This is a genomic window from uncultured Microbacterium sp., from assembly GCF_964244775.1.
In the GTDB taxonomy this organism is placed as follows: Bacteria; Actinomycetota; Actinomycetes; order Actinomycetales; family Microbacteriaceae; genus Microbacterium.
In genome coordinates this window covers 1-57,671 of sequence record NZ_CAXTJR010000008.1, presented here as the reverse complement: position 1 = coordinate 57,671, position 57,671 = coordinate 1, and the positions used below count along the sequence as shown (strand labels likewise).

The following is a 57,671-nucleotide window of genomic DNA, read 5'->3' as shown; positions in this document are numbered from 1 at the left end:
TGGGCGGCACCGTCAAAGGCACGGCGGTCGTTCACGTGTCGCCCGAGTCTGCGGCGGGTGGACCGCTCGGCCTCATCGAGACGGGCGACATCATCGCGCTCGACGTGGTGGCCCGTTCGATAAACATCGGCGTCTCGGCCGACGAACTCGAACGCAGACGTGAGCTGGCCGGCTCGAAACCTGCGCGGCCGCTTCCGGAACGTGGATTCGCTCGGCTCTACGCGCAGAGCGTGACCCAGGCCAACACCGGATGCGACTTCGACTTCCTCCTTCCCCTACCCCATGCCGCTGAGAACCCGACCCTCGTGAAGGAAGCATGACGAATCAGATCTGGCCGAAGGGTCTCCTCACTGCGCTCGTGACCCCGATGACGGGCGACGATGTCGATCCGTCACTCCTCGATGACCTTCTGGAGTTCCAGCTCGCCGCCGGGGTGAGCGGGCTGATCGTCGCCGGGGGCACGGGCGAATACGGCACGCTGAGCGTCGAGGAACGCGCGCGACTGGCCGGCGACGTGGTCGTCCGTGTGCACGGCCGAGTGCCGGTGATCGTGCAGACCGGTGCACTATCCACCCGGGATGCCGTTGGCCTGAGCCGAGCAGCAGCGGAGTCCGGGGCGGACGGGCTGCTCGTGGCGTCTCCGTTCGGTGAGCCGATCAACTGGCGCGAGCGCTATCGCTTCTATGAAGAGGTCGCCGCCGCCACCGAGCTGCCCATCATGATCTACAACACGCCTCCATCGGGTTTGCTCAACGTCGACCAGATCGCCGAACTGGCGCTGCTGCCGAATGTCTCCGCGATCAAAGACAGCTCCGGCGATCCTTTCCACTTCGGCGACCTGCTGGAAGCGCAGCTTCCCGATGGGCTAGCCGTCTATGTGGGATCCGACTCGAATCTGTACGACAGCGTTGCCCAGGGGGCCACGGGTGCCGTGTTCGGCAGTGCGAACTTCATTCCGCAGTTGCTGGTGCCCCTCATCCGGGAGCTTCAGAACGGCGGCCCCAGCGCACGCACCGCACACGATTGGAGTCTGCTGCGACCGTTCCTGCGGTTCCTCGAGGACTCCGACAACTACATCGCGCTGTGCAAGGTCGGCCTCCGGGAAGTGGGAATCGAGGTCGGCGACGTGCGTGCGCCCTACTTGACGCCCGAAGAGCCGGAGGAGACCGCGTTCGCCGAGCGCCTCGGCGCTCTGCACAGAGCCTTCCGCGCCACCGATTGGAGCCACCCGCGCACCACGAGGAGAGAAGGACGACGATGACCGACACGACTTTGCCCGAGATCGCACCCTGGCAGAACTGGCTGAACAACGAACGATTCGACACCCGTCACGTGATTCCGCACTCCGAAGCGGAAGTGCTGGACATCGTGAACCTCGCTCGATCGCGGTCGGAGAACGTCCGCGTGGTCGGCACGGGGCACTCCAGCAGCCCGCTGTGCCGCAACGAAGGATTCCTGATCTCGCTGGATAACCTTCAGGGCGTGATCTCGGGAGACACCGAGCGCGGGCGGGCGGTCGTCCATGCCGGCACGAAGATCAACAGCCTCGGCCTGCCGCTCTGGGAGCGGGGTTTCTCGTTGACCAACCAGGGTGAGATCGACAGGCAGGCCATCGCCGGTGCGATCGGCACAGGAACGCACGGCACGGGGCTGCAGCTGAAGAACATCTCGTCGGCTCTGACTCGGGCGCGGATCGTCACAGGCACCGGGAAGATCATCGAGATCGACGAGTCGAGCCCCGACCACCTCGCCGCGGCGCGGGTGTCTCTCGGGATGCTGGGTGTGTTCACCGAGATCGAGCTGGCCGTCTCGCCCGCATACGAACTCCACGAGTGGCACGGATTCGCTCCTTTCGACGTCGTGTTCCCGCACAGCCTCGACCTCGCTACGAGCCACCGCAACTTCTCGCTGCTGTGGTTTCCGACGCACCAGGCCTGCGTGAACTTCGACACCGTGCCCGAAGGGGCGACCGACGCGTCCGACACGTGCTTCATCAAGATCTACGAGAAGAGCGGAACAGAGGTGGACGCCGGTCCCATTGCGGAATACGGCAGCGTGCGGCGCACCGAGCGCGCGTATCGCGTCTATCCCGATGACTGGGAGCCGCTCTTCTACGAGATGGAATACATGATGCCGATCGACCGCGGGCTCGCGTGCTATGCCGCGAGCCGGGATGTCGTGCGCGAAAAGTTCCCGCAGTCTCACATGCCCGTGCAGCTGCGCTTCGTCGCGGCCGATGACAGCTTCCTCTCGCAGAACTACGGTCGCCCGTCGGCAGTGGTGTCGGTGACCGCCGAACCCGGCAAGATTCCCGACGGCTACTTCGAGACGTTCGACGAACTGTTCACCGCCCACGGCGGCCGTCCGCACTGGGGCAAGCTGCACCACACGAGCCTCGAGCGGCTGGACGATCAGTTCCCCAAAGTTGAGCGATTCCGCGAGATTCGGCGAGAACTCGATCCGGAAGGCGTCTTCCTGAACTCGTACCTGGAGCCGCTATTCGCATAGCCAGGTGATTTAACCTGACCGAAACACATATATCGGCGCCAAGATTTACCTGTTCAGCGTAACAAAAATAGCGACGATGGATTTTTCTGCGATAAAACATTACTTGACGCAACTTTGATTGGAGTCATACAGTTGCGGCAACCCGGGCTGCGAAGCCGGTGCCCGCCGATCGTCCAATGAGGGGCGCTCGGTCCACGAGAGGAAATGGGATGTCTGAAAAAGCTCCTGCGCTGAGCGGTCCAGCGACGATGAACATTCCGGTCACCGAGCTGCCTCGGCGACTGGGCGTCGTGTCGCTCGTGATGATCGTCATCGCCTTCAACGCCCCGATCGCGACCATGGCGGGGTTCTCGCAACTGTCGGTCGGATTCGGCAACGGCATCGGCGCGCCGCTGTCGTTCCTCGTCGCAGCCGCCATCCTGCTGGTCTTCAGCGTCGGCTTCGTCTCCATGAGCAGGTACATCCGAAACCCGGGCGCGTTCTACCGCTTCATCGTCGCGGGCCTGGGCAAGCCCGCGGGGCTCGGCGGAGCGTTCCTGGCGACGGCAGCGTACGTCATCCTCATCGCCGGGTCGTTCCTGTACATGGGTCTCATCATGGTCGACCTCGTCAAGCGGCTCACCGGCGGCGGGGAGCCGATCAGCTGGCAGTGGTGGGCGATGGTGTTCCTGGTGATCGCCACGGTGCTGGGCCTGCTGCGCATCGATCTGTCACTCAAGGTGCTCGGCACTCTGGTGCTGGTCGAGATCGTCGTCGTGGCGATCTGGGAAGTGGCGGTCTTCATCCAGGGCGGTCCGGAAGGGTACGCTCTCCAGTCCTTCGCGCCGGCGTCGTTCCTGGAGGGCAATCCGGGCCTCGGCGTGTTGTTCGCCATGCTCTGCATGATCGGCATCGAGACCGCGGCGTGCTTCCGTGCCGAGACGAAGAATCCCGAGAAGGCGGTCGGGCGCGCCACCTACATCTCGATCACCTTCATGGGCGTCTTCTACGCGCTCGGCATCTGGGCTTACATCATCACGCAGGGTGCGAGCAACGTCGTCGAATCGGCGCAGACCGACCCGGTGGGGTCGTTCTTCAACAGCGTGAACGACTACATCGGTCCCTTCTTCCTCAACGTGGTGGCCCTGATCCTGGTGACGAGTCAGCTGGCGGCCATCAACTCGATCCAGGGCGCGGCATCGCGCTACCTGTACGCGCTGGGTCGCGACGGCGTCCTTTCGCGCAGACTCGCCAAAGTGCACCCGAAGCTCGAGTCGCCCTACGTCGCGGTGCTCACCGTCAGCACTGCGTCGCTGGCGATCATGCTGCTGATCTTCGTGCTCCAGCTGGATGCCGTTGCCTCTTACGCGGCGCTGTCCGGTGCCGGCATCTACTTCCTGCTTCCGCTGCTGATCTTCACGAGCCTCGCGGCCATCGTGTTCTTCCGCCGTCACCGCCAGCTGAGCCCGGGTGTGTGGCAGGCGGTCATCGCGCCGGCACTGGCGTTCATCTCTCTTTCGATCCTGTTCGTTCTGACGGCACTGAATCTTCGGGTGCTGGTTGGCAGCGATGTGGTCGGAATGGCTGCGAACATCGCCTTGGCAATCGTCGCCTTCGGTGGGTTCTTCCTCGCACTGCGCTACAAGAAGACCCGACCGGCGGTGTACGAGCAGATCGGCAATCAGTGATTGCTGATCCCCACTCGGGGATGGCGGTGGGGACGGCGGGCTGCCCGTCATCCCCACCGCTACGCTGGGTCCGTGTCTGACGCAGCGGTGACCTCGGGGCGGTCGACTCATGCGGTGATCTTCCGGCCGGTGGACTCCTCCGAGCGCCCATCCGCGATCGTGGAACGAATCCAATCGGCGATCAGTGTCGGCGTCTTCGCCGACGGCGAGCCGCTGCCCGCCGAGCAAGAGCTGGCGCGCTTGTTCGAGGTGCCGCCCTTCCGACTTCGCGAGGCACTGCGCATCCTCCGAGATCAGGGACTCATCGTCACGAAGCGTGGGCGCGGCGGTGGCTCCTTCGTGCGGCTGCCGGAAGGGCTGAACTCTTCCCTGGCCGCGGAGCGGCTGCAGTCGATAGCGACCATCGAGCTTCGCGACCTGCTCGACTGGCGCGAGATGCTCACGGTCGCAGCGGTGCGCCTCGCTATCGACAGAGCCGACCAGCGCAACATCGATCACCTTCGTGATCAGGCCGACATCCTCGGAGAAGCCCGAGTGCTGGCCTTGGCCCGTCGGGCACACTCCCGCTTCTACCTGGAACTGGCGGCATCCGCTCAGTCTGTGCGGATGAGTTCGGCGGAGATAGAGCTGCAGGCTCAGTTCGGGTGGGTGGTCGGCGCCGTTATCGACATCGCGACATATCGCAGCGAGACCAGCGAGAAGTTCCGTTCGATCGCCGACGCCATCGAACGGCGAGATCCGGAAGGGGCCCTCCTACATGCTGCCGCCCATTCCCAACAGCTCAGTCAGCGACTGATGCAGCAGCGTGTGGCCTTCGCGTCGAAAGAGATGGAGCGCAAATGACCGGACCTGTGACCGGGGTTCACATCCGGTCCTTCAGCGATGCGCTCGCCGAGGGTCTTCGACCGACGTTCCAGGCTATTTCCGATCTCGTCGAGCCTGCAGTGGTCCTCGCGAAAGCGCCCGACACGGACGGCGCATTCGAGTCCTCTCTGGCGATGCTCGATGCTGCGTGCCGCGCCGGCCTCACGCTCGAGCCGGAGTTGCTGCATGGCGCGGGCTACATGGCTGAGCCGGAGGTCATCGCCGATGCCGACTACTGGGCACGATGGTGGTGGCGCACCCCGGCCGGGGAGCTGCAAGTCGGGGAGCACGCGCTCGACCCGGCGAACGACGCGTTCTACGACTATCCGAGCACGGAGTGGTTCACCGCTCTGCGTGATGGCGAGGACGACACGGTGTTCGGCCCGTATGTGGATTTCAACGGGACGAACGACTACACCGTCACACTCGCGCGCGCTGTCCGCTTGGACGGTGTGTTCCTCGGTTCGGTGGGCGGAGACATCACAGTGTCGGCCCTGGAACGCAGATTCGAGCCCATCCTGCGCGATCTCGGCGTGCCCGCCCTCCTCGCGAACGAGGAGAATAGGGTCGTGATCTCCACCGATGCCCAGTGGACGGCAGGTTCGCGGCTTCGGGCATCCTCGTCGCGGCCGCAGCAGTCGTATGACCTCGCGCCATGGACCCTGGTGGTCTTCGATTAGGCGGTCATCCTCGCAGGGCCGTCATCCGTGGTGGTCGCTTGCCGTGCTCGCCCTCACTCAGCTCGTCGTCGTGGTCGATGCGACCATCGTCACGATCGCCCTCCCGCAGGCGCAGGAGGAGCTGGGGCTTTCAGATCAGGACCGGCAGTGGGTGGTCACGGCCTACGTTCTCGCGTTCGGTGCGCTGCTGCTCGTGGGCGGGCGCGTGGCGGACTACTGGGGGCGAAAGCGCTCGTTCCTGGTCGGGATGCTGGGTTTCGGAGCGGCCTCGGCGTGGGGCGGATTGGCGCAATCCGGCACGGAGCTGATCATCGCCCGCGGAGCGCAGGGAGCGTTCGCCGCTCTGCTCGCACCGGCCGCGCTGGCGTTGCTCACGGTGACATTCCCGTCGGGCCGTCAGCGCATCACGGCCTTCGCCGTGTTCGGGGCGGTGGGCGCCTGCGGCTCCGCGGTGGGGCTGATCCTCGGTGGTGTTCTGACCGATTTCACGAGTTGGCGATGGTGCCTTCTGGTGAACGTGATTTTCGTCATCGTGGGAATCGTGGGCGGACTCCTCTTCCTGAGGGAGAGCAAAGCCGCGGGGGAAAACCGCTACGACGTCTGGGGCGCGGTCACGGTCACTCTGGGGCTTGGCGCTCTGGTGTACGGGCTGAGCCGGGCCGAGGGTGGCTGGGGAGCGCCGGATACCGTCGGGTTCATCGCCGCCGGTCTGGTGCTGCTGGCGCTTTTCGTCTGGATCGAGTCGCGGGTGGCTCAACCCCTCTTGCCTCTTCGCGTGGTGCTGCATCCCGTTCGCGGAGGCGCGCTTCTGGTGCAGCTCCTGATCGGGGTGGTGCTGATCGGTGCGACGCTGTACCTGACCTTCTACCTGCAGATCGGTCTGGGTCTCAGGCCCCTGCTGGCGGGATTGGCGAACGTGGCGATGACGGTCGCCATACTCGTGGCCACGCCCGTGCTCACCAGGATCCTGCCCCGCGTCGGTGCTCGGGTCTTCATGGTCACCGGCCCCCTCGTCTCCGCGGGCGGGCTGCTGGCGCTCACCGGCATCACTGCGGGCGGCAACTACTTCACTCAGGTTCTGCCGGGCCTCGTGCTCTTGGGGATCGGGCTGTCGATGCTGTTCGTGCCGTTGCAGAACCTCGCGCTGACCGGCGTCGCTCCTCGGGATGCGGGAGCCGCCTCGGCGACCGTGAACGCGGCACTGCAGATCGGGGGTTCGATCGGGATTCCGATTTTCACCGCAATCTACGTTCGCGCAGTCGCCGAGGCGGCGAACGCCGGACAAGCGGAACGGGATGCGGTCACCTCGGGCTACGTCGCCGTGTTCGTCGCGGGAGCGGTCGCGATGGTGCTCGCATCGGTGATCGCGTTCTTCATGATCCGGGGTTCGAAATCCGAACTGCTCCCGGATCAGCTCGCCTCACGCTGATTCGCGCCACACGATCTCGCACTCGAGCATCACTTCTCGCGGCGCAGGATCACCCCGCAGCTGTTCCAGCACGAGTGCGGCGGCCTGGCGGCCGAGGCCCTCGGCGGGCTGGCGCACGGTCGACAGAGCCGGCAGGGTTCGGCGCGCCCACGCACTGTCGTCGAAGCCGACCACCCCGATATCCGCCGGCACACTACGCCCCGCGGCGCGAATCGCCTCCATGGCGCCCGCGGCGACAGCATCCGACGCGGCGAAGACACCGTCGATGTCCGGTGCGCGCTTCAGGAGTGAATCCATGCCCTCTCGACCGGCCGAGTACGAGTACAGCGGGATGCGTTCGACGAGATTCTCGTCGAAACGGTCGCCGAGAGCGTCCGCGAAGCCGGCGAGACGCTCCGACCCCGAGTCGCGATCGAGGGCGGCGGCGATCATCCCGATCCGGCGCCGACCTGTACCGATCAGGCGTTCGGTGATCGTCCGCGCCGAGCCGCGGTTGTCGATCACCACGAACGCAGCCGAGGATGCGCCCGGCGGATGCCCCACGAACGCGGCCGGCAACCGGAGCCGCTCGACGACGGCGGCCACGGGGTCGTTCGCGCGCGCCGACACGATGATCGCGCCGTCGACCGAGCCGCCCGACAGGTAGCGAGCCACGCGGCCGGTGTCCCGCTCGGAATCCACGATCAGAACGGCCATCTGGTGGTCGGCCTCGGAGAGCGCGGCGTTGGCACCGAGCAGGATGCCGCCGATGTTGGGATCTTCGACGAACAGCGAGTGCGGCTCGTGCACGATGAAGGCGACCGACTCGGTCCGCTGCATCACTAGATGTCGCGCAGCGGTGTTGGGTACGTAGCCGACCTCGGCGATCGCGGCCTCGATCGCCTCGCGCGCGGAGGCGGAGACATACGGGTCGCCGTTGACGTACCGGCTGATCGTGCCGCGCGACACACCTGCGACGACGGCGACATCGTGGACGGTGGCGCGCCGCGGGCGTCCTGATGTCGTCGACACGCGATAACTGTAGCGTTCCGATCACTTGACATGGGGAGGCCGAGGTGCCACTCTGTGTACGTTCACAGAAGATTCGCGATCGATTGATTCCCGCGAAACTGTGCACGTGCACATATCGCCGATGACGTCGACCTGGAGTACCGTGAGCAGCCCCCACGCCTTGACCGAGCCACACAGTGCCCGGCCCCGCTACGAGCACCGTGGCATCGACTTCGGCTGCGACTACAACCCCGAGCAGTGGGACCCGAGCGTCTGGCGCGAAGACGTCGCCCTCATGCGCGAAGTGGGCGTGAGCCTGGTCGCAGTCAACATCTTCGGATGGTCCGAACTGCAGTCCCCCGACGGGTCGGTGGACTTCTCGCGCCTCGACGAGATCATCGGACTCCTGCACGAGGCCGGCATGCGGATCAACCTCGGCACGGGAACCTCCTCCCCGCCTCCATGGCTGACCACCCGGCATCCCGAGATCCTTCCCATGGTCGCGGACGGCACCACCCGCTATCCCGGCGGACGTCAAGCCTGGTGCCCGAGCTCGCCCGTCTTCCGCCAGTACGCTCTGACCCTGGTCGAAGCGGTTGCCGAGCGATACGGACATCACCCTGCCGTCGTGCTGTGGCACGTGTCGAACGAACTCGGCTGCCACAATGCGCACTGCTACTGCGATGTCAGCACCGAAGCGTTCCGGGTCTGGCTGCGGCGCCGGTACGGCACCATCGCCGCCCTGAACGACGCGTGGGGCACCAGATTCTGGAGTCAGCGGTACACGGACTGGAACGAGATCGGCACTCCGCGCCTCACGCTCTCCACACCGAACCCCGGCCAGGTGCTCGATTTCTCGCGGTTCAGCTCTGACGAGCTGCTGGACTACTACCGCGCCGAACTGGCGGTCATCCGCCGGCACAGCGCCGCCCCGGTCACCACCAATTTCATGGTCACGGCGCACATCCGGGCCCTCGACTACTGGACGTGGGCGCCGGAGGTCGATGTCGTCGCGAACGACCATTACCTCGACCACCGGCTGGACGATCCGAGTGCCGAGCTGGCCTTCGCGGCCGATCTGACCCGTGGCCTCGCCGGCGGAGCACCGTGGATGCTGATGGAGCACTCGACCGGCTCGGTGAACTGGCAGCCGTACAACCTCGCCAAGGCGCCAGGCCAGATGACGCGCGATTCGCTGCAGCACGTGGCACGCGGAGCCGATTCGGTGTGCTTCTTCCAGTGGCGCGCCTCGTTGCAGGGATCGGAGAAGTTCCACTCCGCGCTCCTCCCGCACGCGGGCACCGACTCGGCGCTGTGGCGCGAGGCGCTCGAGCTCGGTTCGCTCTTGGAGCGGATGGGCGAAGTCGCCGGCACACGCGTCGTCGGGGATGTGGCTCTGCTGTTCAGCTGGGAGGCTTGGTGGGCCAGCGACGCCGAGAACCGCCCGAGCTCGGCGATCGAGTACCTCGACCAGGTGTGGGCGCTGCATCGGGCTCTCCGAGAATCCGGGGCGACCGTGGACATCGTCCGCCCGGGCGCAGACCTGTCCGGTTATCGCCTTGTCGTCGTTCCGGGCCTGCACCTCGTGAGCGAGCAGGATGCCGCGACGCTCGACGCCGCGGTGGCCGGCGGAACCGACGCGCTGGTCACGTTCTACAGCGGCATCGTCGACGAGAACGACCGGGTGCGCCCGGGTGGGTACCCGGCGCTGTGGCGCGAACTTCTGGGCATCCGCGTCGAGGAGTTCGCCCCGGTGCTTCCGGGCGAGATCGTGATGCTCGAGTCGGGGACCGTTGCGTCCCTGTGGACCGAACGGCTGGTGGCCGACGACGCCGAGGTGCTCGACAGATTCGTCGGCGGCCCGGCGGGCGGGCTGCCGGCACTGACCCGCCGACGCGGGAGCGGAACGGCCGGAGACGCCTGGTACCTGGCGACGCTGCCCGACCGCTCCGGGCTGGCGCGCATCATCGATCACGCGCTCAGCGGGGCGGGCGCGCAGCGCGCGGCCGGAGCACGCCCTGACGTGGATGTGATCCGCAGGGTCGGACCCGACCGCAGTTACCGCTTCATCATCAACCACGGCACCGAAGACGTGCTGCTCAATGCCCGAGGCGTCGACCTCGTCACGGGCGAAAACGCCTCCGGCAGCATCCGCGTTCCCGCGGGCGCCGTCCGTGTGATCCGAGAGGATGCTGCCTCATGACCGCGCAGACTGTCACCGAGGCGCTGGTGACCCCGAAGTCGGGGCGCCGATCTGCGGGCCGCCGATCTACGGGGCCGAACAAGGCACGTGTTCAGCACAAGCTCGCGATCCTGATCTTCACCGCGCCGTTCGTCATCCTGTTCGTGCTCTTCTACCTCGTGCCCATCGCCTACGCGGTATGGCAGTCGCTCCTGGTGGTGGAACGCGAGGGCACATTCGGCGAGGCCAAGGAGGTCTTCGGCGGCCTTGCGCAATACGCGCTGGTCTTCCAGAACGAGGCGTTCTGGACGTCGGTGGCTCGCGTACTGATCTTCGGCGCCGTGCAGGTGCCGGTCATGCTCGGACTCGCCCTCGTATTCGCGCTGCTGCTGGACTCGCCGCTCCTGAAGGGCAAGAAGTTCTTCCGTCTCGCGTTCTTCGTGCCGTATGCGGTGCCGGGCGTCATCGCGGCCATCATGTGGGGCTTCCTCTATTCCCCCAACCTGTCGCCGTTCACGGCGCTCACCGCCAACATCGACTTCCTCTCGGCCGATCTCGTGCTGTGGGCGATCGCCAACGTCGTCACCTGGGTGTTCGTCGGCTACAACATGCTGATCATCTACTCGGCGCTTCTCGCGATCCCCACCGACATCTACGAAGCAGCGCGCCTCGACGGTGCGGGACAGATGCGCATCGCCTGGTCGGTGAAGATCCCGATGGTCCGCCCGTCCCTCGTGCTGACGGCGATCCTGTCGATCATCGGCACGCTTCAGCTGCTCGCCGAACCGCAGGTGTTCCGGTCGTTCAGCTCCGCGGTCACCAGCACCTACACGCCGAACATGACGATCTACGCGACCTCCGCGGTTCCGAACGTGAGCCTCGCAGCGGCCTTCTCGGTGGTGCTCGCACTCGCGACCTTCATCCTGTCTTTCACGTTCTTGCGCATCACCCGACGGAAGGCCGACGCATGAGCCGCGTGCTGGATGCGGATGCCCGCGCGGTCCGCGACGCGTCCACCGGCATCCGGTCGTCGCGAGTGGGGAGGGGACAGCGCGAGAGCCTGGTTTCGCGCAGTGTCGCGATGCTCATCATGCTCGTGTTCACCCTCTACTTCCTCATCCCGATCTGGTGGCTCCTGGTCGCCTCCACGAAGAGCCGCTCCGATCTGTTCACGACCAACCCGCTCTGGTTCGCAGATCTCAATTTCTGGAACAATCTGGTGGCGCTGCTGAACTACGACGGCGGGATCTACGTCCGCTGGATCGTCAACAGCATCGGCTACGCCGGAGTCGGCGCGCTCGTGGCGACGATCCTCGCCGGAATGTGCGGTTACGCCCTGGCCAAGTACCGCTTCCGCGGCCGCGAACTGCTGTTCAACGTCGTGCTGGGCGGCGTCCTCGTGCCGGCGACAGCTCTGGCCCTGCCGCTGTTCCTGCTGTTCAGTCAGGTGCACCTCACGAACACGTTCTGGGCGGTGTTCCTCCCCAGCATCGTCAGCCCGTTCGGCGTCTACCTCGCACGGGTGTTCGCCGAGGCGAGCGTTCCCGATGAACTGCTCGAGGCCGCCCGACTGGACGGAGCGGGTGAGGTGCGCACGTATTTCACGGTGTCGATCCGGCTCATGCTCCCGGCGCTGATCACGATCTTCCTGTTCCAGTTCGTCGGCATCTGGAACAACTTCTTCCTGCCGCTGATCATGCTGCGCAGCGAGGAGCTGTTCCCGGTGACGTACGGGCTCTACGCGTGGAACTCGACCATCAACCAGTTCCCCGAACTGCGCAGCTTCGTCCTCATCGGCGCGCTGCTGTCGATCATCCCCCTGATCATCACCTTCCTACTTCTTCAGCGCTACTGGCGAGGGGGATTGGGCACCGGCGCGCTGAAGTGACAGACCCGGCCGGATCCGTCCCGGTCGGCCCGAATGAATCAGAACCCGAGCAAGACCCCAACCGAGAAAGAGAGACCATGCGTCACATGAAACGAGCAGCAGCCGTGGCGGTGATCGCGTCCGTCGCACTGACGATGGCCGCGTGCTCCACGAGCGGCGGCACCAGCGGCGGCAGCGACGCCGCTGCGTGCGCGCCGTCCGAGGGCGATGTCACCCTCACGTTCACATCCTGGATCCCGGGCATCGAAGATGCGGTCGCGATCTGGAACAAGGCCAACCCCAGCATCCAGGTCCAGGTGCAGACCGGTCCCTCCGGCAACGCCGGCACCTACCAGAACTTCTTCAACCAACTGCAGGCCGGCAACGCGCCCGACCTCGGCCAGATCGAGTACGACGCGATCCCGAACTTCCGGGTGCAGGACGGGCTCGAGAACCTGGCCGCGTGCGAGGACGTCGTCGCCGCGAAGGACCAGTTCGTGGACTGGACCTGGGGTCAGGTGACCCTCGGGACCGATGACGAGGTTTACGGCGTTCCGCAGGACTCCGGTCCGATGGCACTCTTTTACCGCTCCGACCTGTTCCAGCAGGCCGGCATCGCCGTGCCGACCACGTGGGCCGAGTACCGCGATGCGGCCGTGAAGATCCGCGCTCTCGGCGGCTACATCACGAACTTCTCGCAGACCGATATCAACCAGTTCGCGGGCTTCGTCTGGCAGGGCGGCGGAGAGTGGTTCGGCAACGACGGCGACGCGTGGAAGGTCGACCTGACCGGCGACACCTCGACGCAGGTCGCCGACTACTGGCAGGACCTCATCTCCAACGACCTGGTCTCGACCTACCCGGCATGGACGGATGAGTGGAACAACGCCTACAACTCCGGCAAGGTCTGGTCGTGGAACTCCGCGGTCTGGGGCGCGAACTCCATCTCCAGCGGTGCACCCGACACGTCCGGGAAGTGGTCGGTCGCGCAGAGCCCGCAGTGGAAGGCAGGAGGCGCCGCCGCAGGAAACTGGGGCGGATCGTCGATCGCCGTCTTCAAGGGCACGAAGCACCTTTACGAGGCGGCGAAGTTCGCCCTCTGGCTCAACACCTCGGAGGAATCGCTCACTTCGCTGAACGCCACCGCGGCCATCTACCCCGCAACCAAGGCCGGACTGGAGCTGCCGGTCCTGCAGAAGGGCGTTCCGTTCTACGGCGACCAGAAGATCTACGAGGTCTTCGCGAAGGCGGCCGGTGAGGTCAACCCCAACTTCATCTGGGGCCCGACGATGACCCAGACCTACTCCGACGTGTCGGACGGGTTCAAGGCCGCCGTCGCCGGCAGCGGCACACTCGCCGATGCCCTCGCCGAAGGCCAGGACAAGACGATCGCCGCTCTCGAGGCGCAGTCCATCCCGGTTGCGAAGTAGTCTGCGACGGTGATCCATCACCTCCGTGCCGCGGGTGTCAGCCTTCTGGTCGACGCCCGCGGCACGGGCATGCCCACCGTCCTGCACTGGGGCCGCGACCTCGGTGCGCTGACGGGCGAACAGGCAGAGGCCGTTGCCGCAGCATCCGTCCCCGCCGTCGCCCCGTCGTCGATCGACTCGCCCTTCGGGCTGGGACTGGTGCCCACCTGGGGTGATGGCTGGACGGGTCGCCCCGCTCTGCAGGTCTCAAGGGACCCCGCCGGAGCCGACGGTCCTGTCGCCGCGGCGCGCGCGCGCACACCGCGACTCGCTCTGCACGCTGATGCCGCCTCCATCGCCCCCGGCAGCGAAGGCGGCGGTTCCCTGACGTTCGAGTTGATCGACGAGGATGCGGCGATCGGCGTCCGCGTGCCGCTCGTCCTCTCGCGTGAGGGCGTGCTCACGCTGCGCCTCGAAGTGGTCAACCTCGGGGAGGGCCCGCTCGTCGTCGCGCGGGCAGCGCCCGTGCTCCCCATCCCCGCTCGGGCGAGCGAACTGCTCGATTTCAGCGGCGTCTGGGGACGCGAGCGCCGACCGGTCCGACGACCGCTGGCGCACGGCATCCACGCCCGCGAAGGCCGGCACGGTCGCGGCGGGCACGACAGTGCATTCCTGCTCGCGGCGGGCACCCCCCACTTCGGGTTCCGCACCGGCGAGGTCTGGGCGGTCCACTCGGCGTGGAGCGGCGACACTGAACTGTGGGCCGAATCCTCGCCGCTCAGCACCTCGGTGCTCGGGGCGGGTGAGCTGCCCGCCCCCGGAGAGATCGTGCTGGGGCCGGGAGAGCGGTACACCGGGCCGTGGTCCGTCGCCGTGTACTCCGCCGCGGGACTCGACGGCATCTCCGATCGTGTGCACCCGTGGGTGCGATCCTGGTCGACCATCTCGCGACCGCGCCCTGTGACGCTGAACACCTGGGAAGCGGTGTACTTCGATCAGTCCCTCGAACGGCTCGAGCCGCTCGTGACGGCGGCATCCCGTGTCGGGGTGGAGCGGTTCGTCCTCGACGACGGCTGGTTCACAGGGCGACGAGACGACCGACGAGCGCTCGGTGATTGGTCGGTCGACACCGAGGTGTGGCCGGACGGCCTGCATCCCCTCGTCGAGCGCGTCCGCGCGGGCGGAATGGAGTTCGGCCTGTGGGTCGAGCCGGAGATGATCAGCGCAGATTCGGCACTGGCCCGCGCGCATCCGGAGTGGGTCCTCGGCAGGGCGAATGCCCACGAGTGGCGGTTCCAGCGAGTCCTCGATCTGACCGATCCCGCGGCGGCCGACCACGTGTTCCTCCGGCTCAGCGCCCTGCTCACGGAGTACCCGATCGCCTACCTGAAGTGGGATCACAACCGCGATCTGCTCGAGGGCACTTCGCACCGCCAGACGCACGCGGTCTACGCCATCATCGATCGGCTGCGAGCCGAGCATCCCGATGTCGAGATCGAATCGTGCGCGTCGGGCGGCGCCCGCATAGATCTCGGGATGCTCCGCCGGGTCGATCGCGTCTGGCCGAGCGACACCAACGACCCGCTCGAGCGCCAGTCGATCCTGCTCTACACCTCACTGCTCATTCCACCGGAGTACCTCGGCGCGCACCTCGGAGATGCGCGGGCGCACGTCACCGGACGCTCGGCCGACCTCTCCTTCCGCATGGCGACCGCGTTCTTCGGCAGCGCGGGCATCGAGTCCGATCTGACCGACCTCGACGAGCCCCAGCTGGATGCGATCGCCGAATGGATCGCGCAGTACCGGCGGCTGAGGCCGCTGCTGCACGGCGGGCGAGTCGTGCGCGCAGACGCCGCCGACCCGGCACAGCTGGTGCACGGCGTCGTGGCCCCGGACCGCTCGCATGCTGTCTTCTCTGTGACGATGCTCACCTCTCCCGCATCGGCGACCCCGCCCCCCGCCCGCCTACCGGGGCTGGATCCCGACGGGCTCTACACGGTTACTCCCCTCCTCATGGGTGGAAAGCCCACAACTGTCGAGGACGCCCCCCCGCCGTGGTTCGCCGCTGGTCGTATCGAACTGAGCGGAAGGGTGCTTGCAGAGCTCGGACTGCTTCTGCCACTTCTGGCGCCACAGCAGGCGCTCGTCGTGGAGGTCACCGCGGTGGAGCCTGCGCACGAGTCGCCGCCGCCCCATGCCTCGTCCGCGGCGATTCCCTGACGCGGCGGACTCGCACTCCCACCCCGCTCGCGGACGGACGACGAGCGTGGGCCGCAGGGGCAGCGGCCCATTACTGTGGGTGCCATGAGCGGCATCCCGCGGGAGCGACGGCCCGGCGTGCGCGACGTCGCACAGTTGGCCGGGGTGTCGACTCAGACTGTCTCGCGCGTTCTCAACGACTATCCCGGCATCCGCGACGACACCCGTCGCCGCGTGCTGGAGGCCGTCACGGCTCTGGATTATCGGGTCAACAACACGGCGAGAGCGCTAGGGACACGTTCTACTCGGACCCTCGGTCTCATCGCCTCCAACGCGACGCTGTATGGACCGTCGATCGCGATCGAAGCAGTGGATGCCGCAGCCCGGTCCGCGGGGCGATGGGTGGCCACCGCCTACGCCGACGCCGCCGACCCGGATTCGGTGGATGCCGCTGCCCGGCATCTCTCGGCGCAGGGCGTTGATGGGATCGTCGTGCTCGCCGCTCACGTCCGGACGCTGATCGGCGCGACGTCCGGGGCACCGGGCGTGAGGGTCGGCGTTCTCCACGACGGGGTCGGCGCGCAGCGGCAGGCAGAGGGCGCTGCCCTCGCGGTGGAGCACCTCATCGCTCTCGGCCACCGGCGGATCGCGTATGTCGCGGGCCCCGCGGATTGGCTGGAAGCGGCATCGCGGGAGGCGGGGGTGCGTCGTGCGCTGGCGAACTCGGAGTATCGATGGATGGGGGATTGGAGTGCTGCGTCGGGCGCCATCCTGGCACCACGGATCGCGGCCGCCATCCGCGAACCCGACGGCCCGACGGCGATCGCCGTCGCCAACGACCAGATGGCACTGGGGCTGTCTGCGGCCCTGCGCGAACTCGAGACGATTTCTCCGAGGGACGTGAGCATCACCGGGTTCGACGACAACCCCGACGCCGGGTTCTACAGTCCCGCACTCACGACCGTGCGCCTGGACATCGCGGGTGAGGCGAGGCGGGTGGTGGCGGAGATCCTGGGCCAGGGCGCGGATGCGATGGCGCCCGCGCCCGCGCAACTCATCGTCCGCGCCTCCACCGGTCCGCCGAGATCGCCGGCCTCCGCATAGAGCGGCGTCGTGGTCCTGGACTTCGTCTAGGTGTTACCGGTAACATCTTGATGTTCAGATGAGATCTCGGAGGTTCGGATGGAGGACGTCGACGCGGCGATTCTCGGCGTTCGTGAGGATGTCGCGCGCCTCCACGCTGAACTCGTTCGCTACAACCTGGTCGTGTGGACCGGCGGAAATGTGTCCGGTCGTGTTCCGGGAGCGAATCTGTATGTGATCAAGCCCTCAGGTGTGTCGTACGACGACCTCGCCCCCTCCGACATGATCCTGTGCGACCTCGATGGTCGCGTCGTCGCGGGCTCGGCAGGCAGCGATCGGAGTCCGTCCAGCGACAACGCCGCGCACGCATACGTCTATCGGAATATGCCTGAGGTGGGTGGTATCGTCCACACCCACTCGACCTACGCCGTGGCATGGGCGGCGCGTGGCGAGGAGATCCCCTGCGTCATCACCGCGATGGCGGACGAGTTCGGCGGACCCGTGCCGGTGGGTCCGTTCGCCATCATCGGCGACGACTCGATTGGGCGGGGCATCGTCGAGACCCTGTCGGGTCATCGCTCACGCGCCGTGCTGATGCGCAATCACGGCCCATTCACCGTCGGCGTCACGCCCAGGGATGCCGTCAAGGCTGCCGTCATGGTGGAAGACGTGGCCCGTACGGTTCATCTCGCACGCGAGGGAGGCCCGCTCATCCCCATTCCGCAGCGGGAGATCGACGTCCTGTTCTCCCGCTACCAGAACGTGTACGGGCAGGCGGGGGACGATCGCCGATGAGCACGTCGGGGCCATCACGCGAGCACGAAGCGATTCGCGCGGGGCGCACGGCGCTCGGAATCGAGTTGGGATCTACGCGCGTCAAGGTCTGTCTGATCTCCGACGACGATCAGGCGACCGTCTTGGCGGAGGGCGGCCACGACTGGGAGAACCGGTTCATCGACCGCAGGTGGACCTACTCGTTGGATGATGTGTGGTCGGCGGTGCAGGGCGGCTATGCGGAGATGGTCGCTGACGTGGTCCGGCGCCACGGAGTGGCCCCTGAGACGTTCGGGGCGATCGGGGTCTCGGCCATGATGCATGGCTATCTCGCTCTCGACGAGAATGACGAGCTTCTGGTGCCGTTCCGCACGTGGCGCAACACCACCACGGGCCCAGCGGCAGCCGAATTGTCTGAAGCGTTCGGCGTGAACATCCCTTTGCGCTGGTCGATCGCGCACTTGTACCAGGCCGTGCTCGACGACGAGCCGCACGTGCCGAACGTGCGGCATATGACGACGCTGGCCGGCTACGTCCACTGGCAGCTCACGGGCCGTCGGGTGCTGGGCATCGGCGACGCATCGGGTATGTTCCCGATCGACATCGAGACGAGAGACTACGACGCGACATTGTTGCAGCGGTTCGATCGGCTCGTGGGCGACCGTGCTCCCGGGTTCACGGCGGCGCACCTTCTACCCGAGGTGCTCGTCGCCGGCAGCGCCGCGGGAACTCTGACGGCAAGTGGTGCAGCGCTGCTCGATCGATCGGGGGCGTTGCGTCCCGGCATCCCGATGTGTCCGCCCGAGGGGGATGCCGGAACCGGAATGGTCGCGACGAATTCGGTCGCGCCCCGCACGGGAAATGTCAGTGCCGGCACGAGCATCTTCGCGATGGTGGTGCTCGAGCATCCTCTGTTGCGCACGCATCCCGAACTCGACCTCGTGACGACCCCCGCGGGGCACCTCGTGGCGATGGTGCACTGCAACAACGGCGCGAGCGAATTGGCCGCGTGGGTGAGCCTCTTCACCCGGTTCGCGCGTGCGGCCGGGGCACCGATCGATGACGACGCGGCATTCGACACGCTCTTTCGTGAGGCTCTCGACGGCGAAGCGGACGCGGGAGGGTTGCTGGCGTTCAACTATTTGGCGGGGGAGCCCCTCGTCGGTCTCGACGAGGGTCGGCCGCTTTTCGTGCGCACTCCGGAAAGCAGATTCACGCTGCCCAACTTCATGCGCGCCCAGCTGTACGCCGTGTTCGGCACCCTCGCGCTCGGCATGCGAGTACTCGCCGGTGAAGAGGTGCGCCTCGACCGGATGTTCGCCCACGGAGGGATGTTCCGCACTCGCGGGGTCGCCCAGCGACTGCTCGCCGGAGCGCTCGACGTTCCCGTCGCGGTCGGCAAGGCGGCATCCGAGGGCGGGGCATGGGGAGCGGCGGTGCTCGCTTCGTATCTGTCGGCGACGACCGTGACCGATCTCGACACCTACTTGCGCGAGCGCGTGTTCGCCAGTGCCGACATAGCCGTGGTCGCCCCCGACCCTGAAGACGTCGCCGGCTTCGCCGCCTACCTGGATACCTACCGCGCCGGGCTGGCAGTCGAGGCCGCCGCGGTGACCGCGATCTGACACCACCGAACGAGGACGACATGAGACGCACTCCCCTGAGCACGACCCTCGAAGACTACGAGGTGTGGTTCGTCACGGGCAGTCAGGATCTGTACGGCGACGAGACGCTTCGCCAAGTCGCCGAACAATCTCAGCGAGTGGTCGAGGGGCTCGCAGGGCTCCCGGTCCGCGTGGTCTGGAAGCCTGTGCTGAAAGACCCGGCCAGCATCCGTCGCCTGGCTCTCGAGGCGAACGGCCACGACCACGTCATCGGGCTGATCGCGTGGATGCACACCTTCAGCCCCGCGAAAATGTGGATCGCGGGCCTGGATGCTCTGCAGAAACCGCTGCTGCACCTGCATACCCAGGCGAACCTGGAACTGCCGTGGGCGGAGATCGACTTCGACTTCATGAACCTCAATCAGGCCGCGCACGGAGATCGGGAGTTCGGTTACATCCAGACGCGTCTGGGGGTCGCGCGCAAGACCGTCGTCGGCCACGTGTCCAACCCCGCCGTGCTGCAGCAGGTCGAGAACTGGCAGCGCGCGGCGGCTGGCTGGGCGGCTTCCCGGTCTCTGAAGCTCGCGCGGTTCGGTGACAACATGCGCTACGTCGCGGTCACCGAGGGTGATAAGACCGAGGCAGAGCTGCGCTTCGGAGTTCAGGTCAACACGTGGGGCGTCAATGACCTCGCCGATGCGGTGTCAGCGGCAGCCACATCGGACGTCGACCAGCTGATCACCGAATACGTGGAGCTCTACGACGTGGCCGCCGAACTGCTGCCCGGCGGCGATCGACACCGGTCGCTGCGGGATGCGGCCGGGATCGAAGTCGGGCTTCGGTCATTTCTGGAAGACGGTGGTTTCGGCGCATTCACCACGTCCTTCGAAGACCTCGGCGCCCTCACCCAGCTGCCCGGTCTCGCCGTGCAGCGCCTCATGGCCGAGGGCTACGGCTTCGGCGCCGAAGGGGATTGGAAGACCGCCCTGCTCGTGCGCATCGCGAGCGCCATGGGGTCGGGGCTGCCCGGCGGAGCAAGCCTCATGGAGGACTACACGTACGACCTCGTGCCGGGCGACGAGCGCATCCTCGGTGCGCACATGCTCGAGGTGTCACCGTCGCTGACGACCGCGAAGCCGCGCCTCGAGGTTCACCCGCTCGGCATCGGCGGCAAAGACGATCCGGCTCGGCTCGTCTTCACCGCCGACCCCGGCCCCGCTCTCGTGGTGGCGATGACCGACATGCGCGATCGTTTCCGACTCGTCGCCAACGTCGTGGAAAACGTCGAAGCCCCCGACCTTCCCAAACTTCCGGTCGGTCGCGCCATCTGGAAGCCGCAGCCCGACTTCGCCACCAGCGCCGCGTGCTGGCTCACGGCGGGTGCCGCCCACCACACGGTGATGACCACCGCCGTCGGCCTCGACGTCTTCCGGGACTTCGCCGAGATCGCGCAGACCGAACTGGTCACCATCGACGCCGCGACCACCCTGAGGCAGTTCCGGCAGGAACTGCGCTGGAACCAGGCCTACTACCGACTCGCGCAGGGCCTCTGACCGCGCGGGCAGGTCAGGGCAGCAGCGGAGTGCTCCCGCGCAGCAGCACGCTCAGTGCAAGGGGGCTCGCTGCGGCATCCCACTCCTCGTCCACGGCAGCGCGAAGGGCGCTGTACCCGACCTGATCGAGAGGGACGCTGACGGTTGTCAGCGCGGGGGTCACATCGCGTCCCGCGGGGATGTCGTCGAAACCGCAGACCGCGATGTCGCTGCCCACGTCCCGCCCTGCGTCTCGCACCGCCGACATCGCTCCGATCGCGACGAGGTCGCTGATCGCGAAGACCAGCGTGCCCGGCTGGATGCCGTCGGTGAGCGCTTGCGTCATCAGCGAGGCTCCGGACTCGCGCGTGAATCCGCCGCGATAGACCTTGAGCACCACGCCGCCGGCGTCGGCGAAGCCTTCGGCGAACCCGGCGGAGCGATCGTCCGAGGTCAGTATTCCCTCGCCGGCGGCAAGCACGATCGCCCGCCGGTACCCGTAGGTTCCGAGTGCGCGACCCAGGTCGCGTGCGCCTCGGGCGTTGTCGATCAGCACCGAGCGCAGGCGATCGGCCCCGCGGCCGAGGGCTACGGTTCGAGCTCCCGCGGCTGCCAATGCGTCGACATCTGTCCGGATCGAGGGATGCATCGACTCGGAGGTCCGAGACGCGGCGAGAATGAGCCCTCGTGGCTGCTGGCCGCGCAAGGCGCGGACGAGCCGCGCTTCCCGCTCCGGATCGCGTTCGGTGACCGCGATCGTCATCACCAGCCCAGCCTCGTCGGCACCGCGAGCCACGCCTGCGGCGATCTGCGCGAAGTACGGGTCGGCGATGTCGGCGACCAAGAGCGCGATGATCTCCGACGTGCCGCGTGCGGTTGCTTGGGCAGAGAGATTGGCGGTGTACCCGAGTTCGGCGGCGGCCGCTTCGACTCGCTCACGGTAGGACTCTGCAACGTTGCGTGTCGACCCGTTCAGCACGCGGGATGCCGTCGCGAGTGAGACCCCCGCGGCGCGAGCGACATCGTGAAGGGTCGGCGCTGAGGTCCGTGCCCTGCCGCTCGCGATGCCGCTCACGGGGTGGAACCCGGTTTCGCGGGGAGGTGCGGAGAGATCGTCGATCCGAATGTCTCCGCAGTGCGCCGCACGACGTTCGCGGGCGCGTCTGCCCAGATCCGCTCGTTGAAGATCTCGACCTCGATGTCGCCCCGGTAACCGGCGTCCGACACTGCGCGGGTGAGCGAGGCGAAGTCGATGACGCCGTCGCCAGGATAGTGACGGGCCAGCAGCACGTCCGCAGGCAGCGGGGTGCGCCAATCGCAGACCTGATAGGTGGCGATCCGGCCGTCGCGTCCGGCACGGGCGATCTGATTCAGCACATCAGGGTCCCACCAGATGTGGAACGTGTCGACGGCGACACCAACGGCGGCCGGATCGAAATCCGCCGCGATATCGAGCGCTTGACCGAGCGTGGAGACGACAGCGCGGTCCGACGCGTACATCGGATGCAGCGGCTCGATCGCAAGCGTGACACCTGCCGCGGCGGCATCCGGGACCAGTTCGCCGATCGCATCCCGCACGCGCTCGCGCGCCCCGATCAGGTCGCGTGATCCGTCTGGAAGGCCCCCGGCGACCAGCACGAGGACGGCGGTCGACCCCTCGGCTGCCGCGGCGGCGAGAGTCGCAGCCTCTTCGATCGCGAGACGGTTGTCGTCGATCGCGGCCCGTCGGGCAAGCCCCTCCGGCAGGGTGAAGAAACCCCCGCGGCAGTGGGTCGTGAAGCGCAAGCCCGAGTCGGCGAGCAACGTGGCGGCCGTCGCGAGGCCGACCTCTTGCACCGGCTCCCGCCAGAGGCCGATCGCCTCGACACCGGCCTCGACCGTCACTCGAAGGGCCGCCGCGAGGTCGGCGTGCTTGATCGTCGCCTGGTTGATCGACAGGCGAGAGTCGGGGGCGGTCATGCGTCGACTCCGTTCAGGCGCAGCATCCCATGCCATCGGTGCGCGGCGAGCTCGGGCTGCTCGAGCGCGTTCGCGGCGTTGGCAAGCTCGACGATCCGCGACAGGTGCGGGAGGCTGCGTGCCGAGTGCAGGCCACCGACCATCTGGAACGCCGTTTGATGCCCGTTGAGCCAGGACAGGAACGCAACGCCCGTCTTGTAGTAGAACGTCGGCGCAGCGAACACATGGCGGCTCAGCACCTCGGTCGGGCCGAGCAGTGCGACATAGCGCTCGGGGTCGCCCGCGTCGAGGGCCTGGATCGCCGCGGAGGCGACCGGGGTGATCGCGGCGAACGCACCCAGCAGCGCATCCGAGTGGCCGTCGCCGTCTCCGATGGAGTCACCGCCGATCAGACTCACGTAGTTGAAGTCGTCGCCGGTGTACATGCGAACGCCGGCGGGAAGACGCTCACGCACGGACACCTCGGCGGCAGCATCCAGCAAGCTCATCTTGACGCCGGCGATCTTGTCGGCATGCTCGCCGATGATCTCGAGAAGCACGCCGGATGCTGCTTCCCAATCGGTGGAGCCGAAATAGCCGGCCAGCGACGGATCGAATGCCGTGCCGAGCCAGTGCAGCACGACCGGTGTCGTCGCCGTCGCCAGCACCTCGCGATAAACGCGGCGGTAGTCCTCGGCGGATTCTGCGGCGCGAGCGAGGTGGCGCGATGCCATGAGCACAGGCCCGGCACCCTGGTCCTCGGTGAAGTGCAGCTGCTCCTTATAGGCATCGACGATCGAGTCCAGGCCGATGTGATCCTGATCGATGTGGTCGGTGTTGACACCGACCACCACCGACCCGCCCTCTTCGCGCGCGACCTCGGCACTGCGGGCGATGAGCTCGCGCGTGGCGGCGGCATCCAGCCCCATGTTGCGCTGGGCGGTGTCCATCGCGTCAGCGACCCCGAGCCCCCACGAGTAGACCGAGCGGCGGAACGCGAGCGTCGCATCCCAATCGATCTCGGCGGGTTGTCCGGGAGTGTTGTCCGCCCAGACCCTCGGAACGACGTGCGCTGCCGCATACGCCTGCCGGCTGCGCAACGGAGCGCTCGGCTTGGTGAGCGATGGCGCGTCGGCCAGCTCGGATGTCGATGTGGCGCCGTCAGCGGTCACCAGGGTCAGCGCGGTCACGGTGTCACTCCAACGTCAGGGTGCGGATCTCGACCTTGCGCCCGCTACGGCTGGACTCGAGTCCGGCTTCGGCCAACAGCACACCGCGGGCGCCGGAGAGCAGGTCGAACTCGTACGGGGTGCCCTCGACGTAGGAGATCAGGAATTCCTCCCACTGCTGCTTGAATCCGTTCTGGAAGACGTCGTTCACGGGCAGCTCAGCCCAGTCGGCGTCGTAGTCGTGGTCGTCCGCGAGATCGGGGTTCCACACCGGCTTGGGAGTTGCATTGCGGTGCTGGATCTTCGCGCCGAACAGCCCCACCACGGCCGAGCCGTGGGTTCCGTCGACATGGAATTCGACGAGTTCGTCGCGGTTGACCCGGACGGTCCAGCTCGAATTTATCTGCGCGACGATGTCGCCCTCGAGCTCGAAGATTCCGTAGGCCGCGTCTTCGGCGGTGGCCGCGTACGGTTCGCCAGTCTCGTCCCAGCGGGTGGGGATGTGCGTAGAGGCCTGCGCGTAGACGGTCCTCACCTTGCCGAACAGGTTCTCGAGCACGTAGTTCCAATGCGGGAACATGTCGACGATGATCCCGCCACCGTCCTCGGTCCGGTAGTTCCAACTCGGCCGCTGGGCCGGCTGCCAATCGCCCTCGAAGACCCAATAGCCGAACTCGCCCCGCACCGAGAGGATGCGGCCGAAGAAGCCGGAGTCGATGAGGCGCTTGAGCTTCTGCAGTCCCGGGAGGTAGAGCTTGTCGTGAACCACACCCGTTTTGACCCCCGCCTCTGCGGCGAGCTCAGCCAGCTCCAAAGCCTCGGCCGCCGTCTCTGCGGTGGGCTTCTCGGTATAGATCGTCTTGCCGGCCGCGATGGCCCTGCGGAGCGCGGATGCCCTGGCCTTCGTCACCAGGAAGTCGGCGTAGATCTCCCACCGCGGGTCGGCCAGAGCAGCATCCAGATCACTCGTGTATTCCTCGATGCCGTGCAGGGCTGCGAGCTCGGCGAGCTTGGCCTCGTTGCGGCCTACCAGGATCGGCTTGACCGTGACGCGCGAACCGTCTGGCAGCACGACGCCGCCCTGCGCACGTATCGCGAGGATCGAGCGGACCAGATGCTGGCGGTACCCCATCCGCCCCGATACGCCATTCATGATGATGCCGATCTCCCGTGTCACCGGGGTGCTCGGCTCAGGAACGAGCCTGGTTGCTGCGGGACCGTCGACGTGCGTCATGAACTGTATCCTTTGACTTGGTAAACGCTTTCCGACCACTCTTGCACGACTCGGGTGCGTCCGCCAAATTTGATTCGTGGCGAACGTCTCGCGGCGGCGGTGAGATGCGGGTGGCTGCCGAGAACGTCGAATCATCCGCTCAATCAGCGTCTAGATCACAATTCGAGGTCTTCGTGTCCCGCTTGACAGTGAAACATCCGATGTATCGGATCGTGCTCGATCACCGGGTCAAGCCGCCAGCAGGCGGTTACTCGGATCGGTGATGGCCCCGGCCGCTCCACCTGGTCAGACGCTTCAGCAGTTCGCGATGGCCCGCCGATTCATACGAGCGCTCGTCATGGCCGAGCAGACTGCAGGAGACCCGAGACCTACCATGGCGCCGAGTCCACGCCGTCGGGAAGGCCCTGTCATCGTGGCGGTGCTCGGCGACGACCTGGCTTTCTCCCAGCGACTGCAAGAAGCAGTACCGCTCGTCGCTCACTTCGAAGTCGGCCATCCCCTCGGTCGCTTCGTGCTCGAGCACGCGAATGCGGGTTTCACCGAAGGGCGGGTGCATCGATACCGTAGGTACCCACACCGCCCCGATGGCGGGCGCCCACGCCGCATAATCGCGCAGAGAAGACACCGCGCTGTGCAGTGAGACGATACCGATCCCGCGCGCAAGAGCGGCGTCCAGACCGGCGACCGACTCCGGCGGCACGGGCGCGGGATGTGAGTCGTGTCGCCACGGGTCTCCCGCGTTCACGACGAGCACATCGATGCCCTCCAGCCTCTGCAGAGCGTCGTCGACGTCCGTGTTCACGGACACCTCCGCGCCATCATCGGAGAGGATCGAGGCGACGAGCTCAGAAGTCGCTTCGAACGGGTGCCAGGGATCGGCATAGCGGCCCGATCCTGTCGCGACGACGATTCGCAAATCAGCCCTCTCCCCATCCGGCACGCGGCGCCGCTGTGCCGGCGCGTGGCGCACCGTAGTGAGCTCGGGCACCATGCGCTCCATGTTAGCCAGATCGTTCCAGCAAGACGCGCCTTCTTCCGCCGTGGCGACTGTCCTTCCTTCTCTTCGTGGTTTGGACGAACACCGCGGCGGGTCTCGAGCTCAGGAAAGCTGCCGAGTGAGCGAGCGGGCGATGGCCGCACCGGCCTCGCGCAGCCAGCGCGAAGGCTCGGCCATGGCGGCGTGTGTGCTCCCGGCGAGCTCGGTGAGCGAGATGGATGCGGCGAATGCCGCGGTGTCGGAATCCGGCGCGATGCGTCCTGCGATGAGAGCGACCGGCACGCCCTCCTCAGCGGCCACCCTGGCGACATGGGTGGGAGCCTTGCCCGCGGCGGATTGCCCGTCGAACGAGCCTTCACCGGTCACGACGACGGATGCTGCGACGAGCGCCTCGCGCAGATCGACGAGCTCTGCGACCGCGGCGGCGCCGGGAACGAGCTGTGCACCCCACGCGAGCAGACCGAAGCCCACACCGCCGGCCGCGCCGGCACCGGGCGTCTCGGGGTCGGCCGGAAGCAATGACGCAACCCGGGCCAGTCCCGCGTCGGCCGCGATGACCGCCTCCCTGTCCAGGCCCTTCTGCGGCCCGAAGACCGCCGCGGATCCGGATGCGCCGAGCATCGGGTTGGTGACGTCGGTCAGCACGATCACTCCGCCCTCCGGAATCGCCCGCAGGCCCGAGAGGTCGGCGGTCTCGATCGCATCGAGACCGCGCGCTCCGAGAGGAATGGTCGCGCCCACAGCATCCCTGAATCTGGCGCCGAGTGCGGTCAGCATTCCGGTGCCCGCATCCGTCGACGAGCTGCTGCCGATGCCCAGCACCAGGCGGGAGACCCCGTGGTCGAGCGCTGCGACGATCGCCTCGCCGAAACCGCCCGAATGCGCGTCGAGCGGAAGGAGGCTGCCGCTCAGCAGCTCGATGCCGGAGGTGGAGGCGAGCTCGACGATGGCGGTGCCGGCCGGAGCGTCGTCGCTCGGTGCGAGGAGAAGCCAGGATGCCGCCACGGGACGGCCGTGCGGGCCTGTGACGGAGATCGGCATTCGGATGCTGCCGGGAATCGCGGCGGCGAACGCGTCGAGGGTTCCTTCGCCGCCGTCGGCCATCGGTCGCGTCACGATCTGGGCCGTGCTGTCGACCGTGCGCCAGCCATCGGCGAGCGCGGCGGCAACGTCGGCAGCACCCAGCGACCCCTTGAAGCTATCGGGAGCGAGAACGATCTTCATGGATGGCTGCCGACCGACGCGGCGGAGGAATGACGTGGCCGTCGATCATGAAGTGCGGCATGCATGAGGCTGTCCGTTCCACGATCATGACGATGGGCAAGCGCTTTCCGCCCGCGTCTTCCTTAGTGTTTCATGCGCGACGGCCGTCCGCAAACGCCGTTCGAACCGAGTCTCCGGGTCAGGAGCGGGGGAGTTCCAGCACTGTGCTGCGAACATGATCCAGCGAGCGGGCGAGCGCGCCCAGCGCGACGGCCCGTGGCCCCAGGGACGACACCTCCAGGCGCGGCGTCGACAGGCAGAGAGTGGACAGCGCGCGCCGGAGCGGATCGATGAAAGCGCTGCCGGCGAGCGCGGCTTCGCCGGCGATCACGATCACCTCGGGATCGATCGTGAGCGCCGCCGCCGCCACGCCTTCCGCGATGTCGTGGGCGAACACCGCGACGGCGCCGGCCGCGACCGGATCGCCCTGTGCCGCCCGCAGGAAGATCTCCTCGATGGGTGGGGCCGGATCGAAGGCATCCCGCAGGTGCCTGGGTGCGAGTGCCCAGTCCACGTGCTCGAGGCCGCCGATCTCTCCGGCCGCTCCGTGGGCCCCGCGAGCGAGGTGGCGGTTCACGACGATGCCGGTGCCGATCTGGCGCCCGGCCAGCAGGAAGATGGCGTGCTCGATGCCTGCGAGGGCACCCCACTCGGCCTCCGCGAGCGTGGCGAGCTTCACATCGTTGTCGAAGAACGTGGTCTCGGAGGGGAATTCCGTCGCGATCAGTGCGGGGATGCCGGCGCGCAGCCATCCCGGCACCACGACCGAGTAGCCGATGGCTCCGCCAGGACCGACGATCGCCGGCAACCCGACGGTCGTGGCGAGCAGCCGGTCGGCGTTCGTCGCACCCAAAGCCCGGTCGACGACCGCGCGGATGGTCTGCCAGGCGGTCTCAGCATCCCCGTGGTCCTCGTACGAAACCTCCTCGGAGTGCACGATCGCACCCACGAGATCAGAGATCAGGCACGTGATCGCGTGGGGACCGATATCGATGCCCATCAGCTGACCGGCACCGGAGTTGAAACGAAATCGGCGCGCGCGCCTGCCCGCACGGCCAGGCGTCCGTTCGGCCGCCCCCTCCACGACCCATCCTGCGGCGATCAGCTCGCCGAGTACGGTTTCGACGGTGGGCCGCGTGAGCCCCACTGCGCCGCTCAGGTCGGAGACGGTCAGCGTCTCGCTCTGCCCGTGCAGCGCCGTGAGCACTTGTCGGGAGTTCAAGTCGCGCAGCCCGGCGCCGCCGCTGCCGACGAAGCGGCTCATCCGATCTCCTGTCCGCGCCTGACGGTGATCAGGGGCATGTTCCCATCCTTGCGTGCGCGGGCTCACCCATCGCTCAGTGCGGCGACGAGTTCGGAGATGTGCTCTGCCCGCTCCTGGCGAGTCTGCGGCCGGCCGGGTATCCCGGGCCGCCGTTGCCACGGCCGAGGACCCGCGGCGTCACGATACTCGACACCGAAAGCGCGCAGGCGGGGCAGGTGCTCGACCTCGAGGCGGGCAAGGAACTCTTCGACGTCGCCCTCCGCACCTGACCACAGCACTTCGGCGATCGCGCACAGACGGGGGAAGGAGAAGTAGTCGAGCGTGCGAGGCGAGTCGATGTACTCGGTCCAGATGTTCGCCTGACCGCCCAGGATGTGCGTGGCTTGCTCGGCATCGAGGCCGGCCGGCATCGGGTCGAAGCTGTAGGCGTCGCGCACCGTCAGCGGGATCGATACGGGGATCGGCTCATCGGGGTCTTCGGACTGCCGATAGTCGAGATAGGTCACGTCATCCGGGCAGGAGACGACATCCACTCCGCGGCGAGCCGCGACGGAGGCTCCCGTCATCCCGCGCCACGACGCCACGACGGCTCCCTCCGCGAGGTCTCCCTCCAGCAGCTCGTCCCATCCGAAGATCCGTCGCCCCCGCGCGCCGATGTGCGCGGCGAGGCGCGCGACGAACCACGACTGCACGTCGCCCGGATCCACCAGGCCGAGATCACGCATCCGCTCCTGCACTCGAGCGTTCGCGGCCCATTGATCGCGGGGGCACTCGTCGCCGCCGACGCCGACCCACGGCCCCGGGAAGAGGTCCATCACTTCGTCGAACACGCCCAGGAAGAAGTCGACCGTCGACTCCTCCGCGTTGAGCACGTTGCCGTTGATGCCCCACTCCGTCCACACCGGCAGCGGTTCATCGCTCATCCCGAGCTCGGGGTAGGCCGCGATCGCAGCCTGCACGTGCCCGGGCGACTCGATCTCGGGGATGACGGTGATGAAGCGTGCTGCGGCGTAGTCGACGATCTCACGGATGTCGTCCTGCGTGTAGTAGCCGCCGTGCGGTCGCCCGTCGTGCGGCCCTGAGCGGTCGGCGCCGATGGGACTCTCGTGGCGCCACGCGCCGATCTCGGTGAGCCGGGGATAGCGGAGGATCTGGATGCGCCACCCCTGGTCGTCGGTGAGGTGGAGGTGCAGGCGATTCAGCTTGTGCATCGCCATGAGGTCGAGGAAGCGCAGGACGTCGTGCTTCGGGAGGAAGTGGCGTGCAACGTCGAGCATCGTTCCGCGCCACGCGTAGCGGGGCTCGTCCGCGACCTCGACGGCGGGGATGATCCAGGGCGCCGCGCGCACACGCCCCCGGCGATGCACGTCGGCGGGAAGCAGCTGCAGCAGACTCTGGCATCCGTAGAAGACTCCCGCGGGGCTCCCTCCGGCTATCGTCACTCCGCTTTCGTCGACGCTCAGCCGGTAGGCCTCCACACCCAGATCGGGAGCGATCTCGAGCCGCACGGCACCCGCCTCGTCGATCGGCAGCGAGAAGCCGGTCGAAGGGCGCAATCGGTCCTGAAGCCACCCCGCGACCGGCACGAGCGCGCCCGCGGCGCGGATCGATGCGCCGGGCTCGAGGCGGAATCCGGGCGTGGCGGCGTCAAGAGCGGTGTCGCGAGCGGCACCAATGGCAGCAGTGCGCGCACGGGGGAGGAGCATTCGTTCAGCCCTTCACGGCGCCGGCCGACATGCCGGCGACCAGGTTGCGTTGGATGATCAGGAAGAAGATGATCACGGGCAGTGAGAACAGCACCGAACCGGCCATCTGACCGCCCACGTCCGTGCCGGTCGTCGGCGTCGTGAACGACGCCAGCCAGACCGGCAGCGTGTACATCGCCTGGTCTTTCATGAACGTGTAGGCGACGAGGTAGTCGTTCCATGCGGCGATGAAGGCGAAGATGCTGGTCGCGATCACACCGGGCGCGACCAGCGGGAAGAGGACCCGAGTCAGGATGACCCAGGTGTTCGCACCGTCCACCATGGCGGCCTCTTCGATCTCCTTCGGGACGGCGAGGAAGAACCCGCGCATCACCCAGATCGAGAAGGGCAGGACGGCGGCGACGTAGGCGAGCATCAGCCCGAAGAAGTTGCCCAGGAGCCCCGCGGCGTTGAACAGGAGAAATGTCGGGATGAGCAGCGCCGTGCCGGGCAGCATCTGCACCGCCAGGATGACGACCATGATCGTGCGGCGACCGCGGAAACGGAATCGGCTGACCGCCGCCGCAGCGAAGAACCCGAGGGCGATCGAGAGGATCACCGTGCCGCCCGCCACGACGATGCTGTTGCGGAGGTCGGTGACGAAGCCGGTCTGAGTGACGGCGACGATGAAGTTCTCGATCGAAGGATGCGTCGGCACGAACAGCGGCGTCGGGGTGAGGATCTCGCTCCGCGGCTTGAACGCGGTGTTGATCATCCAATAGACGGGGAAGATCCACACGATGCAGAACGCGATCGCGATCGAGTTCGATGCCCACCGCGGCGCGCGCCGGCGTCGAGGGGTGACGGCACGCGAGAGATTCGCGCTCACAGGTCTTCCCCCGATCGCAGCAGGTTGCGGATGTAGAACGCCGTCAGCACGAGCAGGATCAGCGTCGTGACGACCGAGACCGCAGCGCCGTTGCCGAGCTCGAAGCCGACGAAAGCGGTCTTGTACGTGTAGATGCCGAGCGTCGTGGTCGCGCTGTCGGGACCGCCCTCGGAGATGAGCCAGATCTGATTGAACACGTTGTAGTCCCAGATGATCGACAGGATGGTGATCAGCAGCAGCGTCGGGCGCAAGAAGACCAGGGTGATCTGGCGATAGATCGCCCAATCGCCCGCGCCGTCGAGACGGGCGGCCTCGTGGTACTCGGCCGGCACCTGAATCTCGGCGGCGTACAGGGTGAGGGCGATGAACGGCACTGCTTGCCACACGATCAACGCCCAGATGCTCAGGAACGCGAGGAACGGGCTCTCCGACCACGCCACGTCGGTGAAGTCACCGAAGACGCGCAGCTGGGTGATGAGCCAGTTCATGACGCCATAGCCCGGCTGAAAGAGCCAGTTCCACACCAAGGAGGACGCGACGTTCGGCATCGCCCACGCGCAGATGAGCACAATCGTCATGACGTAGCGCATGACATTGCCCAGTCGGGTCATGAGATGCGCGGCGCCCATCCCGATGACCACGCTCCCTACGACCATCGCCACCGTGAAGGCGACGGTCCTGCCCAGCGACCACCAGAACTCCGGCTCGGTGAAGATATCCGCGTAGTTCTCGAGTCCCACGACCGAGAACGCGCCGATGAAGAGTGAACGCTGGTCATAGTCGGTGAGCGAGAGGAGTACGAGCAGCACGATGGGGAGGATCGTCACCAAGCCCATGACCACGCCGGCCGGAGAGAGCAGCCACAGCGGCGCCCGCGCACCCTGCCCGCTCCGCACCGGTCGGCGGCCGGTACGGCGGGGTCGCGTGAGAATCTCGCGCTGCACCGCCGTACCTGCTGCTTCAGGCAGCGTGGTCGTCATCGCCTCGGCCCGTCGTGCTGCGGGTACGTCTCATTCAATTGTTGAGAACATCGGCGAGGTGCGCATCGAACGCCTTCGCGGCATCTTCGACGCTCTTTGACCCCGAAGCCACGGCGCCGAACAGATCGGCGATGCTCTTGTCGCCCTCGATGGTCGGCCAGTTGGCCGCCGCGGGGGTGGCCTTGGAATTGAGCGCCGCAGCGAAGAAGCCCTCCTGCAACTCGGTCAGCCCTGAGGCTTGCGCCGCTTCCACGGCCTCGGTGCTGTTCGGGATCCAGCCGTCCACGCCGAACACGTATTTGTTCTGGATGTCGGGACTGCCGGCGATCTTCGCCCACTGCAGAGCCAGGTTGGCATTCTGCGACTTCGCGGCGATCCCCCACACTGAACCGCCGAGCATGGCGGGCTGCGCTTTCCCGGAGAGTCCGGGGAAAGGGAACGTCCCGAGTTGGTCAGGCGTGATCGCAGGATTGATCTTCTGGATCCCGCCGATGCTCCCGCCGGAACTCAGGATCGCCGCGGTCTTGCCGTCGGCGAAGATCTGGTTCTGATCGGGCGTGATGTTATCGAGCGTGGCGGAGGCGCCGGAAGAGTAGGTGTTCTGGAATTCTTTGAACCGTTCCAGGCCTTTGATGCCTTCCGCGGTGGAGAAACCACCCGTCCACGTGCCATCCGACGAAGTCGCAATCTCTGCGCCGGCATCCCACACGAATTGGATGGTCGACTGCCAGTACTGACCCGGGTAGTAGAACGGAGAGAAGTCGGCCGCAGAGCTTTTCGCCGCGATGGCGTCGAGGTCTGCGGTCAGCTCTTCGTAGGTGGTGGGTACCTCGGTGATGCCGGCGTCGGCCCAGAGCGTCTTGTTGTAGATCACGGCGCGAGTTCCGGCGAAGCCGGCAACGGCGTAGAGCTTGCCGTCGATCGTCGCGGGCTCCTCCAGCCCCGCGAGCCACGTCGCGCCCTGCTTGATGTCGTCTGCGTACGGAGACAGATCGAGCAGACCCCCTTTGGCGGCATAGCCCGGCACCTGCGTGTTGCCGATGTCGATCACGTCGGGTGGCGTCGAGGTGGCCAATGCGGTGCTGATCTTCGTCGTGATGCCATCCCACTGCTGGATCTGGAGGTCGACCTTCGCTCCGGTCTGCTCGGTGAACGCGTCATTGATCGCCTGCAGGGTCTCGTCCTGGTAGTCGCCCTCCATCGCCCAGACGGTGAGGGTCTTGCCCGCACCATCGGCGGTGGGGACAGGGCGCGGGCCGTCGCCCTGTGGTGCTGAGCCGCCGCCGGAGCAGCCGCTGAGAGCCAGGACGGCGGTGAGTGCGAGCGCGGTGACCGCGATGTGGGTCCTTGCCATGGGTTAACTCCTCGTGTGATTCTGCGGTGAAGTGCATGAGAGGGCTGGTAATGCGAAAAGTAAACCCTTTTCATAATGTGTCTGTCAAGATCCATTCGCGACGCGCGCACAGGCGTCTCCACTCGTCATTTCGAAAAATGGGAGCCGCAATTGGCAAAGACCTTGCTTTACTCCGCGTCGCTCGCACGCTGGCTGGGTCTGCGATATCGCCATTGGGCCCTGGGCCGACGACCGCGAACCATTGCCGAGGTGCATTCGTGGGCGATGGCGAACATGCGCCGACGACGCTATTGCGTCGTCGTAACGGTCTCGGACGGAGTCGCATCAGCACGAGTCGTCGAGCCGTTCCACCCCGATCGAGACGGTGTGATCCGTTTCGGAACCGACCCGAGAAGCCGAAAGGTTCGCGACATGGTCGAAAGCGGAACATGCTTGCTCGTCTACGAGGACGACCGGCGCCGCTCGTGCGTCAGCGTCGAGTGTTCGGCGAGCATCGAGCCGCAGATGTCGCGACCGTGGTTCAAGGCGGCGTGGTCGGCGTTCTGGCCCGAGGGCCCTGGAGAGGACTATGCGGTGATCCGCTGCGTTCCCCGGGCGATGGAGGTCTGGGCCGGCCTCGCGGTCATTGCGCCCGCTCCCTTCGGCCGTCGCTCAGTGCGGCTGGAGCGCCGCGACGGAGAGTGGGTGGCGCCGGAGTTCCCCACGGCCGGGTGACGGCCGAACTTACAGAACTGGATCTGGTATTTCAGACCCCCGGAGAACCAGAGTGGTCGGTAGAACGTAGGTGCGGCGTGGCGTCTCGGCGTGGGCGATGCGTTCGAAAATGATCTCAGCGGCTTTACGGCCCATCTCGGAGATGTCCTGACTCACCACTGAGACAGCGGGTTCGCCCAGCTTTGCGGCCTCGAAATCGTCGAACCCGATCATCGGCAGGCGTCGTCCGGTCTCGCGAAAGGCGAGGAGCGCGCCGACCGACGCACGGTTGTTCGCGGCGAAGATCGCATCGACATCGGCGTCGAGCAATTGCGACACGGCGGCCGCAGCATCCTCACTGCTGTGGGCGGCAGACACCACGATGCCGTCGTCCACGGGGATGCCGCGGGCAGCGAGCGCCTCGCAATAGCCGCGGTACCGCTCCCGCATCGTGTAGATGCTGAGGGCGTCTCCCACGAATGCCACCTTCTTGGCGCCGTTCGAGATCAGCTCCTCGGTCGCGCTCCTCGCGCCACCGACGTTGTCAGCGAGGATGATGTCGGCCTGGGGGAAATCGACGGGACGGTCGATGAAGACGACCGGGGGGATCGGACCCGGCAGGGTATTCCAGTCTCGACCGGGTTCACGGGGCGGAACCACGATGATGCCATCCACGCGTTGCTCCATCAGCCGCTCGACGAAGCGGTCGTGCTTCTCGCCGATCTCGTCGGAACTCGCGCTGATGACGAAGAAGCCTTGATCGGCGGCGTAGGTTTCGATCGCCTTCGACAGGGTCGAGTAGTACGGGTTCGAGATATCGCTGATGATGAGCCCCAGGGTTTTGCTCGTCCATCCGGGGCGGATGCTCGCCGCCGCGAGATTACGGCGATACCCCAACGACGCGATCGCATCGGCGATGCGCTGGGCGAGCACCGGGTTGATGTTCGTCTGCCCATTCACGTAGCGCGAAACAGTCTTCAGAGCGACGTTGGCCTCGCGGGCAACATCGTTCATGGTGGGCGAATCGCTCATGGGCCTCCGCAACGAATGAGTGGCTATTTCCTATGAGCATAGCCAGGACGGAAGTTTTGATATAGACAACGTTGTCTGGCCGTGTGTAGGGTGATCGACACCCGGTGGGCCTGATCCCCGGCCGCCCCATCTCGTGCCACGGCACCCGCCCAGGAGTACTGCTCAATGCATCGACGCGACAGCGCACACGACTACATCTGGGAGATCGGAAGCGGTGGCGGACAGCATCCCGCGCTCGTTGATGGCATCTTCGTCGACGGGGCGAGCGTCGCTGCCCCTATCCGCCTCGGCGACCCATCTGGCCAGAATGGCTGGCCCCGGGTGCACCCGGGACCGCTCAACGAGAGCACCGGATTTCGAGAGCTGACCGCGTCCGTGGAGTTCTCGCTCGAGAGCCCCGACCACGATCTCGTGCTCGAGCTCGACGCGCGTGGGGGGAGCGGTCCGTGCCCTGACCTTCGAATCACGGTCAACGGGAGCGACGGCCTCGCGCTCATGCTTCAGTCGCGGACCGACCGCGCCCACGCACCGATGCCGCCGAACCCCACCGCCGGGGTGGTGAGCCGGTCGATCACGATTCCGGCGTCGCTTCTTCGCGACGGCATAAACCGCATCGACGTCACGACGATCTCGCTCGAGCCGGCAGACCCGGCCGAACTCGTGGCGCAAGTACGCCCCGATCTTGGCCACTGGTTCGGCAGCACACTCGTCTGGCACCGGTTGGCGCTGCGTGCGACGAGCGGCACCCCCGTCGACCCGATCGTCTCGGTCGAGCCGCTGCCGCTGTACGTCCAGGCCGAGGATGGCGAGCTTCGAGAACTGGTGGATGTCGTCGTGCGCGATGTCGGGCCGCTGGGTGGCGTCAGCGTGAGTGCCGATGGGCCGATCGAAGCGCATTGGATGCCGGCAGTAGCGGGCTACGTGTTCGGCGACATCCGCTGGCGACTCAGCGTGCCAGACCCAGCCGGGGCGTTCGAGGTGCGGGTGCGCGTCGCCACACCCACCGGCGTGACCGAGAGCAACCATGACTGCACTCCCGCCCGAAAGTGGACTGTGCACCTGCTGCCCCACGTGCACCTGGATGTGGGGTACACCGACCTGCAGGCGAGGGTCATCGAGCTGCACAGCCGCAACCTCGACAAGGCGCTCGCCCTGACCGAGCGCGAGCCCGACTACCGGTTCGCGATCGACGGCTCGTTGATCGTCGAAGAATATGCGCGCACCCGCACACCGGGCCGGTTCGGCCAGCTGCTCGACGCGCTGCGGGACGGCACACTCGGCCTCAACGCGTTCTCGGTCGAGCTGCTCACCGGCGTCGCCGGCCTCGAAGATCTCTATCGTGCGATGTACACGTCGGCGGCGCTCCGCCGCGAGCACGGCGTGCCGATCACGTATGCCAACGTCACGGACGTGCCGACCTACAGCTCTGCCCTGCCCTCGATCCTGTCGGCGGAGGGCATCGACGGGTTTCTCGCCATGTCCAATCACACGCGGGGTGGAACCGCCGACAGCGATGCGCTGCACCTGCTCAGTCCGGTGCGCTGGCAGGGCCCGGACGGCAGTACGGTGCTGTCGTTCTTCAGTGACTGCTACACGCAGCTCAGGTTCACCTGCGCAGACCCCGCCACCACGGTCGGCATTGCGCAGGGGCTCGTCGAAACCCTGCGCAGGTACGAGCGCGACGACTATCTGCCGACCCACTTTCCGCTGGTCGGCACGAATGCCGACAACGAGGACCTCGGCGGTGGTTACGTCGATCTCGTCGCCCGCTGGGAGCGCAGTTACGCCTGGCCGCAGATCACGTTCTCGACAGCTGAGGAGTATTTCGATGCGGTTCGGCCACTGCGGGATGACCTGCCGCTCTGGACCGGCGACGGCGGAAGCTTCTGGGAAGACGGGGTGGGCACGCAGGCCATCTCGACCGCAGTGAATCGGCGGTCGCAGGCGCTGCTGCCCGCCGCCGAGACCATCTCTGCTCTCGCGGCGATCGGCATCGAGGCGGCCGTGCCCGACATCAGGCGCCTCGACGAGGCGTGGGCCTGCGTGATCATGGGGTCGGAGCATACGTGGACGGCCGACACGTCGACGGCGCACGCCCGGTCTGACAAAGAACGGCGGTTGCTCGAGTGGACGGTGGAGAAGATCGCCCACGGCTCGCGGCTCGCGCAGGATGAGCTGGATCGCGCGCTCAGTCAGCTCGCCGATCAGATCTCGGTCGCCGGGCTGCCCGCGATCCTCGTCGTCAACCCGCTCAGCTGGGCGCGAGACGTCTGGATCGAGATCGAGATCGCCCTCGATGCGACGATCACTGACAGCGATGGGGAGGATCTGCCGCTGCAGATGCTCAGCGCGTTCGACGGGCTGCGTCGGGTTCGCGTGCGGGTGAAAGACGTTCCTGCCTTCGGCTATCGGATGCTGTCGGCATCGCACGGGCACTCTCCGCTCGCCGTCTTCGCTCACGATGCCGAGCCGGCCATCGCTCTGGATCGGGATGCTGTCGAATCGGCGCTCCGCCAGCTCCGCGAGGAGGGAACCGCGCACTACCTCGTCGATGTCGATCCGGACACCGGCGCCATCCGGTCCCTTCGCCACAAGGGCCTCGATCGCGAAGTGCTCGATGCCGACGTGCCGTGGCGGCTCGGCGACGTGCTTTACGCGGCGGGCGGCGGAAGCGCCGAGCTTCGCGGCCTGGGCACCGAGACGAACAGTCTGTACGACTACGACCCCCTGCTGCCTCCGGCGCAGATCACCGTCGACCGTGGGGCCCTCTCGTTGCAGAATGCCGCAAGAACTCCATGGGGTTGGTCGATCACGACGACGGGCAGCGGTCCGACCCTGCGCGAGATCCGGGTGGAGGTGGATCTGTTCGACGACGACGACCGCGTCGAAGTGCGAGTGGAATTCGAGAAGGAAGCCTGCCTCGCCAAGGAGTCGGTCTACGTGGCCTTCCCCTTCGCCGTCGATGAACCGACGCTCAGGTACGACCGTCAACAGGGGTGGGTCGATCCATCCCGCGATCACTATCTCGGGGCCTGCAACGAGTGGTTCACCGTGCAGAACGCGGTCACGGTGTCGTCGCCCGACGTGAGCGTGGCATGGGCGTCAGCCGACGCACCGCTCTTCAGCTCATCCGACATCGTGCGGGCGACCTGGCCGACCCGATTCCACGCCGCCAACGGCTCGATCCTGTCGTGGGTGATGAACAACTACTGGTTTACGAACACGGCCTCGAGCCAACAGGGCCGCATCGCTCTGCGCTACGCCTTCCGACCTTCGGCCGACCTCGACTCTGCGGCGGCCGCGAAGCTCGGGCGCGCGCTGCGCACCCCGGGGCTCGCCTCGACACTGCTGCAGAACGACCGTGGCGATAAGTCGCCCCGGCCACTCGCAGCGACCGGATCTCTGATCGACGTCGATAGTCCGGAGAACGCCGTCGTGTCGGTGTTCGCGGGGAGGAACGCATCTTCACTGACCATCCGCGCGCTCGAGACTGCCGGTCGACCGGCGCGCGTGATCGTGCAGATCCCTGCGGCGTTGCGAACGGCAGGCGATGTGAAGGCCGTGCTGCTGACGCCGACGGAAGACGAGATCTCGCCGCTCGAGGTAGATGATTCCGGCGCCGTGACTGTCGACCTTGCGCCGTTCGAAGCGAAGTCGATGGGGCTGGGAACCCGCGGGTAGGAAGCAACCCGTCCGGGTCGCTCTGTCGCGGTGGTTCAGGGGTGGCATTCCTGCGCTTCCTAATGTCACGGGGAGCGGATAGGGTTACGAATGAAACATCGTTGTTTCATCCGACGAAGGAGTCTAATGTCTCACCAGTCACCTCCTCGCCCCACGCGGCGTTCGCGCAGCAAACTTCTCGCGCTCATGCTGGCCGCCGTTCTCACGTGTATGACCGGAGTCGTAGCACTAAGCCCGTCCGAGCATGCCGAAGCGGCAGTTGGCAGCGGCGTAACTGCCACGATGGCCGACTACTGGGCGGGCAATGCCGAGTGGGTGTATCAGCGCCGGGACAGCCAGACTTCCACAGGAACCCCGGGCTACTTCGAGGGTTCGAGCGTCCGCGTATCCGCCGGAGGAACGTGGTATCTGTTCAGCCGTTCCAAGACGGCCGTGTTCTGCTCTTTGGGTATCGTCGTGCGCTCGTCGACCGATCAGGGCGCGTCGTGGTCGGCACCGACCCAGGTCGTCAATCACACGGCGGGAACTCCTTACTCGTGCATGGCGACGGACGGGGCACCCTACTACAACAGCGCGGCGAACAAGTGGGTCCTGATGTTCCAGTGCTACGACGGGACGAGCTGGAAAGGATGCTACGCAGAACGTAGCGGGGCGAGTCCGATGGGAGCCTTCACGCCCGCCGCGACAGCGAAGGTCACATCAGGACAACTATGGGACCAGATCTGCAACCAGCCCACGGACGACTGCGTGTCGATTCCAGGTGCCGCTGGTGTCGTCGGGGACGAGGGCACGTGGGACATCTTTGACTTCGACGGCACGTACTACTGGGTAGCCTTCCACGGATTCGATGGAACCAACGGCTATCGCGGCATCGCGAAGACAACCAATTTCACCACGTGGATCGCGGGCGACCCGGCGCAAGGCGTTCCGACGGACGCATTCTTCGACCGCAACGACTCTCAGTCGTGGCGGGAGAGCTGGTCGAGCGGTCAATCCATCGGCGGTGGGCACGGCTCCATCTACAAGGAAGGCAGTCAGTACTATCAACTGATCGAGGGTGCCGACCTCACCCTGAATTGCGTCAACAACCAGAACTGGGACTTTGGGCTCTATCGCTCTACCAGTCTCAGCGCGACGAGTTGGACACCCATCCCGGCGGGCAACCCCGTGCTCTACTCGGGGCGGGCCGCGAATGAGCCAGGCGGCAACATCATGCCCTGCAATCTGCAGTACACCTCGCTTTTTAAGGACCCGACGACAGGGTTCATCTGGATGACCTACGGTCGGAGTTCAACCGCAGAACCCACCACCGACGCCCTGTATTGGTTCAGACTCGAAAAGACCGGCAACCTGCTGAAGAACTCCGATCTCTGGCGCGCAAACACCGACAGCTATGCGCGAACCGGCACAGGAACCAACTGGGCGGTGAACCGGCTTCCGGCGAATTCGGTCGACGGCACCCCGTACCTGAGCGTCAATTGCGGAGGGACGTGCGGCGCAACGAACTCCGTGTACCAGGATGTGCCGTTCACCCCATCGGGCCAAACCACGGTGAGCGCCAGTGTCAAGGCGCTTAAGGAGAGTGGTACAGGCAACATCGCCTTCACTGTCTTCCAGCTCAATTCCTCGGGTGGCGTGATCAAATCAGACTCGTACACGATCAATGCGACGAGTGCCTGGAGCACGTACCCACTCACGGGCACGCTAAACAGCGGGACGAAGACGTTGCGATTCCAGATGTACTTGAACGGAAACGCGACATTCCGGGTCGACGACCTGTCTTTGAGAGTCTCGTAAAACGAGGGTGGGCCGGCGTCGCTATAGCGCCGGCCCTCCTGACCTTGCAAGACGGTAACGACTCCGTACCAGCATTGCGAGGTGTTGGCGTCGGCTCGATCAGTCATGAATGACGGCCTGGCGCGCAATGGACTATCACACGACCTTTGCAAGCAGACTGCGCGTCACGAAACATCGTTTTCACCGGGACATTTACTATCGAAACCGCTGTCCGATGTGTACGCTTACTGTGTGGGCGAAGCTGAAGCCTTTCATCGGGCCTCATCGTCGCTTGCTGGTACCCGGGGGGGGCGCTTCCTTCACGCGTAAGTCAGCGACTCCACCTTCAAATGGAGCAGGCATCAAGGGGGGGCAATGGCGCACGTGGTTGAAACGCTTCGAGAGCCTGAAGCGGTGATTGCTTGCCATGCACTAGCAATTTATGGTGACCCACCCATTTTGTCTTCAGCGCCATACGAAGACGCGGGGATCGTGCGCGAAGCGGCCGACGAGGTAGCAGAGATCGTCCGCAGTGGACGAACTTGTTACTGGGGCGGCGGTCCAAAAGCCCGTGAACTTGAGGCGAGTTTCGCCAGGCTCACCCATCGGAAGCACGCCTTCTTCCACAGCTCCGGTTCATCGGCACTCATCACCGCCGTCTTCGCGACCGGAGCTGGGCCAGGGCGCCCGGTCGTGATTGGGAGTTCAGGGTTCGTGGCGGCCATCAATGCCGTCTACCACAACCGTGCGCGGCCAATTTTTCTTGCCACAGATGAACGAACCCTTCAGGCGACCCATCTTGGATCTGTCGAGTTCGGCAGTGAACAGCCAGCGGCCCTCCTGCTGACTCATTTCCTCGGAAATGTGGTGGACGTGCCGACCATTGCATCCAATGTGGCCGCATCGTATGTGATTGAGGACGGTGGACAGGCGCACGGGGCCACTCTCGACGGAGTGCCCGTCGGGTCCATGTCCGACATTGGCTCTTTCGCGGGCTCACATAAGAAGCTGGTTACCGCCGGGCAAGGCGGAATCAACGTGTGTGACGCAAGCGACCTTCTGGCACGGATGCGCATGGTAGGACATCACGGAAAGTCCGCTCGGGGCGTTGGGGAAGTGCCCGGATACAACTTCCGTGGCGGCGAGATGGAGGCCGTTCTCGCGTTGTACGCGATGCGCGAGCTCGCGGATCGTGTGGCGGCAAGGAATGCCACCGCTGAAGCCATCCAAGATGTGCTGGACGGTGCTGGCATCGTCACCGCTACCCCGATCTCGGGCCGTGCCAAGCCAGCCTGGTTTGACGTCGCGATCGTTCTGCCGCAGGAATGGGGACCGCATCGAGACTGGCTCGTGACGGCGTTGAACGCCGAGAACATACCGGTTGCGTCGTACCCCTCGCTCATCGAGATGCCGTGGCTCAAACCATGGATGCAGAGCGAAGGCTGGTGGACAGATTTCGAGGAGGACCTGCAGCGTTCCGAGAAGGAGCTATGGGGGCGAGTAATCGTCATCGGCACGCAAATGTCTCCCGAGGATGGGCGTCGGTGTGGACGAGGCATCGTCGATGTCCTGACGGGCGCACGAGGTGCGACGAAGTGAGCGCCGTCTCACGGTCAGAAACGTTTGCGGATCTCACGCAGTTCGAGATCCGCGCGCTTGAAGCGACATTCAATTTTGCTGACGCACATACGCACCAGAGGCCCTCTGAGGGCGAGCAACAGATCGTCGATTCACTGCCCCAACTCTGGGAGCAGGCCCGTACGCGAACGCAAGGCGAAGTGGATCGGCAGTTTCTCGACACCTTCTTCAGCTTTCACGGACAGGTTTCGAGGGTGGGGTGTGAGACGCGATCTTTGCTCTCGTATGCGGCGTCCATTTCGATGTCGGTCGTCGCTACCTATTTGCGGCTTCAGGGGATGAGTGCGACCCTGATTGAGCCATGCTTCGACAACCTTCATGACTTACTGGTCCAGAACCAGATCGAGATCAACGCCATCGACGAAAGCGTCGTGAGCAGGGCCCCCAACGTATACGCGGCTCTTTGCGAGTCGAACATGGGGGACGCACTCATTCTCGTAGACCCCAACAACCCCACGGGTGAGTCGATGTTCGCTTACGACTCGAACCGATTCGCTGCTCTGGTAAAATTCTGTGTGGACCGTGGAGTTCTCTTGGTGCTGGATTTCTCCTTCGCAGCGGCCCTGATGACAGGCGGAGGGAATCGGCGCCCTGACGTCTATGACTATCTCGACCGCACCGGAGTGTCGTATTTCACAATTGAGGACACCGGCAAGAGCTGGGCCACCCAGGATCTAAAGTGCGGGATCCTGACAATGAGTGAGGATCTCTGGCACGCGACGCGAGATCTCCACACAGGGGTGATCTTGAATGTCTCGCCGGTGTCCCTGCTCGTCAGTGCCGCATTTGTGGCGCACAGCAGTGCACTACCTCGCACGCCGCTCGCGTCCCTGTGTAACTCCAACAGGCTATTCCTCCGCACCCAGCTGGAGGGCACGAGGCTCCGCGTTCGCGAGCCACAGGTGCCAGTCAGCGTGGCCTGGCTTTCGATTGAATGCGGGGCGGCAGCAGAGGATACCCAACGCGAGCTCGCCACACTCGGAGTTCATGTACTGCCGGGGACCCACTTCTATTGGTCGGATCATGAGCGCGGGGAACACTTCCTCCGCATAGCTCTTGCGCGGGACAGCGCGACGTTCGCGCAAGGCGCGTCGATTATCGCGGACTATGCGCGGAACGGCGTGGCATGAGGTTTACCGGGGTGTTTGCGCCCCTCGTATCGCCTCTGGCCGCAGACGGGCGCTTGAAGCTCGGCGACGTGAAGAAGCAGATGAACTATGTGCGGCCCTGGGTGCACGGTTTTGCACCCGCCATTGGCTGTGGAGAAGGTTGGCTCCTCAAATTCGACGACTGGCGAGCGTTGCTCGACTGCGTGGTCGCGGAAGCGCTGGGGATGCCCGTCATCGCAGGATGCAACGCGCAAAGTTGGGACGAACTCAGCGCCCGTGTCAGCTACGCGGCCACCAGCGGCGCAACCGCTGTGATGGTGGCTTTGCCGACGGGGCTCGGTGAAGAATGCAGCCACGAAGAAGTTCTTCGCAGATTCTCGGGGCTCCGGCGCACCGTGGAAGCGACCATGCTCTTCTACTGGGAACAGTTCATTTCGGGTCGTTCCCTCACCGCCGGGCAGTGTGCGGAAATCTGCGATGTCCTTAATGCGGTCGCTGTGAAGGACTCGATGCATTCACCGGCCGCCACCCGTGAGCTCAGAGACCTTCGTGAGCGCGTCGTGATCCTGCAGGGGTGGGAAGACCTGCTAGGCATCGAGCTACCGGTTGATGGATACATCGGTCCCCTAGCTCTCCTCAGCGGTCTTCCCCGTCGCTGCTTCGATCAGTCTGCAGGCTGGGACGGCGTTGGCGAGGAGGCGAAGGCGTTCGGGCTGCTCGGATCCGACTACGTGGTTCTTGTCAAGAGCGAGCTACGGAGGCGAGGCGTCCTGTCCGGACACGTCAGTCACACGGTGTTGCGATGAGCATGACTGTGCTTCGAAGCATGAGAACGGCCATCGCGGGGTCCGGTGCCACCGCTCGGCTAGCGATGACGATGCCGCCAAGCGACTATCTACAGGTTGCCCTGACCGTCGGGCTCAGGGTTCTCACCTTCGGCGTTCTCGTCGGAGTGTGGACAAGTATCCCTGTCGCACAACTAGAGGCCAGTGGGACAACCCTGCCGGCGATACTGACCTACACGGCTGTGGCGCAGGCACTCGGCCCCCTCCTCGCTCCCCGTACCACCTTGGCTGACCACATTGCAAACGGATCGATTGCAGTTCGTCTACTTTGGCCAATGAGTACCATCTCGCAGTTTGTCAGCGAATGGGCAGGGCTCGTCCTGCCCAACGTTGCCCTCGGAGTGCTTGGGGTCGGGGCGGCCGCATGGGCGCTCGGGATAGACATCCTCCCGAACGGGAACATTCCTATTGTGATCCTCAGCATTCTTCTCGCTATCACCGTAGGGATAGCAGTGGACTTCGCATTTGCCCTTCTCACAGTGCGACTCAACAATGGAATCTGGTTTGTGAACTCCATCCGGGCGGCGACGACATCACTCATCTCCGGTTCGCTCATCCCCCTGAGCATCATGCCATGGCACATCGGCGAGGTTCTCGCGGCGCTGCCTTTTGCCGCCATGGCATTCGCTCCTCTCCAGGTCTACGTGGGCGCCGGAGACCCTGTCTATTGGCTGCTCGTACAGGGGTCGTGGGCGCTCGTGTTGTGGGTTGCGCTGTTCTTCTGGGCGCGGTCCTCTCGAGACGATGTGGTGACAGCCGGTGGTTAACTCCTTCGGAAGTTTGCTGCTTGCCAACGGCCGGCTTGGTCTCGAACCCTTTCTTCGCGGAGGATGGCAGGCTCTTGGGTGGGTGGTGGGTGAGACAGTCATTAACCTCAGCACCGTAGCGGCAACTTTCTTCCTGGCGACCCGGTTCGATTCCATCGGCGGCTGGGGGGTAAACGACCTCTATTTCATGCTCGGATTCGTTCTGGTGGCTCGCGGCGTCGCGAATGTGTTCTCAGGCAGAAACGTCCTGATGATTAGCAGAAAGATCGCCCGCGGCCAACTGGACCACGTCCTAACTCAGCCTCTTCCCCTGTGGAAAGCACTTGCCGCGGAAGGGTTCAGCCCGTTCGACCTCGCAGTGACCCTGGCGCTGGGTATCGGGGTTCTCATAGCTACGGTTCCGAATTCGTCAGCATCACCGTCCGTCTACTGGTATGTGATCCTCGCACTGAATTTGGCGGCGTCCGTGATTGTCGTCGTCAGCTACCAATATATGTGGGGCTCGCTCGCGTTTTACGCCCCCCGTGGCGCGGAGGAAGTGAATACAACGAGCTTCTCAGTGACCAATTCCCTGTCGGGCTACCCGCTCGACGCGACCCCTTTGCCCGTGAAGGGCATTCTTCTCTCCATAATTCCCGTTGGCTTCATCGGATGGCTTCCGAGCAGATCGCTTCTATACGAACCCGTTGGATTCGGCCCTTGGCTGACGCCCGTTTTTTCCATCATTCTCGCTTTGCTCACCGTCTTCGTATTCAGAAAGGGGCTGAAACGGTATGCCCACATCGGATCCGGCCGTTACTCAGACTGGGGACACCGTCGTTGAGGTGCGCGACGTCCACAAGTCCTTCCGACAGCGTCAGCGCCCGCAGGATGTAGCGAGTTCGCTGCGGTCACTGTTCCGCCCTGAGTTCAGAACCATCCAAGCTCTGAGGGGGGTCAACCTCGACATTCAGCGCGGTGAGGTCGTCGCGTACGCAGGCCCAAATGGCGCAGGTAAGAGCACGACAATCCGGTTGATTGCGGGGCTGAGCGTACCCGACAGCGGATCGGTCCGCGCGCTCGGCGTAGACCCGGCGCGAAAGCGGATCAACTACATGCGGAGAATCGCCGTCGTTTTCGGACAACGGACCGAGCTGTGGTGGGATCACTCGGTCGGGGCGAGCTTCGAATGGAAACGCGCGACCTGGGGAATCGAGGACGCCGCATACCGGACGATGGTGGGGAGGCTAAAGGATCAATTCGATCTCGAACCGATGTGGCGCACCCTGGCCCGCGAGTTGAGCCTCGGACAGAGAATGCGGGCGGATCTCGCTCTCGCGCTCCTGCACGACCCGGAGTTGATCCTCCTTGATGAGCCCACCCTTGGGCTCGACGTTGTGGTCCGGGATCGGATGCTGGAGTGGATTCGACACCTCAACCGCGATGCCGGCAAAACGGTGTTTATCACGAGCCACAGCATGCAGGATCTTGAGCGCCTCGACGCGCGCGTAGTTATCGTTCACCAGGGTTCGTTGCGATTTGACGGCTCCTTCGACCAGCTGCGGACGACGGTGACCGATCGCCGGCGGTTGGTGGTTCGTTCGAGCTACGAACAGGCGCCCAATCTGGAGGGTGCGCGATTGATCGAAAGCATAAATGGTGTGCACACCTATGACTTTGTCGCCGCGGAGACCTCGGCTGTGTCGCTGCTCAGCCAACTCACGGAGCAGGAGCACATACACGACATCTCCACTAGCCCAGCGTCAATCGACGAAGTAATCGGGGATGTGTACCGAAACCTCGTCGACGATCCCGGGGCCAGGTGAACCATGCGTGCCGTCGTTATATCGCAGTATGTGACTTCACTCCGCGGAATCCTTCGTGCATGCAACGCCGAGGGGATCGAGCCTGTTGCGGTCATTTGCGCTCGCGGTCGAGGAAAAGGAGTCGTCGAGCCCGCGCTTTCTCAGCAGGCCCGGTCAATCGTCGCTGGGACGACGAAGGGCATCCCGGTTCTCGTTCTCGATTCGCCGACGCAATTACCAGACGCGCTGCGGATGACCCGTGCAGACCTAGCGATCTGCCGGGGGTTCCCCTGGCTATTGGACGCATCCAGCGCGCACATATTCGCGCACGGAGTGGTCAACCTTCATCCATCGTTCCTCCCTGAACTTCGCGGCCCTTTCCCCGTCGATTGGGCGGTCCGACGCGGTGCTCACCAGATCGGAGTCACTGCGCACCTCATGGACGAGCGGTTTGATGGCGGCCCGATCCTGGAAGTAGGAAGCGCGCAGGTCGGCGACAGCGAGTTCGGCAGTGAAATATGGGCGCGGATCGACGAAGCAGTGAAAGGAACCCTCGCCCGGGCGCTTCGAAAGGTTCGAGACGGGCAGCAAGGACGTCCGCAGGATGAATCCAGAGCGACGTACGCCGGGGAGTTCGAGGCGGCGTATGCCGAAGTCGACGAGACCGCATCGGTCCGGTCAGTACATGCCCAGGTGCGCGCCTGGTCGCTGGGGACACAGAGGATTTCAGGTCCCGCAGCGCTGGTCGAGGGGAATCAACTACGGATTCTGCGCTCAAGCTTGCGGCCCGTGGACGGCAAACAGCTTCAGTTACGAGACGGGACCTTATGGATCAGCGAGTGGCAACTCATGTGACCTGTCACCTCGGCCTTGAAATGCATGACGAAGGGGAAAGTAATGCTTCCAAAAGCAACCAATCTCGCCGCGGCGGGAACAGGGCTAGCTGACTCTAGCCGGTCCGATACGCCTCTAGTTGTGAAAGAGCTAGACACCGCGACGGCCACCGCCGAGTTCGTCAGCCTCCTTACCGAGGAACTCCCGGCTCACTACGACGAAGTAGACGAAACCTTCGCGACCAACCTTTTCCGCGTCAGCGGAATGGATGCCGATCCCGACGGCTACTTCACGCTTCGGAAGAAGGTTTTCGTCGGCTTACTCGGCGACCGTCCCGTCGGTTTCACTGTCGCGACCTTCAAGCGAGGGGGATCGGTCAAGATCGGTCCTACCGCCGTATTCCGGCAGTTTCGACGGCGCCGGTTGGCAAGCTTCCTTCGTGACGAAGTCGAGCGGCGACTCTTCGCAGGAGGGACGCGCAAGTTATACGTCACCATCGCGAACTCCAACACGCCCGCGTTGATGTTCAACCTCGGCCGAGAGTTCCGAGTCGAAGGACTGCTTCGCTCGCAGTATCGGCTGGGTCGCGACGAGCTGGTGCTAGGAAAGTTTGCGCACTCTGTAGCGACAGATGTTGAAACCCTCCTTCAGTCATCCGGCCACCCGACATCGGCATCGGTAAGCAGGGACCTAGAGCGCCCCGCGGAACGTGACAGCGATGGCGCAGGCATGGTGACGAGCGTGTGGGCAGACCCTGACGTTGGTGAGGTGCGCCGTTACCTAGAACCGGTACTGGAGACGTACATCGCAGGTCTCGACGCTTCGTTCTACTCCCACATGGTCGCGGCGTGCGCGCCTGAACGCCAGCACTATCACCGGAAGGGCAAGAGCCTCATTGCGACTCGTTCCGTCACGGGCGCAGTCCAGGCGATTGCAGTTTTCGTTCCCAAGCGGGGTGGCGCAGCCAAATTGTCTCCCCTGGTGGCCAACTCAGAAACGGCGTTGAGGCTGTTGATCCAGAGTTGTGGCGCCCATGCGCGAGGAGCCGATCGACACAAGCTGTACGCACACGTTCCGATGGAGATGCGCTTGACTGCGCAGGTCCTTCAGGAGGAGGGGTTCGGGCTTGAAGCGCAACTGCGAGAGCCCTACAAGCCGGGAGCTGATGTTCTGGTGTTCGGAGCGGAACTTGACTGAGCGCACGGTACTCATTGCAACGGGGAACGTCGGCAAGGTGGGGTTGCTCAGTTCTTTGCTGGAAGAAGCGAACGTCGGCTGGGCGGTCATTGACCCAGGTGATGCGGAGGACCATGCTCCCCTCGGATACGAGGCCGCGGTGCGTGCCAAATTGCACGCGGCACGAAAGAAAGCCGGTGATGCGAGCGCGACTATCCTCGCGCACGACAGCGGATTCGAGTTCGAGGCGTTGAAAGGCCGTCCCGGCCCTGCGACGAAGAGTTGGCTGCAGGATGGCTCACGGTGGGCGGGAATTCCGGTTGGATCACGGGTGCGAGCTGTCCATTGCGTTGGCATCTTGTGCGTAGACGGAGAGTTCGTGATGAGGGACCACGACGACCGCATAGTCCTCGCCGCTTCAGTTGTACCCTCCCAATCCGATCTGCCCCTCACCGACGCATTAATCGGGCCGCGAGCGGCGCTGGCGCGGCTCGTGTCGCGGTGCCTCGCACTGTCCACGGGAGCAGTGGCATGAGCTTGCTCGAGGGCATCCGCGTGCTTGTTGGAGGGCCTATGAAAGCTCTATTTAAGGCCAACGCGTTCGATTCCGACATGCGACAGCGCGTTGAGATCACCGTATCAAGTCTCCGGAGTGCAGGCGCTCTGGTCTACAGCGCCCATCTAGCGGAAAAATTCGAGATCGCCCGCCTCACATCCGTGCAGACGACTGCGCGCGACTTCAGGTGGCAACTGTCGTGCGATGTGTACGTCGCGCTCCTCCCGGTCGATGAATTCGGGGTTGCGATCCCGAGTGCGGGCACGAGCATCGAACTGGGGTGGGCGACGGCGTTCCGCAAACCCGTGGTCATCCTGTCCGACCATGCCTACACCGCTGGCTACAGTCACCTCGTACGTGGCTTGCAAGCAGTAAGCCCGGTCGAACATCTCGATCTTTGGTCTTCACGCGAGCAGTTGATTTCGACTATCTCGAGAATGACGAGTGTAAGCACTGAGGAAGGGATTTCCCGTGGATGACGCCGCACGAACACCTGACCGAGGTAAATATCTGTTTGTTCGCGTCTTGGAAGCCTGTAACGCGGACTGCTTCATGTGTGGGTTCGCGCTTTCTCGCGATAAGTATCGGACGCAACCGGATGAGTTCAGAGACATCCTCCGTCAGGGCATGGAAGCGGGAGTCGGGTACGTGCGATTCACGGGTGGCGAGCCGCTCATGCACCGAGACATTCTAGATCTAGTCGGGATTGCGAAGGAAACTGACACTCGGTCGTCGCTTATCACCAACGGGTTCAGCCTTCCCTTGATGGCGAAGTCCCTTGCGGAGGCGGGGCTGGACCAAGTCATCGTGAGTATTGACTCGGGCGAGGCGGCACTCCACGATGAGTACCGCAATACGCCGAAACTGTTCGAGAAGGCGTTCCTCGGGATTCTCGCCTCCCGTAAGTACGGGATTCAGGTTCGCGTGAACACCGTAATTGGCCCTCACAATTACGAGTCGATGCCACTCCTGCGTGAGCTCATCACCGAAGCGGGCGTTACCCAGTGGGAGCTCTCAGCGCTGAAGCTCAGTAGTCAGATCACGTATGACACTCCTGGCGAAGCGCTGGCAGTCGGCCGCCTCGTATACGAGGGACCCGGTGTGGTGCCGATGGGTAAAAAATGGTTCGGGGACACAGATGAAGAGCAACGCAGGTATTTCGAGGACGGGACCCCGCCGCGGGCTTCTGGGCCGGTCTGTCATGTCGCAGACGATGTGATGTATCTGGATCCCAAAGCCGGGTACCTGTTCCCGTGCAGTCTGCTGCCTCACCGCTCGACCCCCTCCCTGTACGGCGGAGATGTCTCCCGCGGTGAAGGCGTGGTGCACCTGGCAGCCCCGAAGTTCGAGGATCGTCGCCGATTCTTCCGGGAGAACGGCCCCAAACTGTGCACCGGTTGCTCCAGCTCGGCGGCTGGATACAGTGATGACCGTGCCGCCGGATTGATCGCGGAACCGTGGGCATACTAGTCGAGGGCCACGTCGTGCATGGCATCGTCGAAGCAATCGCTCGGCTGGAGAAAGTGAACGAGCGCGACTTGAGACTGCTGCAGGCAAGCCCGTCGGCCAACGCGGTCGTGGTCGAAGCGCCCGGGCTTATCTACAAGTTCGCAATGGGGGCCCCCCTGTACCCCGCCAGTGAGCAAGCGATGTGGAGCCACGGCCGCCGGGCCGGCATGCAGACCCCAATTTTGCGACGAACGGGAGAGGTGGCTGGGCGTGCGTTCATTGCCTACAACAAGCTCCTCGGAGCAGCCCCTAAACCAACCGACGACGTGCTCGTTTCAGCAGGAAGGGCGTTAGCGAGACTTCACGCGGCGCCTCCACGACGGGGGTATCCGATGAGCCAACGGGCGCGCCCCCGCCGTATGCGGCGGTTCGGGATTGCGCTGGAAAGCTCGAAGGCAAGCGCACTGAGGCGATGGGCCGAATACCGACCCCTGATAGCGGACGCCTGCAGGGACTGGGAGACGAGCCACTCCGTCGCAACCCATGGTGACTACCGCTGCGCGAACCTCCTTGTCGTGGATGGCACCCTCACGGGCGTTATCGACTGGTCCGACGGGCGCATGGCCTCGCGGGAGTCAGATCTCGGCGGAGTCGATGCGCGCGCACTCCCGCTCGTAATGACGGGCTATTCCTCTGTGAACGACTTGATCAGTATTCCCCTTGTTCGCGGCTATGCCCTTGCGCGCATCGTCGCCCTATGGGAATCGTCGGTCATCTCCGATGACGCGGCGAGCGACACATTGTCCACGCTCGACAAGATATTCCGCTGACTTACATTCGAACGAGAGATTGATGATTCAGATGACTCCAGATGACCTGTTGCAATTGCGCGCGTCTCAGTCGCCGGACCTGATTGCCCATTCAGTTGGGAGCCGGTCCATGACCTTCCGGCAATGGCATCGCGGGGCGAATCTCATTGCGGATCGCCTTGCCACGGCCGGTATCAGCGCTGGCCAGGCGGTGGAGCTCAGGTACGAGCTCACCGAATTCGACCATTTCGCTGTCGCTTATGTTGGAGCGCAGCGTGCCGGCGCAGTTCCTGTTCCCGTTCCCACCACGCTGCGACCGGCAGAACTGGAGCACGTCCGAGCCAGCGCACGGACGGGGTTTCAAATCAGTGCGGGCGATACGCGGGACTCGCCGTCAATTTCGCGTCTAAATGGGGCGCAGACCTACCGATGGCCCGCGGATACGGCGGAGGTGATCTTGACTTCCGGCACTACAGGGCTCCCGCAAGGAGTGAGGTGCGCCCATGCGGAGGTAACGTACGGATGGGACGAGCGAGCCATCGACGAAGATGACCGCAGCCATGAGCTCCATGGCGCGGCGTTCGGCACCAACTACGCGCAAGAGATGCTTCGCGGACCGCTTCTGTGGGGCTCCCGCGTTCACACCCTGCCCGTGCCCAGCGGCGGGACAGTGGTCGACGCCGTTCGCGACGGCGGCGTGCGGGTCTTGCGGCTCACGCCTTCGCTCGCCGCCGCCTTGATCCGCGCTCTTGCCGGAGAGGTCCTGGAGTCAGTTGAGACGGTCTCGCTGAGTTCCGCATACGCACCGCCGGAACTCTCCGCGCGGCTGCAGGAGGCGCTACCGAACGCGGTAATCGTCAACCAGTACTCGTTGACTGAATCGGGTAGAGCGAAGCTCAAAAGCGTCTGGGGCAAAGATCCGGTGAACGTCCTTGGGTTACCAGTGGAGGGTACCGAGGTTCGTATCTGGGGCAACGAAGCGGAGGTGAATGGCGTGAAGGTAGGCGAAATTCAGTTGCGGCACCGTGACGCGCCGCCTCGTTCACTCATCGCTTCTACGCTGAGACCCCTGGAAGGCCCCGCTGACGACTGGTTGTCGACTGGCGACCTCGGATTTAAGGACGAAGCGGGGTACATCGTGTTGGTCGACCGGGCCAAAGATCTGATCAACGTCGGTGGAAGGAAAGTCTCGCCTCTAGCAATCGAGGCGCAGATTCTGAAAGCTCCTCACGTGCTCGATGTCGCCGTGGCGGGCATCCCGCACCCGCTCCTAGGCGAGGTAATTGGCGCGGTAGTGGCATTCGACGGGCCTCGCCCAGGAACACTGGCGACTCTCGCTGAAGGTTTGCTGGCCCATGAGGTACCGGTGCGCTATGAGGTCGTCGACGCGATACCAAGGAATCGCGCCGGGAAGGTCTCCCGCCTCCAAGTTCGGGAGTTGCTGCTCGCAGCTGAATCGGCGATAGATCAATCCGACCCATCTGCGCTGGCTACCGGTGGGGACCATCGGGTATTGAGTTTGATCTCTCAGATACTCGAGCTTCCCGCGCCTCCGCGCCCTGGTCTCAGCTGGTACGCGACTGGAGGGGATTCGCTTGCTGCAGTCGAACTCATGGCGATTGTCGAGGACGAGTGGGATATAGAGCTTGATGTGCAACTCTTCGACGGCGACCACAAGTTAAGCGACATTGTAGATTTCGTCAACCTCTCACAGCACGCCGCTAAAGCATGACTTCGCGTCAGGCCGCGCCCGATGCCGAGGGGCCGCTGCACGGGGTGTCGACCAGAGTGGCATTCGGACAGTCAAATCGCGCTCGCATGAGATTGATAGTTGCAGGAGAGGTACCCGACCGATACGGACGCGTGACGAGTCAGACTCTCCGTCGAGTCCGAGAGGCCGCAAATTGGTGGTCGCACGTCTCAGCTGCAGCACCCCTTGAAGGGGCTCTGCAGCAGTTGTCGATGTCCATCGACCTCCTTGCTACGGAGGCCTCTACCGCCCTGAAGTTCGAATTCGGTCGACAGGTCGCGGGCCTCAGTGAGCAGCTGATTCCACTTCTGTCGACCGCTCTTAGGTTGCCGCCTGACGCTCAAGCGACCATCGTCGCATGCCCGGCGTGTGGGGACGCACACACAGCCGCGCGAGAGCAGATTGCCGGGGGAAGAGTCATTCGCGTCTTCTGCGAGCCACGCGACACCCAAGCGATTTATCTCGACATCGAATCTTTGGACGACCGTCAGCGAGCGTTCGAGGTGGCGCGGGGGTCAGGTATCGAGGGTTTGGCGGATGACGCACTCTTGGTCGAGGGCGTCGCAATCACGGGATCAGAGTTTCAAATTCGGAGGCGGGGGGAGAGCGGCGCTGATGGAGCCTACCGCCTGCATGCGCTCGCTGACCTGTCACCCATCATCGTACAGGTCAAAGGATGATGAGATGGGCAAACCTCCATTAATTCGGATCGCGCCGGTCGAGTTTGGATTCGGCCCACTTGGTAAAGCTCTTCATATCGGACGCGCTATCCGGGCAGCAGCCGGCCAGAGCGTGCAGATCGAACTGTGCGCCACGTCCTCCATGCGGCTCACGGTCGAAGACGGCCTATTCGATGGAGTCGTTGACGGACTGGAACAACCGACCCGCGCGGACGCCGTCATCACTGCGATGAACGTGGCAGGAGTGCGGCACGCGGCAAGGCGGGGTGAGCGTGCATTCGTCGTGGATTCCTTGGCTTGGCTCTGGGACGTGCCGTTGCCCGTTGAAGCGGTGGCGCACCGCTACTACTACCAAGATCTTCCTATCCTCCCGGTGCCCGAACGCAATCTGCGGGGGCTCCCGTCGCCTCGCGCGATTCCGGCCATCGTTGATGAAAGCGAACCGCGGGGGGCGGAGACGCGGACAAATTCGACTGATCTTGTCATTTCCCTCTCTGGTCTCGAATCCCCGCACACGCGACTGGAGGATGGAACCCTTGTCTACCCCTCTTTCGTGCTGGAGGGGTTGGAGTGTCTACTTGAGCTCAGCCTTGTGCCGCCAGAGCGGGTACGTCTGTTCGGAAACGAGCGCGTGCTACGGGCGCTCGCGGGAGAACGAACGCTCCGTACCATCCGTGGTACAACGCAACGAGAGTTCCTGGACGCAGCGTCGAGTGGATCGTCGGCCGTCGTCTCACCGGGCCTGACCACGATCCTCGAGTTGATTGCGATGGGAGCCAGCTTGAGGATGCTCCCACCACAGAATTTCTCTCAAATGAAGATCCACCGCGCATTTACGAAAGCAGGCATTGTGGGCGCCGCCTGGGGATCAGAGCTGGAGCCGTGGTTAGCTGACGCGGTAATCCCGGAGCCCATTGGGGCTGCTATCACCTCCGGTCTCGTGGCCTCGCGGCGGATCGCAGAAAAACACATTAGTCCTGAGCGACTACGTAGCCTGATGCTCGACCCGGCACCGGCCCTCACCCCGAATCAGGTACATGAACTTATCGGACCCACCAACGGAGCATCCATCTTGGCGCAACACGTGTTGGCGGAATTGTAGATGAGAGTCCATCGTGAGGACTCATTTCGGGTTCAGATCAGAGACGAAAGTTGTGTTCGATGAGCAGAACTGGCGACTTTCAGCGAGTGCCGTCACGGCAAGTCGAAAACGCGCATCCGGCGTTCAGGGCGCGTTAGCGTGGGCCACTCCTCTGACTCTCCTGGCCACGGAAGTCTTCGTGACTCAACGTGGCGGGATTCAAGGTCAACCTTACGTCCTCGGTATGGCGCCGCTCCGGTATTCAAGCGTCGGCGAGCGTCCGGTGAATATCCGGGACCGGCCCGGTGCTAGGAATTAGCCCGACCTGTTTCCGCCCGCGCCGGCTCGAGCGGTGGCGTTCGTGACAGAATCAAGTTCTCTACCATCCGCCTGACCGGGTTGACCAACGCTCGCGCACACTTCATCATCGGCTTCCGTGCACAATTCACTTCGTTGAGAACCAGTCGATAGCATGATCGATTGCACTACATGATTAAGTCGCATAAAATCGAGTATCGCTGGAGTGGATTTCAATCGTCTCTTCTGAAGTTCGTAAACGATTCCCAAGGTGGAGGATATAGAATGGGCAACCTTCGAAAATTGCCGATCGTGGTACAAACGAATTACAATCATTTTCAATACGTCGCATTTCCTCTATGCATTGGTCTGGCTACAGGGATGAAAGACTGGATCGACTCGCGGTTTGTTCACGCCATAGGTTTTCGCTATTTTTCGAGCTCGAAAGAAGCAATACTAAATTTAGATTATTCAAACGGATTTCATGGTGCGGATCTTTTCGACTCAGAATTAATATCTAGGTATGATTCCACCCGGATCGAATCGATTATCGAATTCATTCGAACCGCAATTGACAACGGCCGATATATAATTGCCTTTTTGGATAAGGCGACCATATTGCACCTTGGCGGTAGCCCCTATTTGCATGACATTCTTATTTATGGATATGATCCTACGGCCGAGGAGATACTAACGGTTGAGTTCGACACAGATCGTCGATTTCGCGCCATAAGGTATCGTTACTCCGATTTTGATCAAGCGTTTACTGCTGCACAATACGAATGGCGGCAGGAATCCTCCGAATACACAAATTGCATACAACTGCTCTCCCCGCCAGAGAATTATCCGGGGTTTGATGCTGAATTCCTGCGAGACGAGCTACATCGCTACCGTATGTCGGATCCCATCGACCCAGAGCGACAATATTACGATGGTGTCTGGTGGATAGACCCTCGAATCGCGGTTTCGCGGGCAACATCTTTTTATTTCGGCATTGATATCTTTGATCTGTTATCAATTTACGTTGGTGATCTAGGTGCGTCATCTCGCATTGATTACCGCCCATTTCACTTCTTGATGCAGCACACCAATGGTCTTGCTGAGAGGTTCAAACGACTGTTTATTCACCATAATGTTGCCGGTGGGGAACTTATCGAGCATCTTAGGCTACATGCCGCGTCAATCGATAGGAGCAGAATGCGTATTCTGATGTACTCATTGAGCGATCGACAACACAGCTTCGATGGTCTCGAAGGTCAAATATCCGTTTGGAAAACTACGGAGGCGGAGTTGATTGACCGGGCTTTCGACTTCCTCTATTCCGGAGCGGCGACCTAACCTCGATCTTTCATTGGTGTCCTGGTCGGGGCGTCGTTGACGTCGTCGTTAGTCGTGGTATCGATTGTGGCGTGAGGGTGCGACAATCGCCGAGTTGAATCGCCCCGGGTTTAGTGGAGGGCGAGTTTTCCCAGTGCCGGCTGGTGCTGGGGGTTGATCTCACGGTAGTACTCGTTCTCCTTCTCGATCGGTGTGAGGTATCCGATCGATGAGTGCAGCCGGTTCTCGTTAAACCAGTGCACCCAGGAGAGCGTGGCGAGTTCGAGGTCGTCGGCGGTCCGGAACGGGCCGTCGATCTTCACGCACTCGGTCTTGTAGAGCCCCACGACGGTCTCGGCGAGGGCGTTGAAGCTCCTATAGTTGTCAACTCCTGATTTCGCCGGTCGTCGGGTTTGCTTTGACGAGGTGGTAGACCTCGCGGATGACGTAACGCTTGAGGCATCGGATGATGTCGCGTTTGCTTCGTCCTTCGCTGGTGCGGCGGGCGACGTAGGCGATGGTCGGCTCGTGGAACCGCATCCTGACGATGACCGTGCGATAGATCGCGGCGTTGAGCTGTCGGTGCCCGCCGTGGTTAATGCGATGCCTCCCGTTGGTCATACCCGAGCCTGTCGGGACTGGGGCGATTCCCGCGAGTTTCGCGAATGCGGCTTCGGAGCGGATCCGTTCGGGGTTGTCGCCGGCGACGATGAGGATCTCGGCAGCGGTGTCGACGCCGATGCCGAATTGCTCGAGCAGCTGAGGTGCGGCCTGCTGCACGAGAGCTTGTCAAGTTGTGTGTGTAAGTGGGCGGCGTCTCGGGGGGTTAGAGGTAG

General features: G+C 64.5%; 49 protein-coding genes and 1 pseudogene (1 of these 50 running past the window's edge). 35 read left to right on the top strand and 15 right to left on the bottom strand.

The window, feature by feature from the left end; translation table 11 throughout:
• From ACFE6Z_RS13020 to ACFE6Z_RS12990, 7 genes are all read left to right on the top strand, one after another.
• Positions 1 to 320, top strand: partial view of a dihydroxy-acid dehydratase gene (locus tag ACFE6Z_RS13020; protein WP_375386117.1) — the 3' end only. It extends 1,444 nt beyond the left edge of the window; 320 of the gene's 1,764 nt are visible here — the last part of the coding sequence; its start codon lies beyond the left edge, outside the window; the stop codon is at positions 318 to 320.
• Positions 317 to 1,261: a dihydrodipicolinate synthase family protein gene (locus tag ACFE6Z_RS13015; RefSeq protein ID WP_375386116.1), complete on the top strand. Its 945-nt coding sequence runs from the start codon at positions 317 to 319 to the stop codon at positions 1,259 to 1,261. Before ACFE6Z_RS13020 ends, ACFE6Z_RS13015 begins: the two co-directional genes overlap by 4 nt.
• Positions 1,258 to 2,508: a D-arabinono-1,4-lactone oxidase gene (locus ACFE6Z_RS13010; protein WP_375386115.1), complete on the top strand. Its 1,251-nt coding sequence runs from the start codon at positions 1,258 to 1,260 to the stop codon at positions 2,506 to 2,508. Before ACFE6Z_RS13015 ends, ACFE6Z_RS13010 begins: the two co-directional genes overlap by 4 nt.
• A gap of 209 nt (positions 2,509 to 2,717) precedes the next feature.
• The gene (locus ACFE6Z_RS13005; protein ID WP_375386114.1) at positions 2,718 to 4,175 is read left to right on the top strand and encodes an APC family permease; all 1,458 of its coding nucleotides are present in this window, start codon (positions 2,718 to 2,720) and stop codon (positions 4,173 to 4,175) included.
• 72 nt (positions 4,176 to 4,247) lie between these two features.
• The gene (locus ACFE6Z_RS13000) at positions 4,248 to 5,018 is read left to right on the top strand and encodes a FadR/GntR family transcriptional regulator (protein ID WP_375386113.1); all 771 of its coding nucleotides are present in this window, start codon (positions 4,248 to 4,250) and stop codon (positions 5,016 to 5,018) included.
• A complete protein-coding gene (locus tag ACFE6Z_RS12995; RefSeq protein ID WP_375386112.1) occupies positions 5,015 to 5,719 on the top strand; it encodes a cache domain-containing protein in 705 nt (234 codons plus the stop codon). The genes ACFE6Z_RS13000 and ACFE6Z_RS12995 overlap by 4 nt, the downstream gene beginning before the upstream one ends.
• 43 nt (positions 5,720 to 5,762) lie before the next feature.
• Complete coding sequence (locus ACFE6Z_RS12990) at positions 5,763 to 7,148, top strand: MFS transporter (protein ID WP_375386111.1); 1,386 nt, start codon at positions 5,763 to 5,765, stop codon at positions 7,146 to 7,148.
• On the opposite strand, the gene ACFE6Z_RS12985 is transcribed toward ACFE6Z_RS12990, so the two are convergent.
• Positions 7,140 to 8,159, bottom strand: a complete 1,020-nt coding sequence (locus ACFE6Z_RS12985) for a LacI family DNA-binding transcriptional regulator (protein ID WP_375386110.1) — start codon at positions 8,157 to 8,159, stop codon at positions 7,140 to 7,142. The two genes, ACFE6Z_RS12990 and ACFE6Z_RS12985, sit on opposite strands and share 9 nt — an antisense overlap.
• Positions 8,160 to 8,301: 142 nt before the next feature.
• On the opposite strand from ACFE6Z_RS12985, the gene ACFE6Z_RS12980 reads away from it, so the two are divergent.
• The 9 genes from ACFE6Z_RS12980 to araA all read left to right on the top strand — a co-directional run bounded on the left by ACFE6Z_RS12980 (position 8,302) and on the right by araA (position 20,809).
• Positions 8,302 to 10,341, top strand: a complete 2,040-nt coding sequence (locus tag ACFE6Z_RS12980) for a beta-galactosidase (RefSeq protein WP_375386109.1) — start codon at positions 8,302 to 8,304, stop codon at positions 10,339 to 10,341.
• Positions 10,338 to 11,291 (top strand): carbohydrate ABC transporter permease, encoded by a 954-nt coding sequence (locus tag ACFE6Z_RS12975; protein ID WP_375386108.1) that lies wholly within the window; start codon positions 10,338 to 10,340, stop codon positions 11,289 to 11,291. The genes ACFE6Z_RS12980 and ACFE6Z_RS12975 overlap by 4 nt, the downstream gene beginning before the upstream one ends.
• Positions 11,288 to 12,208 (top strand): carbohydrate ABC transporter permease, encoded by a 921-nt coding sequence (locus tag ACFE6Z_RS12970; protein ID WP_375386107.1) that lies wholly within the window; start codon positions 11,288 to 11,290, stop codon positions 12,206 to 12,208. Before ACFE6Z_RS12975 ends, ACFE6Z_RS12970 begins: the two co-directional genes overlap by 4 nt.
• A 77-nt stretch (positions 12,209 to 12,285) precedes the next feature.
• Positions 12,286 to 13,617, top strand: coding sequence for an ABC transporter substrate-binding protein (locus ACFE6Z_RS12965; RefSeq protein ID WP_375386106.1), 1,332 nt, complete (start codon positions 12,286 to 12,288; stop codon positions 13,615 to 13,617).
• A 9-nt stretch (positions 13,618 to 13,626) separates the two neighbouring features.
• Positions 13,627 to 15,816, top strand: a complete 2,190-nt coding sequence (locus tag ACFE6Z_RS12960; protein ID WP_375386105.1) for an alpha-galactosidase — start codon at positions 13,627 to 13,629, stop codon at positions 15,814 to 15,816.
• A gap of 84 nt (positions 15,817 to 15,900) precedes the next feature.
• On the top strand, positions 15,901 to 16,899 hold the full coding sequence (locus ACFE6Z_RS12955) for a LacI family DNA-binding transcriptional regulator (RefSeq protein WP_375386104.1): 999 nt from the start codon (positions 15,901 to 15,903) through the stop codon (positions 16,897 to 16,899).
• Between the two features lie 78 nt (positions 16,900 to 16,977).
• Positions 16,978 to 17,673: an L-ribulose-5-phosphate 4-epimerase gene (locus ACFE6Z_RS12950; RefSeq protein ID WP_375386103.1), complete on the top strand. Its 696-nt coding sequence runs from the start codon at positions 16,978 to 16,980 to the stop codon at positions 17,671 to 17,673.
• Positions 17,670 to 19,277: a xylulokinase gene (locus ACFE6Z_RS12945; RefSeq protein WP_375386102.1), complete on the top strand. Its 1,608-nt coding sequence runs from the start codon at positions 17,670 to 17,672 to the stop codon at positions 19,275 to 19,277. The genes ACFE6Z_RS12950 and ACFE6Z_RS12945 overlap by 4 nt, the downstream gene beginning before the upstream one ends.
• A gap of 20 nt (positions 19,278 to 19,297) precedes the next feature.
• Positions 19,298 to 20,809 (top strand): L-arabinose isomerase, encoded by a 1,512-nt coding sequence (gene araA / locus ACFE6Z_RS12940; protein WP_375386101.1) that lies wholly within the window; start codon positions 19,298 to 19,300, stop codon positions 20,807 to 20,809.
• A gap of 13 nt (positions 20,810 to 20,822) precedes the next feature.
• Here araA and ACFE6Z_RS12935 read toward each other — a convergent pair whose 3' ends face one another.
• The 11 genes from ACFE6Z_RS12935 to ACFE6Z_RS12885 form a co-directional block, all read right to left on the bottom strand.
• On the bottom strand, positions 20,823 to 21,863 hold the full coding sequence (locus tag ACFE6Z_RS12935) for a LacI family DNA-binding transcriptional regulator (protein WP_375386100.1): 1,041 nt from the start codon (positions 21,861 to 21,863) through the stop codon (positions 20,823 to 20,825).
• On the bottom strand, positions 21,860 to 22,747 hold the full coding sequence (locus ACFE6Z_RS12930) for a sugar phosphate isomerase/epimerase family protein (protein ID WP_375386099.1): 888 nt from the start codon (positions 22,745 to 22,747) through the stop codon (positions 21,860 to 21,862). Before ACFE6Z_RS12930 ends, ACFE6Z_RS12935 begins: the two co-directional genes overlap by 4 nt.
• Entirely contained in the window at positions 22,744 to 23,916 is a 1,173-nt protein-coding gene (locus tag ACFE6Z_RS12925) for a dihydrodipicolinate synthase family protein (protein ID WP_375386098.1), read from the bottom strand. Before ACFE6Z_RS12925 ends, ACFE6Z_RS12930 begins: the two co-directional genes overlap by 4 nt.
• 4 nt (positions 23,917 to 23,920) lie before the next feature.
• A complete protein-coding gene (locus ACFE6Z_RS12920; RefSeq protein ID WP_375386097.1) occupies positions 23,921 to 25,129 on the bottom strand; it encodes a Gfo/Idh/MocA family protein in 1,209 nt (402 codons plus the stop codon).
• 247 nt (positions 25,130 to 25,376) lie between these two features.
• Positions 25,377 to 26,117, bottom strand: a complete 741-nt coding sequence (locus ACFE6Z_RS12915; protein WP_375386096.1) for a ThuA domain-containing protein — start codon at positions 26,115 to 26,117, stop codon at positions 25,377 to 25,379.
• 111 nt (positions 26,118 to 26,228) lie between these two features.
• Entirely contained in the window at positions 26,229 to 27,350 is a 1,122-nt protein-coding gene (locus ACFE6Z_RS12910; RefSeq protein WP_375386095.1) for a glycerate kinase, read from the bottom strand.
• Between the two features lie 178 nt (positions 27,351 to 27,528).
• Positions 27,529 to 28,653, bottom strand: coding sequence for an ROK family protein (locus ACFE6Z_RS12905; protein ID WP_375386094.1), 1,125 nt, complete (start codon positions 28,651 to 28,653; stop codon positions 27,529 to 27,531).
• Positions 28,654 to 28,715: 62 nt separating this feature from the next.
• The gene (locus ACFE6Z_RS12900) at positions 28,716 to 30,359 is read right to left on the bottom strand and encodes a beta-N-acetylhexosaminidase (RefSeq protein ID WP_375386093.1); all 1,644 of its coding nucleotides are present in this window, start codon (positions 30,357 to 30,359) and stop codon (positions 28,716 to 28,718) included.
• Positions 30,360 to 30,363: 4 nt separating this feature from the next.
• Positions 30,364 to 31,227, bottom strand: coding sequence for a carbohydrate ABC transporter permease (locus ACFE6Z_RS12895; protein ID WP_375386092.1), 864 nt, complete (start codon positions 31,225 to 31,227; stop codon positions 30,364 to 30,366).
• On the bottom strand, positions 31,224 to 32,207 hold the full coding sequence (locus tag ACFE6Z_RS12890) for a carbohydrate ABC transporter permease (RefSeq protein ID WP_375386091.1): 984 nt from the start codon (positions 32,205 to 32,207) through the stop codon (positions 31,224 to 31,226). The genes ACFE6Z_RS12895 and ACFE6Z_RS12890 overlap by 4 nt, the downstream gene beginning before the upstream one ends.
• Before the next feature lie 34 nt (positions 32,208 to 32,241).
• Positions 32,242 to 33,561: an extracellular solute-binding protein gene (locus tag ACFE6Z_RS12885; RefSeq protein WP_375386090.1), complete on the bottom strand. Its 1,320-nt coding sequence runs from the start codon at positions 33,559 to 33,561 to the stop codon at positions 32,242 to 32,244.
• A gap of 75 nt (positions 33,562 to 33,636) precedes the next feature.
• On the opposite strand from ACFE6Z_RS12885, the gene ACFE6Z_RS12880 reads away from it, so the two are divergent.
• Positions 33,637 to 34,275 carry a pyridoxamine 5'-phosphate oxidase family protein gene (locus tag ACFE6Z_RS12880; protein ID WP_375386089.1) on the top strand — a complete coding sequence of 213 codons (639 nt, stop codon included), beginning with the start codon at positions 33,637 to 33,639 and terminating at the stop codon, positions 34,273 to 34,275.
• A gap of 9 nt (positions 34,276 to 34,284) precedes the next feature.
• Here the strand turns inward: ACFE6Z_RS12880 and ACFE6Z_RS12875 are convergent, their stop codons facing one another.
• The gene (locus tag ACFE6Z_RS12875; protein WP_375386088.1) at positions 34,285 to 35,286 is read right to left on the bottom strand and encodes a LacI family DNA-binding transcriptional regulator; all 1,002 of its coding nucleotides are present in this window, start codon (positions 35,284 to 35,286) and stop codon (positions 34,285 to 34,287) included.
• 165 nt (positions 35,287 to 35,451) lie between these two features.
• Between ACFE6Z_RS12875 and ACFE6Z_RS12870 the strand changes: the two genes are divergently transcribed.
• The 18 genes from ACFE6Z_RS12870 to ACFE6Z_RS12785 all read left to right on the top strand — a co-directional run bounded on the left by ACFE6Z_RS12870 (position 35,452) and on the right by ACFE6Z_RS12785 (position 56,856).
• Positions 35,452 to 38,967, top strand: a complete 3,516-nt coding sequence (locus ACFE6Z_RS12870; RefSeq protein ID WP_375386087.1) for a hypothetical protein — start codon at positions 35,452 to 35,454, stop codon at positions 38,965 to 38,967.
• Positions 38,968 to 39,249: 282 nt separating this feature from the next.
• The gene (locus ACFE6Z_RS12865) at positions 39,250 to 40,764 is read left to right on the top strand and encodes a sialidase family protein (protein WP_375386086.1); all 1,515 of its coding nucleotides are present in this window, start codon (positions 39,250 to 39,252) and stop codon (positions 40,762 to 40,764) included.
• A 354-nt stretch (positions 40,765 to 41,118) separates the two neighbouring features.
• On the top strand, positions 41,119 to 42,342 hold the full coding sequence (locus tag ACFE6Z_RS12860) for a DegT/DnrJ/EryC1/StrS family aminotransferase (protein WP_375386085.1): 1,224 nt from the start codon (positions 41,119 to 41,121) through the stop codon (positions 42,340 to 42,342).
• Positions 42,339 to 43,511 carry an aminotransferase class I/II-fold pyridoxal phosphate-dependent enzyme gene (locus ACFE6Z_RS12855; protein ID WP_375386084.1) on the top strand — a complete coding sequence of 391 codons (1,173 nt, stop codon included), beginning with the start codon at positions 42,339 to 42,341 and terminating at the stop codon, positions 43,509 to 43,511. Before ACFE6Z_RS12860 ends, ACFE6Z_RS12855 begins: the two co-directional genes overlap by 4 nt.
• Positions 43,508 to 44,296, top strand: a complete 789-nt coding sequence (locus tag ACFE6Z_RS12850; protein ID WP_375386083.1) for a dihydrodipicolinate synthase family protein — start codon at positions 43,508 to 43,510, stop codon at positions 44,294 to 44,296. Before ACFE6Z_RS12855 ends, ACFE6Z_RS12850 begins: the two co-directional genes overlap by 4 nt.
• A complete protein-coding gene (locus ACFE6Z_RS12845; RefSeq protein ID WP_375386082.1) occupies positions 44,293 to 45,102 on the top strand; it encodes a hypothetical protein in 810 nt (269 codons plus the stop codon). Before ACFE6Z_RS12850 ends, ACFE6Z_RS12845 begins: the two co-directional genes overlap by 4 nt.
• Positions 45,095 to 45,925, top strand: coding sequence for an ABC-2 family transporter protein (locus tag ACFE6Z_RS12840; RefSeq protein ID WP_375386081.1), 831 nt, complete (start codon positions 45,095 to 45,097; stop codon positions 45,923 to 45,925). The genes ACFE6Z_RS12845 and ACFE6Z_RS12840 overlap by 8 nt, the downstream gene beginning before the upstream one ends.
• Before the next feature lies 1 nt (position 45,926).
• Entirely contained in the window at positions 45,927 to 46,907 is a 981-nt protein-coding gene (locus ACFE6Z_RS12835) for an ATP-binding cassette domain-containing protein (RefSeq protein ID WP_375386080.1), read from the top strand.
• A 3-nt stretch (positions 46,908 to 46,910) separates the two neighbouring features.
• On the top strand, positions 46,911 to 47,741 hold the full coding sequence (locus ACFE6Z_RS12830) for a methionyl-tRNA formyltransferase (protein ID WP_375386079.1): 831 nt from the start codon (positions 46,911 to 46,913) through the stop codon (positions 47,739 to 47,741).
• A gap of 42 nt (positions 47,742 to 47,783) precedes the next feature.
• Complete coding sequence (locus ACFE6Z_RS12825; protein ID WP_375386078.1) at positions 47,784 to 48,917, top strand: GNAT family N-acetyltransferase; 1,134 nt, start codon at positions 47,784 to 47,786, stop codon at positions 48,915 to 48,917.
• Positions 48,910 to 49,431: a non-canonical purine NTP pyrophosphatase gene (locus tag ACFE6Z_RS12820; RefSeq protein ID WP_375386077.1), complete on the top strand. Its 522-nt coding sequence runs from the start codon at positions 48,910 to 48,912 to the stop codon at positions 49,429 to 49,431. The genes ACFE6Z_RS12825 and ACFE6Z_RS12820 overlap by 8 nt, the downstream gene beginning before the upstream one ends.
• On the top strand, positions 49,428 to 49,931 hold the full coding sequence (locus tag ACFE6Z_RS12815) for a nucleoside 2-deoxyribosyltransferase (protein WP_375386076.1): 504 nt from the start codon (positions 49,428 to 49,430) through the stop codon (positions 49,929 to 49,931). The genes ACFE6Z_RS12820 and ACFE6Z_RS12815 overlap by 4 nt, the downstream gene beginning before the upstream one ends.
• Positions 49,924 to 50,922, top strand: a complete 999-nt coding sequence (gene blsE / locus ACFE6Z_RS12810; protein WP_375386075.1) for a cytosylglucuronate decarboxylase — start codon at positions 49,924 to 49,926, stop codon at positions 50,920 to 50,922. Before ACFE6Z_RS12815 ends, blsE begins: the two co-directional genes overlap by 8 nt.
• A gap of 14 nt (positions 50,923 to 50,936) precedes the next feature.
• Entirely contained in the window at positions 50,937 to 51,731 is a 795-nt protein-coding gene (locus tag ACFE6Z_RS12805; protein WP_375386074.1) for a phosphotransferase enzyme family protein, read from the top strand.
• Complete coding sequence (locus tag ACFE6Z_RS12800) at positions 51,634 to 53,442, top strand: AMP-binding protein (protein WP_375386073.1); 1,809 nt, start codon at positions 51,634 to 51,636, stop codon at positions 53,440 to 53,442. Before ACFE6Z_RS12805 ends, ACFE6Z_RS12800 begins: the two co-directional genes overlap by 98 nt.
• Before the next feature lie 230 nt (positions 53,443 to 53,672).
• The gene (locus ACFE6Z_RS12795) at positions 53,673 to 54,140 is read left to right on the top strand and encodes a hypothetical protein (RefSeq protein ID WP_375386072.1); all 468 of its coding nucleotides are present in this window, start codon (positions 53,673 to 53,675) and stop codon (positions 54,138 to 54,140) included.
• A 4-nt stretch (positions 54,141 to 54,144) separates the two neighbouring features.
• Positions 54,145 to 55,242 (top strand): hypothetical protein, encoded by a 1,098-nt coding sequence (locus ACFE6Z_RS12790; RefSeq protein WP_375386071.1) that lies wholly within the window; start codon positions 54,145 to 54,147, stop codon positions 55,240 to 55,242.
• Between the two features lie 561 nt (positions 55,243 to 55,803).
• Positions 55,804 to 56,856, top strand: coding sequence for a hypothetical protein (locus ACFE6Z_RS12785; RefSeq protein WP_375386070.1), 1,053 nt, complete (start codon positions 55,804 to 55,806; stop codon positions 56,854 to 56,856).
• A 110-nt stretch (positions 56,857 to 56,966) separates the two neighbouring features.
• Here ACFE6Z_RS12785 and ACFE6Z_RS12780 read toward each other — a convergent pair.
• Together ACFE6Z_RS12780 and ACFE6Z_RS12775 are read right to left on the bottom strand one after the other, a co-directional pair.
• Positions 56,967 to 57,194 (bottom strand): annotated as a pseudogene (locus ACFE6Z_RS12780) (integrase core domain-containing protein); the annotation flags it as partial.
• A 25-nt stretch (positions 57,195 to 57,219) separates the two neighbouring features.
• Complete coding sequence (locus ACFE6Z_RS12775; protein ID WP_375386069.1) at positions 57,220 to 57,615, bottom strand: transposase; 396 nt, start codon at positions 57,613 to 57,615, stop codon at positions 57,220 to 57,222.
• Positions 57,616 to 57,671 lie beyond the last annotated feature (56 nt).

What these genes read in the sequence shown, in the direction of transcription:
- ACFE6Z_RS13015 (WP_375386116.1), top strand. Translation starts at nt 317, where the DNA reads ATGACGAATCAGATCTGGCCGAAGGGTCTCCTCACTGCGCTCGTGACC.
- ACFE6Z_RS13010 (WP_375386115.1), top strand. Translation starts at nt 1,258, where the DNA reads ATGACCGACACGACTTTGCCCGAGATCGCACCCTGGCAGAACTGGCTG.
- ACFE6Z_RS13005 (WP_375386114.1), top strand. Translation starts at nt 2,718, where the DNA reads ATGTCTGAAAAAGCTCCTGCGCTGAGCGGTCCAGCGACGATGAACATT.
- ACFE6Z_RS12995 (WP_375386112.1), top strand. Translation starts at nt 5,015, where the DNA reads ATGACCGGACCTGTGACCGGGGTTCACATCCGGTCCTTCAGCGATGCG.
- ACFE6Z_RS12975 (WP_375386108.1), top strand. Translation starts at nt 10,338, where the DNA reads ATGACCGCGCAGACTGTCACCGAGGCGCTGGTGACCCCGAAGTCGGGG.
- ACFE6Z_RS12970 (WP_375386107.1), top strand. Translation starts at nt 11,288, where the DNA reads ATGAGCCGCGTGCTGGATGCGGATGCCCGCGCGGTCCGCGACGCGTCC.
- ACFE6Z_RS12965 (WP_375386106.1), top strand. Translation starts at nt 12,286, where the DNA reads ATGCGTCACATGAAACGAGCAGCAGCCGTGGCGGTGATCGCGTCCGTC.
- ACFE6Z_RS12955 (WP_375386104.1), top strand. Translation starts at nt 15,901, where the DNA reads ATGAGCGGCATCCCGCGGGAGCGACGGCCCGGCGTGCGCGACGTCGCA.
- ACFE6Z_RS12950 (WP_375386103.1), top strand. Translation starts at nt 16,978, where the DNA reads ATGGAGGACGTCGACGCGGCGATTCTCGGCGTTCGTGAGGATGTCGCG.
- ACFE6Z_RS12945 (WP_375386102.1), top strand. Translation starts at nt 17,670, where the DNA reads ATGAGCACGTCGGGGCCATCACGCGAGCACGAAGCGATTCGCGCGGGG.
- araA (WP_375386101.1), top strand. Translation starts at nt 19,298, where the DNA reads ATGAGACGCACTCCCCTGAGCACGACCCTCGAAGACTACGAGGTGTGG.
- ACFE6Z_RS12930 (WP_375386099.1), bottom strand. Translation starts at nt 22,747, where the DNA reads ATGACCGCCCCCGACTCTCGCCTGTCGATCAACCAGGCGACGATCAAG.
- ACFE6Z_RS12920 (WP_375386097.1), bottom strand. Translation starts at nt 25,129, where the DNA reads ATGACGCACGTCGACGGTCCCGCAGCAACCAGGCTCGTTCCTGAGCCG.
- ACFE6Z_RS12910 (WP_375386095.1), bottom strand. Translation starts at nt 27,350, where the DNA reads ATGAAGATCGTTCTCGCTCCCGATAGCTTCAAGGGGTCGCTGGGTGCT.
- ACFE6Z_RS12905 (WP_375386094.1), bottom strand. Translation starts at nt 28,653, where the DNA reads ATGAGCCGCTTCGTCGGCAGCGGCGGCGCCGGGCTGCGCGACTTGAAC.
- ACFE6Z_RS12900 (WP_375386093.1), bottom strand. Translation starts at nt 30,359, where the DNA reads ATGCTCCTCCCCCGTGCGCGCACTGCTGCCATTGGTGCCGCTCGCGAC.
- ACFE6Z_RS12890 (WP_375386091.1), bottom strand. Translation starts at nt 32,207, where the DNA reads ATGACGACCACGCTGCCTGAAGCAGCAGGTACGGCGGTGCAGCGCGAG.
- ACFE6Z_RS12885 (WP_375386090.1), bottom strand. Translation starts at nt 33,561, where the DNA reads ATGGCAAGGACCCACATCGCGGTCACCGCGCTCGCACTCACCGCCGTC.
- ACFE6Z_RS12880 (WP_375386089.1), top strand. Translation starts at nt 33,637, where the DNA reads ATGTGTCTGTCAAGATCCATTCGCGACGCGCGCACAGGCGTCTCCACT.
- ACFE6Z_RS12875 (WP_375386088.1), bottom strand. Translation starts at nt 35,286, where the DNA reads ATGAGCGATTCGCCCACCATGAACGATGTTGCCCGCGAGGCCAACGTC.
- ACFE6Z_RS12870 (WP_375386087.1), top strand. Translation starts at nt 35,452, where the DNA reads ATGCATCGACGCGACAGCGCACACGACTACATCTGGGAGATCGGAAGC.
- ACFE6Z_RS12865 (WP_375386086.1), top strand. Translation starts at nt 39,250, where the DNA reads ATGGCCGACTACTGGGCGGGCAATGCCGAGTGGGTGTATCAGCGCCGG.
- ACFE6Z_RS12860 (WP_375386085.1), top strand. Translation starts at nt 41,119, where the DNA reads ATGGCGCACGTGGTTGAAACGCTTCGAGAGCCTGAAGCGGTGATTGCT.
- ACFE6Z_RS12850 (WP_375386083.1), top strand. Translation starts at nt 43,508, where the DNA reads ATGAGGTTTACCGGGGTGTTTGCGCCCCTCGTATCGCCTCTGGCCGCA.
- ACFE6Z_RS12845 (WP_375386082.1), top strand. Translation starts at nt 44,293, where the DNA reads ATGAGCATGACTGTGCTTCGAAGCATGAGAACGGCCATCGCGGGGTCC.
- ACFE6Z_RS12830 (WP_375386079.1), top strand. Translation starts at nt 46,911, where the DNA reads ATGCGTGCCGTCGTTATATCGCAGTATGTGACTTCACTCCGCGGAATC.
- ACFE6Z_RS12825 (WP_375386078.1), top strand. Translation starts at nt 47,784, where the DNA reads ATGCTTCCAAAAGCAACCAATCTCGCCGCGGCGGGAACAGGGCTAGCT.
- ACFE6Z_RS12815 (WP_375386076.1), top strand. Translation starts at nt 49,428, where the DNA reads ATGAGCTTGCTCGAGGGCATCCGCGTGCTTGTTGGAGGGCCTATGAAA.
- ACFE6Z_RS12800 (WP_375386073.1), top strand. Translation starts at nt 51,634, where the DNA reads ATGCCCTTGCGCGCATCGTCGCCCTATGGGAATCGTCGGTCATCTCCG.
- ACFE6Z_RS12795 (WP_375386072.1), top strand. Translation starts at nt 53,673, where the DNA reads ATGTCCATCGACCTCCTTGCTACGGAGGCCTCTACCGCCCTGAAGTTC.
- ACFE6Z_RS12790 (WP_375386071.1), top strand. Translation starts at nt 54,145, where the DNA reads ATGGGCAAACCTCCATTAATTCGGATCGCGCCGGTCGAGTTTGGATTC.
- ACFE6Z_RS12785 (WP_375386070.1), top strand. Translation starts at nt 55,804, where the DNA reads ATGGGCAACCTTCGAAAATTGCCGATCGTGGTACAAACGAATTACAAT.